This window comes from Streptomyces sp. NPDC107581 (assembly GCF_055657175.1).
Genome location: NZ_JBVKBH010000011.1, coordinates 151,276 through 208,042, shown reverse-complemented (window position 1 = coordinate 208,042; position 56,767 = coordinate 151,276). Strand labels below are relative to the sequence as shown.

The window sequence follows — 56,767 nt, the reverse complement described above, 5'->3', positions numbered from 1 at the left end:
TGCACGGTGACGGTGCCGCCGGGCTTGCTGTCCGACGCCTTGAGGGTGATCGTCGCGCCCTTGGCGTCGCCTTCTCCCCTGTAGGTGCCGGCCAGTTCCCCGGAGGTGGCGGAGGCGGCCTGCTTCCCCATGCAGGCCTCGACGGCGGTGGACGCGGAGGAGCAGGCGGCCAGCGGCGACAGCAGCGCCAGCACGGCCACAGCGGTCACCAGGCGCGGTCGCCCCTCCGCCGCGAGAACTCTGGACACGCCTACTTTCCCTTCGCCGGAATGCGTTCGGTCCAGGTGATCTCCTGGTCCACGGATGAGAAGACGCCCTCATCACGGTTGGTCTTCTTGAGCCAGTCGTAATAGCCGATGTAGTGCAGGAACGACTCGTTGCTCGTGTTGTTGTGCAGCTTGTACTCGACGACCAGCGAGCCGTCGGAATCCTCGCCCTCGACCGTGTAGTGCAGGTTGTACGAACCGGTGAACGCCTCACCGAGATGGTCCTCGTCCCCGGTGACGATCGCGGGCAGGTCGGTGGTGACGAGCTTCTTCAGCGCGCCCAGCTTGCCGCTCTTCGAGATCGAGTACGACACGTTGCCCTCGGGCTGACCATCGCTCCGGAACTGGTCGAGCGTGTCCAGCCGTAGCTTCTTCATGCTGTCGCTGGACCGGATCAGCTCGGTCATGTCATCGCCGCTGTAGTACTCACGGTGCCGGGGGCCGTCGCCGGTCACCCAGTCCCAGCCGAGCGAGTACGGGTCGTCCGAACTGAGCCCCGGGTAGGGGTTCTTGCCCTGCATGGCGAGGTCCAGCGCGTTGTACTCGTCCTCCCCGATCTTCTTGGTGGAGTCGATGTCCGTGAACCTGGGGTCGGAGTCGAACCACTGGCCCAGACCGATGTCGGACATCAGGCTGAAGGCGAGGTTGCGGTCGGCCGTGACGCCGCGCTTGATGATCTGCGCGATCTCCTGCTCCGCCGCCTTGATGGTCCTGTGGTCCTCCGCGGTGAGATCGACCTTGCAGACGCCGCCGATGACGTCGCCGGCCAGGGCCCCGTCCGCGTTGATGTGGAGCCCCTTCTCCGTGGCGCGACGGACGGCGTCCTTGAGTTCCCTCTGGGCGGTCTTCAGGTCGCCCACCCCGTCCTCGACGACGCGCCGCGCCGAGTCCGCCACCTTCGTGGCGTCCTCCAGCTGCCGCTGGATGTCGTCGATCATTTTCCAGGCGTACGGAGCCGCGACCCCTTCCCAATAGCCCTTGTTGCGCAGCGGTCCGAGGACTTCGTCATGCATACGCTTGCCGAGGCCCTCGATGGCGCGGTGGATGCTGTCCCAGCGGTCCGCCAGGTCGTCCAGGACCGAGAGATCCGCCGCCAGCAGAGCCTGGTAGAAGTCCGCCATCAGTAGTCCTCCAGCGCCGACCGGATCTGCACCCGGTTCGCTGTCTGCCCGACGGCGGAATCGGTCTTCGTGTAGGTGCCGTCGCTCGACCGCAGGCTTTCGGCGATGTGGGTCAGCCATGCCGTGACCGTGCCGGCCTGCCGCTCCCACTGCCGGTGTGCCAGCCGGATCGCCCGTGCCGACTCGAAGTCCGCCAGAGCGCGCACGGCCTTCAACGCCGGTTCTTCCAGCGTGGCGGCCGGCTTGTAGAAGGCGTCGTGGATGTCGTCCACGTGACCGGCGGCCTTCTTGAGCACCGACGGGGCGATCGTCAGCCCCTCGCCCGATGTGCCCGGCGGTCCCGGTGGCGGGAGGAGCCCGGGAGTGTTCGGCTGCAACGGCGGCCGGTCCAGCGGGTCGACGGTGCTGTCGGAGGGCGGAGCGGTGTAGTGCCCTTCCCACCCCGGAAGGATGTCGTGCCGCTTGATCTCGTCCGGGGACAGCGGCAGTTTCGACTGCCCGGGCTCCGGAAGCTTGTCGTCCCCTTGTATGTCTTTGCGTTCGCTCACGAATGATCCCCCGAAGTCTCACCTTGCGCAGTCAGGTAATCATGTCGGCGGCAGAAGATCACATTCGGATCCGGCGCAGCCGCGAGGAGCGGGCGAAAACCCGGGTGAACGCGGCCGGAGCGAGGGCGTAGCGTGCCCCGCATGACGACGACAGCCGCCACTGACGCCGAAGAATCCGGAGCCCACCCCAGGTTCGCCGAAGCCCTCCGCGCGCTGGGCCTGGAGGATGTGCTCGGCCGTATCCGGAGGTTCCCGGAGGCCACCAGGACCGCCGCCGAGGCCGCCGCCGCGGTCGGGTGCGAGCTGAGCCAGATCTGCAAGTCGCTGATCTTCGCCGCCGACGGGGTGCCGGTGCTGGTGCTGATGGACGGGGCCTCGCGCGTGGACGTGGAGCGGGTGCGGCAGGAGCTGGGGGCCGGGAAGGTGACCCGCGCGGACGCCGGGATCGTGCGGGAGACCACCGGGTACGCCATCGGCGGTGTGCCGCCCTTCGGACACCGCACGCGGACGCGTGTCCTGGCCGACCGTTCGCTGCTCGCGCACGACCTGGTGTGGGCCGCGGCCGGGACACCGCACACCGTCTTCCCGATCGGGCCCGAGGAACTGGTCGCCCACGCCCGAGCCGCACTGGTGGACGTGCGCGAGCGGACCGCGTGACGCATGCGTGCCGGCGCCCTCCGGCACCTGGGGCGGTTCCACTGCTGGAGTCGACGAATTGCCGGATGTGCCACGAGCAGCGGCTGACTGAGTATCAATGGGCGGCATTTCCCTGACGCGTTCTTGCCGCTGCAGGCCATCGCTGTTGTGACACGGAGAGGTAGTTTTATCTGATCGACGAGGCGACGGGGTGTGTACGCCGGCGGTGAGGCCAGCAAGCAACTCGCGAAAGGGTCGCTCCTGAGCGATGTACGCGGCAAACACCATCGCCCTGCGTTCATCAACACGTTCGGCAAGTTCGGCGAGAAGATATTCGGCGCGCCGGTCGCTGTGATCGCGACGGGGATCGACTTCTCCTACACGCCCGAGGCGCCCAAGGCGCCGGGAGACACGCATGTCGAGGCACCGGGGGAACCGGGAAAGGTGAGGTACCGATGACGCACTCTGCCGGCCCGCGCGGGCGTGGTCGCCCGAATCCGCTCCACTGGCTGAGACCTCAGAGTTCCCGGGCGCTGGTCCTCGGCATGTGCATGGCCGTAGGCGGCCTCGCCGGCGGGGTGCGCTCTACGGCGGACGGGAAGGGCATCTGGACGGTTCTCGGCATCTTCGGCGCCGGGATCCTGGGCGTGCTCATCGTCGTGAGCTACTTCTTCCGTCAGGCGGACCGCTGAGAGCGTGCGGATCGCGGCGGCGGGACTGCTGGTCGTGGGAATCGGCCTGATGTTGCACGCGGGGCAGGGGGTACCCGTACGAGGATGATCGGGGACCACGAGGGCAGGAACCGTACGACAGGGAGCCGTCAATGACCGACAAGCCGACCGTCAGTGTCCTGGGCACCGGCATCATGGGCGCCGCCATGGCGCGCAACCTCGCCCGCGCCGGACTCGGCGGCGTACGGGCCTGGAACCGCACCCGTGAGAAGGCCGAGCCGCTGGCCGCGGACGGGATCCGGGTCACGGACACCCCCGCCGAGGCCGTCGAGGGCGCCGACGTCGTCGTCACCATGCTGTTCGACGGCACCACCGTCATGGACGTGATGCGCGAGGCCGCCACGGCGCTGCGCCCGGGCACCGTGTGGGCCCAGTGCACCACCGCCGGGATCGAACGCGTCGCCGACCTGGCCGCCTTCGCCCGCGAACACGGCCTGGTGTTCTACGACGCGCCCGTCCTCGGCACCCGCCAGCCCGCCGAGGCCGGCCGGCTGACCGTGCTGGCCGCCGGGCCCGAGGCGGGCCGGGAGACGGTCACGCCGGTCTTCGACGCGGTCGGTGCCAAGACCCTGTGGACCGGTGAGGACGCGGCCGCGGGCAGCGCCAGCCGGCTGAAGCTGGTGGCCAACAGCTGGGTGCTCGCGGCCACCGCGGCAACGGGTGAGGTGCTGGCCCTCTCCAAGGGCCTCGGCGTGGACCCGCAGAGCTTCTTCGAGCTCATCGAGGGCGGCCCGCTCGACATGGGCTACCTGCGGTCCAAGTCGGCCCTGGTGCTCGACGGGAAGCTGACCCCGGCGTCGTTCGCCGTGGCCACCGCCGAGAAGGACGCCCGGCTCATCGTGGAGGCCGGCGCACGCAACGGCGTCCGGCTCGACGTCGCCGCCGCGACCGCCGAGCGGTTCGCCCGGGCCGCCGCCCAGGGACATGCCGACGAGGACATGGTCGCCGCCTACTTCGCCAGCTTCGACGAGAAGCAGGGCGAGGACTGAGGACGGCTCCGCCGACGGGAGGGACTCCGGGCGACGGGGCCTCCATATGACGTTCCGCGCGCGCGGGAGCACCCTGGAATCAGCGCTTTCCGGAGGTGGTCGACATGATGAACACCGTTGTGGGATGGCACGTCGAGCTGGAATTCCAGGAGGACGACACGCATACGCGCGCGGTCGCCCTGGTGCGTCTTGCCGACGGCACCGAGATACGGGCGCACGGGCACGCCAGCCGCCACCGCATCGACTCGAACCAGCCCAGAGTCGGCGAGGAGATAGCGGGTGCCCGCGCCCTGAACGAACTGGCCATGCAGCTGCTGACCAAGGCGCACGGCGAGATCGACGCGGATTCCGGGCGGACGTCGCACCCGATCAACGTGTGAGACACCGGGCGCGTGGGGTGTCGCGAGCGCCCTGCACGAGCGCCCTGCACGAGCGCCCTGCACGAGCGCCCTGCGCGAGCTCCCCGGGCGCGGCCTACGCGAGCTCCCTCTGCGCGCGGCCTACGCCAGCTCCCTACGGGCGCGGCCTACGCGAGTGCCCTACGCGAGCGCCGTGCGCACAGCGCGCACGAGCGCCTGCGCCCTCGGGTCCGCCGTCACGCTCTTCCGGAACCCGTTGGTGACGTAGCCGAAGGCGATGCCCGTGTCCGGGTCGGCGAAGGCGAGGGCGCCGCCCCGGCCCGGGTGACCGAAGGAGCCGGGGGAGAGCAGCGGGGACGCGCTGCCGTGCAGCATGTGGCCGAGGCCGAACCGGGTGCCCACCACGAGGACCCGGTCCGGACCGGCCGACTGCTCGGTGCGGGCCAGTTCCATGGTCCGCGGGGTGAACAGGCGCCGGCCGCCGTCCACGTCGCCGATGAGCGAGGCGTAGAAGCGGGCCAGGCCGTCGGCGGTGGCCACGCCGTTGGAGGCGGGCAGGGCGGCGGCCCGGTAGGCGGGCGCGTTCTCGTCCGGGAGCGGGGTGATCGCGGCGAAGGCACGGCAGGTGAGGGAGCCGGGATCGGCATAGGCCTCGGAGACCGCCCGCTTGGGCCGCGTCCTGAGCGTGCCCGCCGTCTGCGGCTCCTCCACGGGGCCGACGCGGCCGGCCCGCGCCTGCTCCGCCTCGGGCAGGCCGAGCCACAGGTCCGCGCCGACGGGCGCGGCGATCTCGTCGGCGATCCACGCGCCGACCGGCCGCCCGGTGACCCGGCGGACCAGCTCGCCGGTGAGCCAGCTGTAGGTCTGCGCGTGGTAGCCGTGGTCGGTGCCCGGCTCCCACACCGGCGCCTGCGCGGCGACGGCCGCCGCCCCGAGGTCGGGGTCGGCCGCCTCCTCGGGGGTCAGCGGCCGGTCCAGCACCGGCACCCCGGCCCGGTGCGCGAGCAGATGCCGCACGAGCGTGTGTTCCTTGCCGGCCGCCTTGTACTCGGGCCAGTACGTGCCGACCGGGGCGTCCAGGTCCAGCTCGCCGCGCTGGTGCAGCAGGAGGAGAGCGGCGGCGGCGACGCCCTTGGTGGCGGAGCGCACGATCTGCGCGGTGCCGTGCGCCCAGGGGGCCGTACCGTCCACGTCCTTGGTGCCGCCCCACAGGTCGACGACCCTGTGCCCGTCCCGGTACACGGTGACGGCCGCGCCCCGCTCCCCGAGCAGCGCGAAGTTCGCGGCGAACGCCTCCCCGACCGGCTCGAAGCCCTCGGCCACCGTGCCGTTCACGTCCACACTCACGCCCGGGTCCCTTCACTCGCTTACGACGACGAGTGAAACACGGGGGTATGGCCTTGGATTCCTCGGTGGGGTAGTGATTTCGGCTACGGTCCGGCGTCCTGTGGCCCGTCCTGTGATCCGTTCCGTGTCCCGCTCCGCGTCCCGTCCCGTGATCCGTTCCGTGTCCCGCTCCGCGTCCCGTCCCGTGATCCGTGCTCGTACCCGGCCGGGACCGCGTCCTGCGGCTCGCGCGCTGACCCGACCAGCTTGCGGATCTCGGAAGGGTTCCGGTCGTAGTGGTGGACGCGGGTCCCGTCGAGGGTGCGCAGGATCAGCTCCTCGTTCCAGACCCTGAACTCGAACTTGTCGCCCTCCTGCGACCAGTACCCCTGGATCTCGCTGGTCAGCTCGCCCCAGGTGTAGGCGTGGAAGGACCAGAATTTCCGGAGCACCACGCCCCTTCGGAAGCGGTAGAGCACGCCCCAGTACCAGCCGATACGGATACCGAGGGCGAGCAGCAGGGGCCCCGCGAGCGCCAGTGGGACGAGCCGGGCGGTGCGCTCGTCCCACAGGCCCATGCACAGCCGTACGACGAGTCCGATCGGGGGGATCAGCCAGAACGGCCCGATGAGCGTGAAGAAGCCCCACACCAGGAGCGGGGCACGGCGCTCGCACTCGACGTACTCGCCCAGCTTCCGCTCCCGCGCGCGTGCGGTGACCCTGCGCGGCACGAACCAGTGCACGGCACCCCCCTGCCCCGCCCGCACGGGCGACACCGGCGTTGTACCCGGGAAGGGGTGCTTCCACCCGGTGGCCCCGGCGCCTCAGGCGCCCATGGCCACCGACTTCGGGTCGAAGCCGAACGGCAGCTCCAGGCGGTGGGCCCGCATCAGCGCGTCGTCGCAGAGCAGCGCCCCGGTCGGGCCGTCCGCCGCGATCACTCCGTCGCTGAGGACCATCGAGCGCGGGCACAGCTCCAGCGCGTACGGCAGGTCGTGCGTGACCATCAGGACCGTCACGTCCAGGGAGCGCAGGATGTCGGCGAGCTCGCGCCGGGAGGCCGGGTCCAGATTGGAGGACGGCTCGTCCAGGACCAGGATCTCCGGCTGCATCGCGAGCACGGTGGCGACGGCGACCCGGCGGCGCTGGCCGAAGGAGAGGTGGTGCGGCGGGCGGTCGGCGAAGTCCGCCATGCCGACCTGCTCCAGGGCACCGCGCACCCGCTCCTCCAGCTCGGCCCCCTTGATCCCGGAGGCCGCCGGGCCGAACGCCACGTCCTCGCGCACGGTCGGCATGAACAGCTGGTCGTCCGGGTCCTGGAAGACGATGCCGACCTTCTGCCGGATCTCGGCCATGTGCCGCTTGCCGACCGGCAGCCCGGCCACGGTCACCGTGCCGGCACCACCGCCCAGGATGCCGTTCAGATGCAGTACGAGGGTCGTCTTGCCGGCGCCGTTCGGGCCGAGCAGCGCGACCCGCTCGCCGCGCGCGATCGAGAAGTCCACGCCGAACAGGGCCTGGTGGCCGTCGGGGTAGGCGAAGGCGAGGCCGGAGACCTCCAGCGAAGCAGTGCTCACAGGATCCATCCCAGCAGACAGGCGACGAGGGCGGCGCAGGGGAGCGCGAGGGCGTACGACCACTGCGCCCGGGACGCGGTCACCTCGTCGATGACCGGCATCGAACCGGCGTAGCCCCGGCTCACCATGGCCAGGTGCACGCGCTCCCCGCGCTCGTAGGAGCGGATGAACAGCGCCCCGGCGGACTTGGCGAGCAGACCCCAGTGGCGCACGCCCCGTGCCTCGAACCCGCGTGACTCCCGCGCGATCCGCATCCGGCGCATCTCGTCGGTGATCACATCGCCGTAGCGGATCATGAAGGAGGCGATCTGCACGAGCAGCGGCGGCAGCTTCAGCCGCTGCAGTCCGAGCAGCAGTTCGCGCAGCTCGGTGGTGGCGGCGAGCAGTACGGAGGCGGTGACGCCGAGCGTGCCCTTGGCGAGCACGTTCCAGGCGCCCCACAGCCCGTTCACGCTCAGCGAGAGGCCGAGCACCTCCACCCGCCCGCCCTCCGCCACGAACGGCATGAGCACCGCGAACGCCACGAACGGCACCTCGATCAGCAGCCGTTTGAGCAGGAAACCGGCGGGCACCCGCGCTTGATGAGCGACAGACGCGAGCAGGACGGCGTACACCGCGAACGCCCACATCGCCTCGCGCGGGGTCGACACCACGACCACCACGAACGCGAAGGCGGCGGCGAGCTTGGTGTGCGGCGGCAGGGCGTGCACGGGCGAGTGCCCGTGCCGGTAGAGCGTGTGCGCGTGCCCTGCGCCCACGTCAGGCGCCGGTGTTCAGGGGCGACGCGGGGGACACGTCCGTCGTGCGGCGCCGGCGCACCGCCCAGAACACCGCGCTGCCCGCGACGACCGTCACCCCGACGCCGATCACTCCCGCGAGACCGCCGGACAGCCGGGCGTCGGAGACGTCCTTGACGCCGTAGTCGGCGAGCGGGGAGTCGGCCGCCGCGTGCTGCTCGGCCTTCTTGTCGATGCCCTTGTCGTGCGCGACCTTCTCCAGCCCGTCGGGGGAGGCCGAGGCGTAGAAGCTGACGAACCCGGCCAGCAGGAGCGAGGTGACCAGGCCGGTGATCCACAGGGTGCGCCGGGAGGTGCGCGCCGCCACGGGCGCCGCCGGGGCCGCCGGGGCGTCGACCAGCTCGCCGTTCACCCGCAGCCGAAGGCGCTGCTGCAGGCCGCGCGCACCGTGCACGAGGTCGGGACGCACGGCGATGACGGCGCCCACCGTGAGCGCGGTGATCACCGCCTCGCCGATGCCGATCAGGACATGGACGCCGATCATCGCGGTCGCCACCTTGCCGATGGCGATGTCGGTGGTGCCGCCGGCCGCGTACATGAGCGTGAAGGCCACCGCGGCGGCCGGCACCGAGACCAGCGCGGCGACGAAGGAGGCCGCGGTCACCGAGCGGCGGCTCCGGGGCAGCACGGCCAGCAGCCCGCGGAAGACGGCGTACGAGACGACCGTGGTGACGATCGCCATGTCCGTGATGTTGACGCCGAGCGCGGTCAGCCCGCCGTCCGCGAACAGCACGCCCTGCATGAGCAGCACGACCGACACACAGAGGACACCGGTGTACGGACCGACGAGGATCGCGGCGAGCGCACCGCCCAGAAGGTGGCCGCTTGTACCGGCCGCGACGGGGAAGTTGAGCATCTGTACGGCGAAGATGAACGCCGCCACCAGACCGGCCAGGGGGGCCGTCCGTTCGTCGAGTTCGCGGCGGGCGCCGCGCAGGCTCACCGCGAGGGCGCCGGCGGCGATCACTCCGGTGACCGCGGAGGTGGGGGCGTCGATGAATCCGTCAGGTACATGCACCAGGCGATTTTAGAGGTTTGTTGCGAACCTTTTGCAAGAGAGATGCGATCTCGGTCTCCCGTCGGGCACAAATCGGAAAATATGGCACATTGGATGGAAAGCGGATGCATGTCTTCCGTGTGGGTCACAGAACGTGAGAGGGCGATCCGATGTCTGTAGTCGAGCAGTACGCGCGCGCCCACATCGTCACGGACGAGGAGGACCCCGGGGCCGTACCCGTCATGCTGCGGTACGACCCCGACACCGATCCGCGGTCGGTCCGGGTCGGCCTGCCCGGACCGCACGAGTGGACCTTCTCGCGCGCGCTGCTCGAACGGGGACTGAGGGCGCCGGTGGAGAGCGGCGACGTCCGGGTGTGGCCGTGCGGACGCGTCCAGGCCGTGGTGGAGTTCCACTCCGCGCACGGTGTGGAAGTGGTCCAGTTCGAGTCCAAGACGCTGATGAGGTTCCTGCGCCGGACCTACACCGCCGAGCCGGTGCACAACTGACCTGCCGGTGCGCACCCCGGCATCGCCGTCGCCGTCCGCCGCGGGTGCTGAGGCCGCGGGTGCTCAGCCGCCCATCTTCAGCAGGGTCGCGACGATCGGCCCGGCCGTGTCGCCGCCGTGCCCGCCCGCCTGGACCACGCCCGCCGCGGCGAGGTCACCCCGGTAGGCGGTGAACCAGCCGTTGGGCTTCTTCTGCCCGTCGACCTCGGCCGAGCCGGTCTTCGCGCCGTAGTCCGGGCCCAGCCCCGCCATCGCCTCGGCCGCCGTGCCGTACGCCGCCGTGTACTGCATGACGTCCTTCAGCTCGGCCTGCGTCTTCGACGACATCGTCCGCGAGGCCTTCGCCAGCGTGCGGCCGTCCACCGTGGGGGACACCAGGTACGGCTGGTGGAAGACGCCCGTACGGACCGTCGCCGCCACCGACACCATGTTCAGCGGGTTCATGCGGACCCCGCCCTGGCCGATCAGCGAGGCACCCATCTGCGCGCCGCTCTGCACCGGGACGGACCCGTCGAACGAGGGGACCCCGATGGACCAGTCGTTCATGCTGAGGCCGTAGACCTGCTGGGCCTCCTGCGTCAGGTCGCTGTTGGACAGCTTCGGCGCGAAGTCGATGAAGGCGTTGTTGCAGGAGGCACCGAAGCTCTGCTTGAACGTGCCCTTCTTGATCTCCGAGTCGGCGTCGTTGTGGAACGTCCAGCCGGCGAGCTTGTACGTCTTGGGGCAGGGGTGCGACGCGTCCGGGGTGACGAGCCCCTTCTCGAACAGCATCGTCGACGTCACGATCTTCATCGTGGAGCCGGGCGCCAGGGACCCCTGGAAGGCGGTGTTGAAGCCGTGCCCGGTGTTGGCGACGGCGAGGATCTCACCGGTGGAGGGCCGCAGGACCACCACCGAGGCCCGTTCCTGCTTGCCGACCTGCTGCTCGGCGGCCGCCTGGAGCGTCGGGCTCAGCGTCGTCTTCACTGTGCCCGGAGTGCCCTGGCTCAGCTCCACGAGCGTCTTGTCCGACAGCTTGGCCGCCTTGGACGCCTTGCCGCGCACCACGCGCAGCTCCACCCCCGCCTTGCCGCCGGCCTTCTTGCCGTACTTCTCCCGCAGACCGTCCAGGACGGTGCCCAGCGAGGGGTACTTGGCGGCCGTCAGCTCCCCGCCGTCACGGTCCAGGGCCTTGACGGGCGGGGTGCCGGACTCGCCGGTGACGAGGGTGTCGCCGTCCTTCAGGTCGGGGTGGACGACCTGGGCGTGCCAGTCCACCAGCGGCTTGCCGTCGCTCTTGCGCCGCACGACGGTGAACGAACTGTCGTACGCGAGCGGCTTGCTGAGGCTCTGGTACGCCACCGTCGCCTTGACGGAGAACGCCACCTTCGCGCCGGTGGTCCGCCCCGCCGTGAGGGTGACGTCCTTCAGGTGGGCGTCCTTGGTGTAACCGGTGAGCAGGGAGGTGGCGGCCGACGGGTCGTCGGTGGCGGCCGCGGCCTCGGGGACCCGGCCCTGCCGCCAGGCGGTGAGGAAGCGCGTGGAGGCCGTCCGTACCTCGGCCGCGGACAGCGGGCCGGTCTTCACGGCGTGGCGGCCCGCCGTGGCGGCCGCGGCCTCGTCGGCCGCCGCGCCGCTGTCGTAGAGCGCGTAGACACCGAACCCGGCGCCGCCGACGACCACGGCGATCATCCCGCCGAGCACGGCGGGTCCGGTCTTCCGTCGCTCGGCGACGCGCCTTCTCTTGCCCACAGTCCCAGTTCCTCCGCACCTTCCCCAGGGTCCCCGCAGTCCCCACACTCCCCAACGACGGCGCCCAGCCTAAAGTCCCCACCTTTGCGGGTGATGTCAGCCGGCACTCCGTAGCACGGTTGCGACAATCGGACCGGCCGCGTCGACGCCGTGGCCGCCGTTCTGGACCATCGCGGCGGCGGCGACGTCGTTGCGGTACCCGGCGAACCAGCTGTCGGACCTCGCCTGTCCGTCGGCCTCGGCCGAGCCGGTCTTCGCGCCGATGTCACCGCCGAGCCCGGCCATGACCTGGGCCGCGGTGCCGCTGCGGGCGGTGCGGTTCATCATGGCGCGCAGCTGCCCGGCCGTGCTCGGCGACAGCCCGCGCGCGCGTGCCGGTTCGCGGTGGTCCAGGCTCAGCGGCACGATCACCGGCTGCCGGAAGGCGCCGGTCATCGCGGTCGCCGTCACGGAGGCCATGTTCAGCGGGCTCATCTGGACCTGGCCCTGGCCGATCAGGTCGGCGGCGGTGTCCGGGCCGCCGGAGGCGGGCACCCGGCCGTCGAAGGAGGGCACGCCGATCTGCCAGTTGTTGCGCCCGAGTCCGAAGCGGTCCTGCGCCTCATGGGTGAGGGAGTCCACCTTCACGTCGTCCGAGAACTTCACGAACGCCGTGTTGCAGGAGCGGGCGAAGCTGTCGGAGAGGGTGGCGTTCTCGTCCGGCGCCAGGTTCGCGAGGTTGTGGAACGTCTGGCTCTGCCAGACGGCGGACGGCGGGCAGGGCGCCTTGCCGCCGGCGGTGGTCAGACCGTTGTCGATGAGGGTCGCCGCACTGATGATCTTCATGGTGGAGCCGGGCGGCCGCTCGCCCAGCAGGGCCGCGTCGAAACCGTCCGCACGGTGGTTGGCGACGGCCAGGATCTCGCCCGTGGTGGGCTTGACGGCCACGACGGACGCATCGGGATACTTCTGTACGGCGGTTTCGGCCGCCGCCTGTGCGCCCGCGCTGAGCGTCGTCGGCAGCTTGCCCGGTCTGCCCTTGATGAGGGTGAGGAGAGTGGTGTCGGCGGCCTGGCTGCCGTCGGCCGTGTCCGCATGGCGGATCACCAGTTCCACGCCGGGACGGCCGCCGGTCCTGTCGCCGTAGCGTCGGCGCAGCTCGTCCAGGACCGGGCCGAGGGAGGGGTACTTCTCCGGGGTCAGCACCTGTCCGTTGCGGTCCACGGCCTCGATCGGCGCCGTCGCGGACTTGTCCGTCGTCAGCGTGTCGCCCTTGCGCAGCCGCGGATGGACGACGGAGGGCTGCCAGTCGACGAGCGGCCGGTAGGAGGTCTTGCCGCGTACCACCGTCAGGCGGCTCTCGTAGCTGAGCGGCCGGGACGTCCCGTCGTACGACACCTTTGCCTCGACCGTGAACGGAACGGTGGTGCCGGTGGCCGTGCCGGGCGTGATCCGCACCTGGGTGATGTGCGCGTCGTCGGCGTACGCGTCCAGCAACTGCCGGGCTTCCCCGGGGTAGTTCGTGTACGTCCCCGCCGTCGGCGCGTCCCCCTTCTCCCAGGCCGCGAAGAACGCGGCGCTGGTCGCCCTGACCTCGGCGGCGCTCGGTGGCCCGGCCTTCACCCTCTTGGGGCCGCCGCCCGTGACGCTGTCTCCGTTCAGCGCGGACACGACGTTGTAGCCGCCCCATCCGACCCCGCCCAGGACGACCGCACACACGCCGCCTATGACGGCACCCTTGACTCCGCTGCGCATCGCGCGCATCCCCTCCCCGTGTACCCCGTGTACCCCGCGAGGACCTGCCGCGCCCCGGATTTCCTGAACGCGTTCAAAAACAGGTCACAGGGGCACTGTAAGCGGTTGCGGGGTGCGTGGGGCCGGGGTTGGCGATTGTTGTCCGAACGGAGACCTTGCCGCTCCCGCCCCGCCCGGCCCCGGCGGCCGGGCGGCCTCGGGGCCGTTCTGTTCCGGGACGGGCCGGCCGCCTGCCCGGCCGCCTGCCCGGCCGCCTGCCCGGCCGCCTGTGCGGCAGATCTGCCCGGGTGGACGTCCTCCGGGACTCCGGCCGGACCTTTGTGCGAGGCCTGCCCCCGGGCGGCCTGCCCTGGGTGGCCTGCCCCGGGTGATCGGGGCCCGCCGGCTCGGGGCGCGGCCCTCACTTGTGGGTTAGTCCACCTGCGGGACGTGACTGCGTCGATCACCGGGTGATGCGGATTCCGGTGTTTCGATCAGATCAGGAGGCATATGACATGACTGACGAGCGGCAGCGGAACTCCCGATCCCCCCTCACGACGTCCCGGCGCCGGATGCTCGCCGCGGCCGCCTTCGCGCCCGTGCTCACCGCTGCGCCGGCCCGGGCCCGCGCCTTGTCCCCCCGACGGGAGGGCCGCGCCCTGGTCGAACCGGTGATGACCGGGCCGGCGGACTGGGCCGACGTGGGCGCGGTGCTCGGCCGCCCCGGTGACATGAGGCGATTCATGTACCACGTGCCCTTTCCGCGCCGGGACCTCAAGGTCTTCTCCCGAGGCATCCTGATCGACCCCGCACTCGCCCTGGGCACACACGTGGCCTTCGTCCGGTACGCGGACGACAGCACGCTCCTGATGGGCGACGTCGTGGTCGCCGAACGCGAACTGCAGGACTTCTGCGACGTCCTGCAGCAGCACGGGATCATGCAGACCGCCATCCACAAGCACCTGCTCGCCCACGAGCCGGATGTCTGGTGGGTGCATGTGCACGCACACGGCCACGATCCGGTTGCCGTCGCCCGCGGCCTGCACGCCGCGTTCGGCCGCACCGGTACCCCACCGGCCGAACCCGCCCCCGCCGCCTCTTCGTCGCCGGTCGACCTGGACACCACCGCCATCGACGCAGCCATGGGCTTCAAGGGCACCGCCGACGGTCAGATCTACAAGAGCGTCTGGGTCCGCCGCGAGACCGTCGCCGACGGCCCTCTGGTGCTGCCTCCGGGCCTGGGCGCCACCACCTCCGTCAACTTCCAGCCGCTCGGCGGCGGAAGGGCCGCCCTCAGCGGCGACCTGGTCGTGATCGCCGGCGAGGTCCAGCCCGCCCTCACGGCCCTGCGGCGCGCCGGCATCGAACTCGTCGAGCTGCACCACCACAACCTCGATGACGAACCACGCCTGTTCTTCATCCACTACTGGGCCGTCGGCGACGCCGTCAGGCTCGCCCAAGCCATTCGCAAAGCCCTGGACACCACCAACGTCCTACCCATGCCCGGAGGAGTCGGCCAATGACCGCGGACAACGAGACATTCACCTGCCCGTTCGACTACAGCGAAGCCCTGGATTTCGACCCCGCGCTCGCGTCCCTGATGGAGCGCGCCTCTCCCGCGCGCATCCGGCTTCCCTACGGCGACGAGGCCTGGCTGATCACGGGCTTCGACGCCGTCAAGCAGGTGACCACCGACCAGCGGTTCAGCAGGGCGGGCATCATCGGCCAGGACTACCCCCGGATGACGCCGGAGCCCATCGTCTCGCCGGAATCGATCAACGTGATGGACCCACCCCACAGCAGCCGCGTCCGTCACCTGGCCTCGCAGGCCTTCACCCAGCAACAAGTCGACCGGATGCGGGGCCGGATCGTCCAGCTCACGGACCGCCTGCTGGACGACATGGAGAAGGCAGGGCCGCCGGCGGACCTGGTCGACCACCTGTCCGACAAGCTCCCCCAGCATGCCGTCCTGGACCTCCTCGGCATCGAACGGGAGGAATGGTCCTGGATCGAGGACGCCGTGCACCAACTGCTCGTCGTGGGTGCGGGGAACAAGGAGACGGCCACGAAGGCCAAGGCCGATCTGTCGGACTACTTCGCCGAACTCGCCCGACAGCGCCGTAAGTCACCCGGCCCGGACCTCATCAGCGCGATGGCCGCGGCGCAGGAGGGCGACGAACAGCTCGACGACAGGGAACTGGCGGTCATGACGCTGACGCTGGCGCTCAGCGGCCAGGACACGGCAACCTGCCAGATCAGCGATATCACCTATCTGCTCCTGACCCGCCCCGAGCTGTTGCAGCACCTCAGGAGCCGGCCCGAGACCCTGACCGACGTCCTGCACGAGATGCTCCGCTGCATCCCGTTCCGCAAGGGGGTCGGCATCCCCCGGGTGGCTCTGGAGGACGTGGAACTGGACGGTGCGCACATCCGGGCGGGCGAATTCGTCCACGTGTCGTACCTGACGGCCAACCGCGACCCGGAGCGCTACCCGGACCCCCACGTCATCGACGTCGACCGGCACAGCGCCCCGCACATGACCTTCGGCTGGGGCGGACACCGGTGCATCGCGATGCCCTTGGCCATGGCAGAGCTGGAAGTGGCCATCGGCCGGCTGGTGGAGAGATTCCCCCGCCTGCGGCTCGCCGTGCCGCCGGAGGAGGTGCGGTGGGACACGAAGACGATCAGACGTTTCCCGCTGGAGCTGCCGGTGACCTGGTAGCCGCCTCGCGCCACGACAGCGGGCCGGCGCCCCGGCCCGCTCGACGGACGCCACCGCCACCGCCGACACCGAGGGCGGGACGGGCCGGGAACCGCGCCCCTTCCACCCCGGTGCAGGCCGGGGGCGGACGACGACCGGCCATGACCGACGACGGCCGGCCACGGCCGGCGACGACCCCGACACCTCGCCGTCGGCCCAGGCTAGGATCCGACGGCGCTGTTGGGGGGGACTCGGTCCCGGAGGGGGAAAAGTGGATCGAACACGCGCTTTGGCACTGGGCTGGGCGGCTATGGCCGCGCTGGCCGTCATCGCAGTAGGTGCGGGCAAGTTGTCATCCGGGCCGGACAAGGACGCGCTGACGTTCACGTATCACAGGGAAAGCGCCGACAACTACATCAACCAGACGCTGTACATCAAGAACACCAACAGGGACTCGGTCGTCCCGGTACTGGCGTTCACCGCGCTCGACCGGCGCGGCCACCGGCTGCCAGGGGTGCGGGTCCGAACCGTCTACGGCAGCGACAGCGGCCGTCTGGCGGTTCCCTACGGGTGGGGTTACGACATCCTGCGCTTCTCGGGGCCCGGTGAACACCAGGTCTACGACGTCCGCGTCACCGTCGCCCGCCTGGCCGCCGCCAAGGCCCGGCCCAACGTCCACCCGGTGACCGTCCAGCCGCTGGACGCCGCCGGGGGCGCCGTGAGCAAGTTCTCCCGCTTCACCGCCGTGCGCGTGACGAACCCCGACGCCTTCGCGGTCTCGGTGCGTGTCGCCTATCTCGTCTACGATCAGCCGGCCGCGGGCGAGACGCAGCAAGCGATCTCTGTCACCCCCGTCGGGGGGCTGGTCCGCGTCCCGGCCGACGGTACGGCGGTGGTCAAGGTCACCGGCGATGCCGCCCGCGCGGTCGCCAGATACTCCGGTGGCCCGGCAGTGAGCGTCAAGGCCTACAACTCCCAGTGACCAAGGGCGACAGGGGCGCTGCCGCCGCCCCTCGCGTCACTCACGGGTACAGCTCACCCACGGCCTCCCGGCTGCGTCCCGCACTGCTCGGGCGTGCACAGATGACCACCTTTGCAGATGCGGACCGTAGCGGCGCCCCGATGACCCGGCCGGCTGCCGAGTCGTCGGGGCGCGTCCGGGCGGCTGCACCCAGGTGTCCGGCCACATCCGCGACCGCCAGGAGTCGAACGGGATCGCCGTGGCCGTGTACAAGGGCCAGAAGTGGATGCGGTCTGCGTGGTGGGCCCCGACCGGGCCCCGACCTGCGCGTTTGTATCTGACCGGGGCCGGATCGGTCGGCCTGGGCCGTCTCTGGGCCGTGATCTTGCTCAGGTTGGAGTGTTCAAGGCTTCGTGGGCTGCCCTGATGAAGCGGGACCTGGCTGCGCCGAGTGCGTTGGCCATCTCGCGATTCTGAGATGCGTGCGAGTCAATATCTGGGTGATTGTCGGTTTGGTGTATTTCGTGCCACGTTTCAACCCAGTCTCGTGTGGTGGCGACCGTCTCGGCCAACACCGAAGCCGATTGGACCACCAACTCTGGACCCCAGAGCTGCATGTGACTTCGCAAGATGAGGAGGTGATTTGCCTGCTGCATCAGATCTTCAGTCAGGCTTTCCGGGACCTCTGCGTGCCCGTTGACGAAACCGCAGCAGCTGGCGAACGTCTCTGCGTATGCCACGAAGCCGTCAATGAAAGCGACAGAGGCTTGTCTGCGCTGCTCGCGCACCCAGTGACCGTGCTCAGCAGCTGCCTGCTGTTGCACCTGCAGTCCGACAGCCTCTATGGACTTCTGCGCCCCAATACGTGCTCCGTAGGCTGTGGCCAGACCACCGATCGCTGCTCCGACGAGCCCGATCACACCAGCGAAAGCTGCGGCAACCCCCTGATCCATACGAACATGTTGAGGGGGCCGCCGGGTTATCGGCTACCGGATTGGTTCATCTTGCAGTGATGCCAGGGGCCACGAATAGTGCGTCTACGGCCTTGCGGGTGCGGCCCTCACCACTAGGCATCAAGTGCGTGTAGGTCCGGAGCGTGAACCCTGGATCACTGTGACCGAGGTACGAACTTAGGGCCCGGATGCTTTCGCCCGCGTCCAGCAGCACCGACGCGTAAAAATGCCTGAGAGCGTGCATGCCATGCTCCGGGGCCGATGCATACCGCTCACACCCGAGACCCGTGCTGGGTTGATCCCTGCGGCGGCCGGAGCGGGCCGCGCGACATTGTCCGCTTCGATTTGAGCCAGCCACTGCTTGAGGCGCGTTCTCCTTGGCGCCGTGGACACCGACGAGCCGGCTGCTTGTCGTTCGCTACGTCGTCAAGCACTGAACGGTCTTAGTGCTGGTCAGGGCCCGCAGCTCGCGCGGCCTGGAAATCTGCCGACGCGGAGAGCTGGGCCGTCTCCGGGCCGTCCGAGGGGGACCAGCGACGGCCGCTGACGACCAACAACGACCATGAGGGCACGGCATACGGCCGTGCCCTCATGATGTGTCTCCCCAGCTACACCCAGGTGTCCAGCCACATCCGCGAGCGCCAGGAGTCGATCGGGATCGCCGTGCCCGTGTACAGGGGCCAGAAGTAGATGAAGTTCCAGGCGATGAGGAGCACCAGGACGCCTGCCGCCGACGCGCCGATCACGCGGCGGGTGTCGCTGGAGCCCGGCGGGCCCACGATCGCGCCGATCAGCATCGCCACCGCCAGGCACAGGAACGGCAGGAAGACGACCGCGTAGAACAGGAAGATCGTCCGCTCCTGGTACATGAACCAGGGGAGGTACCCGGCCGCGATCCCGCAGGCGATGGCGCCGGCCCGCCAGTCGCGGCGCAGCAGCCACCGCCACAGCACGTACAGGATCGCGAAGCAGGCCGCCCACCACAGCAGCGGTGTGCCGAGGGCCAGCACCTCGCGGGCGCACTTCTGTCCGGCGTCGGCGGGGCAGCCGTCGGCGCCGGGGGAGGGGGACTCGTAGAAGTACGACACCGGGCGGCCCAGCACGATCCAGCTCCACGGGTTGGACTGGTAGGTGTGCGGGGACGACAGGTGGACGTGGAAGTTGTAGACCTCGTGCTCGTAGTGCCACAGGCTGCGCAGCCAGTCCGGCAGGAACGTCCAGCTGCCGCCCTTGCCGTCGGTCGCCGCCCAGTTGCGGAAGTAGCCGCCGCTGCCGTCGGTGGGGGAGAGGATCCAGCCGATCCAGGAGAGCAGGTAGACCCCGATCGCCACCGGGACCGTCGCGAGGAACGTGATGCCGGTGTCGTACTTGAGCGCCGCCCGGTACGGGTGCCGGGCCCCCGCCGTCCTGCGGGCACCGGCGTCCCACAGGACCGCCATCACGCAGAACGCGGCCAGGATGTACAGGCCGTTCCACTTCGTGCCGAAGGCCAGGCCCAGCATCAGCCCGGCCGCCCAGCGCCAGGGCCGCCAGCCGAAGCGGAAGGTGTCGCCGACGTGCGCGTCCGGGCGGATGCGGCCGTCCCCGGCCGCGGGGAGCGCCACCGCCAGTCTCTGCCGCGACCGGTCCCGGTCGACGATCAGGCAGCCGAACGCGGCGACCACGAAGAACATCAGCACGCCGTCGAGCAGTGAGGTCCGGCTCATCACGAAGTGCAGGCCGTCCACCGCCATCAGCGCGCCCGCCAGACAGCCGAGGAACGTCGAGCGGAACATCCGGCGGCCGATCCGGCACAGCAGCAGGACGGAGAGGGTCCCCAGCAGCGCCGTCATGAACCGCCAGCCGAACGGGTCGAACCCGAACATCAGCTCGCCCAGCCCGATGACGTACTTGCCGACCGGCGGGTGCACGACATAGGCCGCGTCCGTGGGAATGGCGAGGTGGCCGTGGGTCTGCAGGACGAGGTCGTTGGCGTTCTTGTCCCAGTTGACCTCGTAGCCGCGGTGGACGAGCGCCCAGGCGTCCTTCGCGTAGTACGTCTCGTCGAATATCACCGCACGCGGGCTGCCCAGGTTCCAGAACCGCATCAGGCCCGCCATCAGCGTCACCAGCAGCGGACCGCCCCAGCCCGACCAGCGGACGATCCGCTCCGCGAGGACCGGCGGGACGCCGAGCACCTGCCACAGCCGCGGGCTCGGCTCGGCGTACGGCGGCACCAGCCGGTCGCGTACGTCGCCCGAGGGTGCGTCCTGGGCGGGCGTGTATCCGAATCGGCGCAGCCGCCGCTGCCACGACGGCCGCTGGTCGTGCGGCGCCTGGCCCTGCGGGAGGTCCGTGGAGGACGCGGTACTGGTCACCGCGCCATCGTAGGGAACCCTTCTGTGTGAGTCCCGTGCATGGGCGGTACCGGTTGCCGCCAGGTCGTGCCCGGCCGCCCTCCACCGCCGTCCTCGGGGCGGAGCCCGCCCGCGTGCCTGCGAGGATGGGAGGGTGACTGGAACCCTTGTCCTGGCAGGTACCCCCATCGGCGACACCGCGGACGCGCCGCCCCGGCTGGCCGAGGAGCTGGCGGGCGCCGACGTCGTCGCCGCCGAGGACACCCGGCGGCTGCGCCGGCTCACCCAGGCGCTGGGCGTGACGCCCAAGGGCCGCGTGGTGTCGTACTTCGAGGGCAACGAGGCCGCCCGCACGCCCGAACTGGTCGAGGAACTGCTCGGCGGCGCGCGCGTGCTGCTGGTGACCGACGCGGGGATGCCGTCGGTCTCCGACCCCGGCTACCGGCTGGTCGCGGCCGCCGTGGAGAAGGACATCCGGGTCACCGCCGTGCCCGGGCCGTCCGCCGTGCTCACCGCCCTCGCCCTGTCCGGACTGCCCGTCGACCGGTTCTGCTTCGAGGGCTTCCTGCCGCGCAAGGCCGGGGAGCGGCTGTCCCGGCTGCGCGAGGTCGCCGGTGAGCGGCGCACGCTCGTCTACTTCGAGGCCCCGCACCGGCTCGACGACACCCTCGCCGCCATGGCCGAGGTCTTCGGCGCGGACCGGCGGGCCGCCGTCTGCCGCGAGCTGACCAAGACGTACGAGGAGGTACGCCGCGGTCCGCTCGCCGAGCTGGCCCGGTGGGCCGCCGAGGGCGTCCGCGGGGAGATCACCGTCGTCGTGGAGGGCGCTCCCGAGACCGGGCCCGAGGAACTCGACGCCGAGGAGCTGGTGCGGCGGGTGCGGGTCCGCGAGGAGGCGGGCGAGCGGCGCAAGGAGGCGATCGCCGCGGTCGCGGCGGATGCCGGGCTGCCCAAGCGGGTCGTCTTCGACGCGGTGGTGGCCGCCAAGAAGGCGGGCGACTGACCCGGGGGCCTGGCTGGGACCCCGGTTCGCGGCGGGCCGACGGTGTGGCCGAGGTCGGTCCGTGGCGGGCCGACGGTGTGGCCGGGTTCGGTTCGCGGCGGGCCGACGGTGTGGCCGGGTTTGGTCCGTGGCGGGGCGGCGGTACGGCGTGGCCGGGCGGCGGTACGGCGCCGTACGGGCGCGCCCATGTGGCGCGGCCGCGTGCCGGTACCGGACCCGCGTCCCATCCGGGTGCGCCTCTCCGGCCTGCGTAAAACCCCCTCTGAGCAGGGGCATTCTCGACTGAGCGCGCGCCCCATGCGAGGGCAAAAGCGGGGCGCGAAAGGCAAAGACCAGCCCCGTGCCGGAGGCCGATTCGGCAAGCACCGTCCAAATCGCCTCCAACACTCGACAGGCCTGATGCATTCGCTCCCGTGGAGGCGTCCACTGGTCGAAGGGACGCACCCGTCCCTCACCTCAGGGATTCCGGGGGGAATCCCGCGATGGGGTGCTTGTCCAGCGGATCAAGAGGAGCTGGCATGAGTGAGATCGCAGGGCAGACCGGCCTTCGGGGTACGGCCGCAGCCGTTGTCCACGAGTCATACGCATTCGCCTGCATGCGCTGCGGGCACGGCTGGGAGCAGTCGTACGAGATAGAGCACCACACGGACGCCGACGGGCACGAGTTCGTGCAGTACGTCGCCGACGGCCGGACCGTGCCGTCCCCGCTGAGCCGGCCCGCGTGCCAGAACTGCGACGGCCACGTCGTGCGGATCATGCGCGCGGGGCAGGTCGAGTCGGTGCGCAGCGCCGCCGGGCGCAACCGCAGCGGCGTGCCCGCGGCGGGGCCGGCGGAGGCGCCCGAGGTGCCGGACGGGCAGGGCGCACACCACGGCGACGGCGCGGCCAAGGGCCACCACTGGCACCTGTCCGATCTCCTGCACCCGTTCCAGCGCAAGGCGAGCTGAGTCCCGCGCACGACGGGCCGCCCCGGAGGCGGGTCCGGCCGGGCATGCCCCTTTCGTAGGATCGGGGCATGCCTTCGAACGCCGGCCGCGCCGCCCAGGACGACAAGAACGACAAGAGCGCCGCACCGCCGCTCCCGGCTCCCCTGCGGGTGCCCGTCGCCGACTCGCACACCCACCTCGACATGCAGTCCGCAACCGTCGAGGAGGGCCTCGCCAAGGCCGCATCGGTGGGCGTGACCACGGTCGTCCAGGTCGGCTGCGACATCAAGGGCTCGCAGTGGGCCGCCGAGACCGCCGCCGCGTACGAGAACGTCCACGCGGCCGTCGCCCTCCACCCCAACGAGGCCCCGCGCATCGTCCACGGCGACCCCGACGGCTGGTCGCGGCAGGGCGCCCGCGAGCCCGGCGGCGACGCCGCGCTGGACGAGGCCCTCGCCGAGATCGACCGGCTGGCCGCCCTGCCGCAGGTCAGGGGCGTCGGCGAGACGGGTCTGGACTACTTCCGCACCGGCCCCGAGGGCAAGGCCGCCCAGGAACGGTCCTTCCGCGCCCACATCGAGATCGCCAAGCGGCACGGCAAGGCCCTCGTCATCCACGACCGTGACGCCCACGCCGACGTCCTGCGCGTCCTGAAGGAGGAGGGCGCACCCGAGCGCACCGTCTTCCACTGCTACTCCGGCGACGCCGAGATGGCCGCGATCTGCGCGCGCGAGGGCTACTTCATGTCCTTCGCCGGCAACGTCACCTTCAAGAACGCCCAGAATCTGCGCGACGCCCTCGCCGTCGCCCCGCTGGAACTCGTCCTCGTGGAGACCGACGCGCCCTTCCTGACCCCGGCGCCGTACCGCGGACGGCCCAACGCCCCGTATCTCGTTCCGGTCACGGTGCGCGCGATGGCCGCCGTGCGCGGGATGGACGAGGATGCGCTGGCGGCGGCCCTGGGCGCGAACACCGCCCGCGCCTTTGATTACTGACAGTATCCAATTCATCACTGCGGGATAACGCTCACCGGCGCCCCGCCTCCCTGCTCGCCACTCTGCGTAGTCGTGCCGCTTTGGAGAGTGACCGATGCTCCGCTAGGTTCTGGGGGCCCGATCCGGACCCCTCTGGCCCTCTGGAGCGTGTCGGCGTGAGCAAATCGCAGTACGAGACGTATGAGGCGTACGGCCCCTACAGTGCGCCCTCCGGCGCGCCGCCCGGCGGTGCGCCGGACGGGGCGTGGCCCGGTCTGCACGATGCGGAGACGGTCACGTACGGGGTGGCGTACGGAGTGACGTACGGCTTGCTGTACGACGACACCTACCGGCCCGCGTACGAGATGCAGGCGCCCATGCCGGCGCAGCTGCCGACGCGGACGCCGGTGTACGCGCGGGTGCGGGAGCCGCTGCTGCCGCGGCAGAGCGGGAGTGCGTTCGAGGACGGCGCAGACAGCGCGGACAGCGGGCATTACGAGGACTACGAGAACTACGGGGACTACGAGAACTACGGGGACTACGAGAACTACGGGGACGGCGGGGGCGGGCCCTTCGGCGGGGGCGGCGCGCTCCACGACGAGGGGAGTGGGCCTTACGGCGACGGCGGCGCGCCGTACGACGACGGCAGCGCGCTCCACGACGACGCGAGCCCGCTCCACGACGACGCGAGCGCCTTCTACGACGGCGCGAACCCGTTCCACGACGACGGGCGTGCGGCCGGCGCGGGGGCCCGTGAGCCGGGTGTGCGGGCCGGGGCGCGAAGGCGGCCCGCGCGCCGGCGCAGGGCACGCGCCACCGAGCGCCCCGAGTCCACCGTGCGTCGTCTGCTGCCGCAGGCCCTGGTCGTCGCGTTCCTCGCCGGCGGCACCACCGCCTTCGTCGCCGAGGACAAAACGATCGAACTGAGCGTCGACGGCAAACAGCGCACCCTGCACACCTTCGCCGACGACGCCTCGGAACTGCTGGCCGCGGAGGGCGTCCACGTGGGGGAGCACGACATGGTCGCGCCCGCCCGCGGCGCGGCACTCGCCAGCGGCGACGAGGTCGCGGTGCGCTACGGACGCCCCGTACGGCTCACACTGGACGGCCAGCAGCGCGAGGTGTGGACCACGGCCCGCACGGTGGACGGGGCGCTCAAGGAGCTGGGCGTGCGCGCGGAGGGCGCCTACCTGTCGACCTCGCGCTCCCAGAACATCGGCCGCGCGGGGCTCACCCTCGACGTGCGCACCGAGCGTGCCGTCACGATCATGGCGGACGGCCGCACCCGGACCATCCGCACCAACGCGGCCACCGTCCGCGAGGCGGTCGGCGAGGCCGGCGTCACCCTGCACGGTCAGGACATCACCTCCGTCCCGCTCGCCAGCTTCCCGCGCGACGGGCAGACGGTGAGCGTGCTGCGGGTGACCGGCGTCACCGAGGTGCGCGAGCAGCTGATCCCGTTCGACGTGGAGCGGACCCAGGACCCCACCCTCTTCAAGGGAACCGAGGTGATCGAACGGCTCGGACAGCCCGGGCTGCAGCGGATCACCTACCTCCTGCGCACCGTCAACGGCGTCCAGGAGAAGCCGCGCCGGGAGGGGACCGAGGTGGTGCGCAAGCCGAGCAAGCAGGTCGTGAAGGTGGGCACCAAGCCCCGGCCGAAGTCCGTGAAGGGGGCCGACCACCTCAACTGGCACGGCCTCGCCGCCTGCGAGTCCGGCGGCCGCCCGGGCGCCGTCGACCCCTCGGGGACGTACGGCGGGCTCTACCAGTTCGACGCGCGCACCTGGCACAGCCTCGGCGGCAACGGACGGCCGCAGGACGCGAGCGCGGACGAGCAGACCTTCCGCGCGAAGAAGCTGTACGTGCGCCGCGGCACGAGCCCCTGGCCGGCCTGCGGGGCGCGACTGCACCGGTGAGCGCCGGGAGCCGGACGAGAGGCTCCCGGCAGCCCCGTACCCTTGTCCCGTGAGCAGCCCCACCCCTGACGCCCTCCTCGGTCCGGCCGACATCCGCGAGCTCGCGGCAGCGCTCGGTGTCCGTCCCACCAAGCAGCGCGGCCAGAACTTCGTGATCGACGCGAACACGGTCCGCCGTATCGTCCGCACCGCAGAGGTCCGCCCCGACGACGTGGTCGTCGAGGTCGGCCCGGGACTCGGCTCCCTCACCCTCGCACTGCTGGAGGTCGCGGACCGGGTCACCGCCGTCGAGATCGACGACGTGCTGGCCGCCGCGCTGCCCTCGACCGTCGCCGCCCGCATGCCCGAGCGCGCCGACCGGTTCGCACTGGTCCACTCCGACGCCATGCACGTGCGGGAACTGCCCGGACCGCCCCCGACGGCCCTGGTGGCCAACCTGCCCTACAACGTGGCCGTACCGGTGCTGCTGCACATGCTCGACACCTTCCCGACCATCGAGCGCACCCTCGTGATGGTCCAGTCCGAGGTCGCCGACCGGCTGGCCGCCGCACCCGGCAACAAGGTGTACGGCGTCCCCTCCGTGAAGGCCAACTGGTACGCCGACGTGAAGCGGGCCGGGGCCATCGGACGCAATGTCTTCTGGCCCGCGCCGAACGTCGACAGCGGGCTGGTCTCCCTCGTCCGGCGGACCGAGCCGCTGAAGACCACGGCCTCCAAGAAGGAGGTCTTCGCGGCCGTCGACGCGGCGTTCGCACAGCGCCGCAAGACCCTGCGGGCGGCGCTCGCCGGCTGGGCCGGGTCCCCCGCGGCCGCCGAGGCGGCCCTGGTCGCGGCCGGTGTCTCGCCCCAGGCGCGCGGGGAGTCACTGACGGTGGAGGAGTTCGCTCGCATCGCCGAGCAGAAGGAGGCGGGCAAGTGAGCGTGACGGTCCGGGTGCCGGCGAAGGTCAACGTCCAGCTCGCGGTGGGCGCCGCCCGCCCCGACGGGTTCCACGACCTCGCCAACGTCTTCCTCGCCGTCGGCCTGTACGACGAGGTCACCGTCACCCCGGCGGACGAACTGCGCATCACCTGCGAGGGCCCGGACGCCGGCCAGGTCCCCCTGGACGGCACCAACCTCGCCGCGCGCGCGGCCGTCGCGCTCGCCGCGCGCCGGGGCATCGAGCCCGCCGTGCACCTCCACATCGCCAAGGACATCCCGGTCGCCGGCGGCATGGCGGGCGGCAGCGCGGACGGCGCCGGCGCGCTGCTCGCCTGCAACACCCTGTGGAACGCCGGGGCCTCCCGCGCCGAACTCCTCGCCATCTGCGCCGAACTGGGCAGCGACGTCCCCTTCAGCCTGGTCGGCGGCGCGGCCCTCGGCACCGGGCGCGGCGAGCAGCTGACCGCCCTGGAGGTCGGCGGCACCTTCCACTGGGTGTTCGCGATGGCCGGGCGCGGCCTGTCGACCCCGGCCGTCTTCCGCGAGTTCGACCGCCTCGCCGAGGGGCGTGACATCCCCGAGCCGGTCGCCTCCGGGGAACTGCTCGACGCGCTCGCCAAGGGCGACCCGGACGCGCTCGCCGCCGCCGTCTCCAACGACCTCCAGCCCGCCGCGCTCTCCCTCTTCCCCGAGCTGGCCGACACCCTCGACGCGGGCCGCGGCGCGGGCGCCCTCGCCGCGCTCGTCTCCGGCTCCGGACCCACCACCGCCTTCCTGGCCCGCGACCCCGAGTCGGCCGCGAAGATCGCCGACGTCCTCCAGGCCTCCGGCACCTGCCGCACGGTGCGCACGGCGACGGCACCCGCGCCGGGCGCCACGGTGACCGAGGGGCCCACCGCGCGGTAATGCGGCTGCTCCGGCCGAAGGGGTCCCTCTGAGCTCGCCCGGCCGGTTCCGCGGGGGAGCGGCCGACGGCCGGAGGGGACGGACGCATGAGGGACGGGGGACGGCTCGTCGCGGCCGTACGGAGCGGGGACGCCGAGCAGGTCCGGGAGCAGCTGGAGGCCGGGGCCGATCCGGACACCCTCGACGACAGCACGGGCCTGCCCGTGCTGTGCCGGGCGATCGCCGCGTACGACGAGCCGGTCGCAGAGGCCCTGGTGCAGGCCGGGGCCGACCCGCTGAGGCGGCTGCCCGACGGCGGCACCCCGCTGCTGCGGGCGGTGCAGAGCGGCTCGCCGTGGCTGATGGAGGCCGTGTTCCCCGAGGTGGTACGCCGTGCCGGCCCGGCGCGCGAGGAGCTGCTGGACCGGGCCCGCCACTGGGCGCGGACCGACCCGGAGGCCGAACTGCGGCGCCTGACCGGCCTGCCGGGCCCGGCCGAGCGCACCCGGGTGGAGGACCGGGCCGGCAGCTGGTACGGGAAACTCGCGCTCGGCGGGGCGACGCTGTGCGACGGGCACCTGGCGATCCTCACCGCCGTCGAGGCGAAACTCCGGCTGCGCACGCCCTTCGCCGAACTGCACGAGCGCGCCCTGACCCGCCCGGACCGCGACCACGCGGTGTGGAGCGGGTCGGTGATGGTGCTGGGGCACCGGCTGGACGAGGAGACCTGGGCCGCGGCCATGGGCCTGAGCCACGACCCCGACCCGCTGAACCGGCTCTTCGCCGCCGACGTGCTGCTGATGACGGTCATCGCGGACCTGCGGCCCAGAAAGCCCCGCTTCCGGGACCGGGCCCTTGAGCTGGTCCCCTGGGCCGAACGGGAGCGCGCCGCGGAGGTGCTGAAGGTCCTGCTCAACGGGCTGGGCTGGACCGAGGCCGCCGAGGCCGAGGCGGTCGCCCTGTCGTACGCCGCCCACCCGGATCCGGGCGTCCGATCCATGGTGCCGGAGCTGCTGCGGTCCGACCGGCAGGGGCTCGCCCCGCGGAGCCTGGCCGCGCTGCTCGCCCTGGCCCGCGACCCGGACGCCGACGTGCGCGCCTGGACGTGTCACCGGCTCGAACACTACCGAGGCCCCGAGTCCGAGACAGGGGACGCGCTGCTGGAACTCACGCGCGACGAGCGGCAGCGCACCCGGATCCACGCCGTCGCGGGTCTGGCGTACCGTGACGACCCGCGCTGTGTGGAGGCCGAAGCACACATCGGCCCCCTGGAGGCGGACCTCGGCGAGGCGGAGCCGCCGTTGCCGGCTGTCTGGTACTACCAGCGCCGCCAGGAGGAGCAGAAAAGCGACAGCTGACCTCCGACTACCCTGGAGAGTCGATCCATCCCCCGGGCAGGAGTGAAATGGCCGTCAACCTGGTCAATGTCGAGAACGTCAGCAAGGTGTACGGCACCCGTGCCCTGCTGGACGGCGTCTCGCTCGGCGTGTCCGAGGGCGACCGGATCGGTGTGGTGGGCCGCAACGGCGACGGCAAGACCACCCTCATCCGGATGCTCGCCAAGCTGGAGGAGGCGGACACCGGACGCGTCACCCACTCCGGCGGGCTCACCCTCGGCGTGCTCACCCAGCACGACTCCCTCGACCCCGCCGCCACCGTCCGGCACGAGGTCATCGGCGACATGGCCGACCACGAGTGGGCCGGCAACGCCAAGGTCCGCGACGTGCTGACCGGACTGTTCGGCGGCCTCGACCTGCCCGGGTTCCCGAAGGGGCTGGACACCGTCATCGGGCCGCTGTCCGGCGGCGAGCGGCGCCGTATCGCGCTGGCCAAGCTGCTCATCGAGGACCAGGACCTCATCGTCCTCGACGAGCCCACCAACCACCTCGACGTCGAGGGCATCGCCTGGCTCGCCCGGCACCTGCAGAACCGGCGCTCGGCGCTGGTGTGCGTGACGCACGACCGGTGGTTCCTCGACCAGGTCTGCACCCGCATGTGGGACGTGCAGCGCGGTGACGTGTACGAGTACGAGGGCGGCTACTCCGACTACGTCTTCGCGCGCGCGGAGCGCGAACGGATCGCCGCGACCGAAGAGACCAAGCGGCAGAACCTGGTCCGCAAGGAGCTGGCCTGGCTGCGGCGCGGGGCGCCCGCGCGTACCTCCAAGCCCCGTTTCCGGGTCGAGGCCGCCAACGAGCTGATCGCGGACGTGCCGCCGCCCCGGGACAGCAGCGAGCTGATGAAGTTCGCCTCCTCCCGCCTCGGCAAGACGGTCTTCGACCTGGAAGACATCACCGTGCAGGCCGGGCCCAAGGTGCTGCTCAAGCGCGTCACCTGGCAGCTCGGCCCCGGCGACCGTATCGGCCTGGTCGGCGTCAACGGCGCCGGCAAGACCTCCCTGCTGCGGGCCATGGCCGAGGCGGCGCGGACCGAGGGCGAGGCCCAGCCGGCCGGCGGGCGCGTCACCGTCGGCAAGACCGTCAAGCTCGCCTACCTCTCCCAGGAGGTCGCCGAACTCGACCCCGCCGTGCGGGTCCTGGAGGCCGTGCAGCAGGTCCGGGAGCGCGTCGACCTCGGCAAGGGGCGCGAGATGACCGCGGGACAGCTGTGCGAGACCTTCGGCTTCAACAAGGAGAAGCAGTGGACGCCGGTCGGTGACCTGTCCGGTGGCGAGCGGCGGCGCCTGCAGCTGCTGCGCCTCCTCATGGACGAGCCGAACGTCCTCTTCCTCGACGAGCCCACCAACGACCTCGACATCGAGACCCTCACCCAGCTGGAGGACGTTCTCGACGGCTGGCCCGGCTCGATGATCGTGATCTCCCACGACCGGTTCTTCGTGGAGCGCACCACGGACCGGGTGTTCGCCCTCCTCGGCGACGGCGCCCTGCGCATGCTGCCGCGCGGCATCGACGAGTACCTGGAGCGGCGCCGTCAGATGGAGGAGGCGGTCGCCACCCAGGCCGCCGCGGCGGCGCCCAGGGCGGCCACCGCGGAGAAGAGCGCCGCCGACCAGCGCGCCGCGAAGAAGGAACTCCAGAAGATCGAGCGCCAGTTGGACAAGATCTCCGAGAAGGAGTCCAGGCTGCACGCCCAGATCGCCGAGAACGCCACCGACTTCGCGAAGGTCGCCGAACTGGACGCCCAGCTGCGGGACCTGGCCGGGGAGCGCGAGGAACTGGAGCTGCACTGGCTGGAGCTGGCGGAGGACGCGTAGGGCGCGCAGGACGCGGACGCGCGGCGCGAGGTCGCGTGGGGCGGGGTCACGCGGCGCGAGGTCGCCTGGGGCGGGGACGCGTAGGGCGAAGTCGTACAGGGGTGGAAGTCGCGCCGGGCGAAGTCGCTTAGGGCGCAGTCGTGCAGCGCGCGCAGCGGGGGCGCCGGCGGCGGGAATGAGCCGCGCGCAAGGCTGTTGCGCGCGGCGCGTGAAGGGGGCGTGAAGGCGCATAACGGCGGCATCACGGGCCGGTCCTCCCTTGGGAACAGCGGCGTATCCGAGCCCGTGCGCTGTCGGTACCGGGTGATAGAAAGGGCCGTCTGAGAACTGTCTGAGTACGACCTTGGGTCCGTGAGCGAACCTCAGGGCGTGGCTAAAAATCAGTGAACGAGGGGGAAGAGCGCTGATGACTCAGCCGCCCAACCAGCCGCCGCAGGGTGGCTTCGGAGCACCGCACGACCAGCCGCCGCAGGGCGGCGGATTCGGCGCCCCGCAGTCACCGCCTCCGCCGCCGGCCGGGCCGCCGCAGCCACCGGTTCAGCCGCCGCAGCCCGGCTACGGCTACCCCCAGCAACCCGGCCCCTACGCGCAGCCGGGCCCGTACGCAGCACCCGGCGCACCCGCGGCCGGGCCCTACGGCCAGCCCGCGCAGCCCGGCCCGTACGCGCCGCAGCCCGGGTACGGCTACCCGGCGCAGCCGCCGTACCCGGGGCAGCCGCAGTACCCGGGCGCGCCCGGCACCCCGCCCGGCGGCGGCAGGCCCGCGTCCAAGGGGAAGCCCGCGCTGATCATCGGTGCCGCGGTGGCCGCGCTGCTCGTCATCGGCGGCACCGTCTACGCGGTCACGAGCGGCGGCGGCGACGACGGCGGCAAGAAGAAGCCGGTCGCTGAGAAGAGCGACGACGGCAAGCAGTCCTCCTCCGGGACGCCGGCCGATCCCGGTCACGGCAACGGCGGCGCGGACCCGGAGAACCTCAACGACGGCCGCAAGCCCGGTGACGCGAAGGTGCTCTGGTACAAGTCGGCGCCCGACGCACCGGGTTCCGGCGCGGACGCACCCGGCATGTGGATCACCGGCAGGACGGCGGTCAAGGCGGCGTACAAGCAGCTCTTCGCCTACGACGTCGGCAACGGCACCGCCGCCTGGGCCCCGATCTCCTTCCCGCAGAAGATCTGCGCGGTCACCCCGCAGAAGACGGCCGACGACAAGGTCGTCGTGGCGTACATGAACGGCGTCAGCGACCGTGCCAAGTGCAACCAGCTCCAGCAGATCGACCTGAACACCGGCACGAAGGGCTGGAGCGGCCAGGTCGCCGACGGCGGGCTGTTCGACAGTGCGATCAGCGTCGAACTGACCGTCAGCGGCAAGACGCTGATGGTGGGCCGTTCGCAGTCGGGCACGGCGTACGACATCGACACCGGCCGCAAGCTGTACGACAAGCAGAAGTACGGCGCGGCCTGCTTCCCGGCCGGGTACGCGGGCGGCTCCGGCCGGCTGGTCCAGGTGGCCTCCTGCGGCGCGGGCAGCAGCAGCGAGCACGACGAGATCCAGGAACTCGACCCGGCCACCGGCAAGGTCAAGTGGACGCAGCCGGTCAAGAAGGGCTGGCAGGTCTCGCGGATGTACTCCCTCGACCCGCTGGTGGTCTACCTGACCAACCAGGACAAGAAGACCTGGAACATCTCGACCTTCACCAAGGACGGCAAGTTCCGCTCCGAGGTCAAGGTGGACGAGAAGTTCGCCCCGCGCTGCGACTGGGCGATCCTCGAACGCGACCTGCAGGGCTGCCAGGGCGTCGCCGCCGACGCCGACACGCTCTACCTGCCCACGAGCGCGACGACCGGCGCCAACGAGATCGTCGCCGTCAGCCTCGCCAACGGCAAGGAGAAGTGGCGCGTCAAGTCGCCGGCGGACGAGCCGATGTCCCCGCTGAAGATCGAGGGCGGCAAGCTCATCGCCTATGTGCAGCCGTCGTACGACACGGGCGGCCAGATCGTGTCGGTCCCGGTCACCGGCGGCTCGCACACGCCGACCAAGCTGCTGCAGAACCCTCCGGGCAGCGCGGAGGTCGAGAACGCCTTCTTCAACGGTGCCGTCGACTGGGCCGACGGGCGCTTCTACATCTCCTCCACCCGGCTGACCGGCAACGACGCCTCGAAGGAGAAGCTGATGATGGCCTTCGGCAAGTGAGCCCCGGCCCGTCTTCCGTCCCTTCGCCGTCCGGCCCCGAGCGCTTCACCGAGGTACACCCGTCATGACCCAGCCGCCCCCTCCGCCGCCGAACCAGCCGCCGAACCAGCCCCCGCAGCAGCCTCCGGCACCGCAGCCGCCGCAGCAGCCTCCGGCACCGCAGCCGCCGCAGCAGCCTCCGGCACCGCAGCCCGGCTACGGCTACCCGCAGGCTCCTCAGTCGCCGCAGCCGGGCTACGGCCAGCCTCAGGCACCCCAAGCCCCGCAGCCGCCCCAGCCCGGCTACGGCTACCCGCAGGCTCCCCAGTCGCCGCAGCCGGGCTACGGCCAGCCCCAGGCACCCCAAGCCCCCCAGCCGCCCCAGCCGGGCTACGGCTACCCGGGCACGCAGCAGAACCCGTACGCCCAGCCCGCCCCGCCGGCCGGCCAGTACAACCAGTACGGCCAGCAGCAGGGGTACGGCTATCCGGGCGGGCCCGCCGCGCCGATGCCGCCGCAGCCCGCGCCGTCCGGCGGCGGCCGCAACAACGCGACCGTGGCCATCATCGTGTCGGCGCTCGTCGTGATCGCCCTGATCGTCGCGGGCGGCGTCTGGTACGCCAGGTCCTCCGGCGACGACGGCACCAAGCACGACACCGCGAGCTCCGGCGGCGGCACGGGCGGCAAGGACGGCTCCGGGGGGACGACCGGCGGCAAGGAGAAGGTGCCGTCCGACCCCGCGGCCAAGCTCCTCTTCCAGGTCCCGCTGCCCACGACGGACGACACCGTCGTCACCGCGGGCTCCTGGCTCACCGACAAGGTGTACGCCAAGAGCGGCATCGCGGAGATCACCGGCTACGACCCGGCCAAGGGCACCAAGCTGTGGACGCTCAAGCTGCCCGGCCCGGTGTGCACGGCCACCCGGCACGTCACCGCGGACGACAGGACGGCGATCGTCTTCCAGCCGAAGATGCCCGCGAAGAACTCCACCGCGGGATGCAGCCAGGTCGCGGCCATCGACCTCGACCAGGGCACCCGCCTGTGGACCAAGACGGTCAAGAGCGGTGACTCCCCGATCACCTTCGACAATGTGACGGTCGCTCAGCACACCGCCGCGGTCGGCAGCACCAACGGCGGCGCCGCGTTCGACATCGACTCCGGCAAGGTGCTGTGGCAGCCGAAGCCGGGTGACACCTGCTACGACGCGGGGTACGGCGGCGGCACGAAGCTGGTCGCGGTGCGCAAGTGCGGCAGCTACGACAACCGCCAGCTGCACATCCAGACCATCGACCCGACCTCCGGGAAGGTGATCTCCGACTACAAGATGGACCCGGGCATCGACTACGCCTCCATCGTCTCCGCCGACCCGCTGGTGGTGGCCGCGGAGGTCGGCAGCAGCGCCGGCAGCGGCAGCCTGGACTACTTCTCCGTCGACAACAGGACCGGCAAGCTGCTCAGCCACATCTCCGCCCCCGGCGACACGTACGCCGGGCGCTGCGACGGCATCACCCGCATCGAGGACTGCAAGGAGATCGTCGTCGGCAACGGCAAGCTGTACCTGCCGACCGAGGAGCACGACGGCTCCGGCAAGTACAGCAAGACCAACGAGATCATCGCCTTCGACCTGAACACCGGCAAGGAGACCGGCCAGAAGGCCGAGGCCGGCGACGGCTACACGATCTACCCGCTGCGCATGGACGGCGGCAACCTGCTCGCCTACAAACGCCCGCCGTACGACAAGGGCGGCCAGGTCGTCAGCATCGACGGCGGCTCCTTCAAGGCGACCAAGCTGCTGGAGAACCCGGCCACGCAGGACGCGCGGCAGGCGGAGACCACGATGCTGCCGGACTATGCGGAGTTCCTGTACGGCAACGGCCGGCTGTACATGTCGGCGGTGTACGCGCACAAGGTGTCCTACGGCAAGGAGTACCTGATGCTCGCCTTCGGCACGGACGGCTGACCGCACGCCTCCCGGTGCTTCCGAGCGCCGGGCCCCATACGAGGGATTACCAGGGGAGTGCCCCGGATTTCATCGATCCGGGGCACTTCTCCTGCGTAGGGGCAGCGCGACGTCGAACAAGCGTGTAGCTTCCGGGGGCATATGAAGGGCGGGGTGCCGGGGGGCCCTCTGTCCTTGTGGTCCAGTGGGCGTCCATAGTGGGGCATCCATGGGGGGGACTGGGGGGTTGCTCTATGGGAGTGCGGCTCATGGTCGTCGACGACCACCGGCTGCTCGCGGAGGCGCTGGCGTCGGCGCTGAAGCTGCGCGGGCACCGGGTGCTGGCTGCGGCCGCGCCGGCCGCGGGCGCGGCGGATCTGGTGATCGCGCGTGCGCCGGAGGTGTGCCTGCTGGGCACGGCGGCCCCGGCCGAACCGGGGGCCTTCGACCCGGTGGTGAAGATCAAGCGGGAGCGGCCGCAGGTCGCGGTGCTGGTGCTGGGCCCGGTGCCGTCCCCGCGGGGCATCGCGGCGGCCTTCGCCTCCGGTGCGTCGGGGTACGTACGGCACGACGAGCGGATCGAGGGGGTCGAGCGGGCCATCATGAAGGCCAGAGCGGGGGAGGCGGCGGTGGCGCCGCAGCTGCTGCAGGGCGCCTTCGGTGAGCTGCTCAACCCGGCGGCACAGCCCGACGACGAGGGGCAGCGGCTCCTGCAGATGCTGACGCCGCGGGAGGTGGAGGTGCTGGTCCGGGTGGCCGACGGCGAGGACACCAGACTGATCGCGGCCGGCATGGGCATCGCGCCGAGCACCGCGCGCACGCATGTGCAGCGGGTACTGATGAAGCTGGGCGTGGGGTCCCGCCTGGAGGCGGCGGCCCTGGCGGCCCGGACCGGCCTGCTGGACCGAGCGGGCCCACTGACAGCCCCCCCGGAACCGGACCTGTAGCCCACCCCGCCCCCTGTGGAGGCGCGGGGAACTGCGCGACCGGCCACGACGGCTCGCGGCCGGGGGACGGCCCGAGGCACCGCTGCCGTTCGTGCCGACGGTGCGGCGGCAGTCCTTTTGGGGGCGCGGGGAACTGCGAAGACCGGCCACGACGGACCCGCGGCCGGGGGACGGCGCACAGTGCACGGCGCACAGTGCATCGGCGCTGCGACCGCCCCCGGTGCCTACTGCTTCTCCTCCGGCAGCCCCTCCGGAGGAACCGGCGGCGGAGTGGGCCGCAGCTTGAGCCAGGCCAGGAAGAAGATGCCCAGCAGCAGCATGCCGATCCCGGTCCACAGGTTGATGTTGACGCCCTGGGCCTTGTCGATCGCGGCCTGGGAGTCGGTGATGCCGGTGATCGTGACGATGACGCCGTAGACCACGAACAGGCCGCCGATGATGCGGCGCAGGTCGAAGATGCGAGCCGCGGTCGCGGACTCGGTCTCCAGCTCGGAGACCTCCCGCTGGACGTCTTCCTCGGAGTAGTGGAAGGGCTCGTGGGAGCGGTCGGAGTGCTCGGTCATGGTTTCCTCATCCTCCCGCGGTCAGAACGAGAACGGGATGTAGCAGGCGGCGGCCAGGACGACTGCGCCCCAGCCCAGCAGCGCGGGCTTGCGGTACCAGGCGTCGTCGCCGGCGGCGGGCGGTTCGGACATGCCGGGGGAGCGGGTGCCGTAGACGAGACCCTGCAGCTGCTGTTCCGGCTTGGGCTTGGTGAACAGGGACACGGCGAACATGACGACCGCGCCGGCGACGAAGCCCGCGATCGCGGAGACGAAGTTGGCGCCCTGGTCGGTGGGGATCGAGATGATGCCCCGCTTGTAGAGGACGAAGTAGTTGACCATGGCCGTGACCGTGCCGGCGAGCAGGCCCCAGAAGCCGGACTTGGCGGACGCCCGCTTCCAGAACATGCCGACGATGAAGACGACGAACATCGGCACGTTGAAGAAGGAGAACAGCGTCTGCAGGTAGCTCATGATGTTCGAGAACGAGGACGCCAGGAACGCCGTGCCCACCGAGGCGGCCACGCCGATCGCGGTGATGAGGCGGCCGAAGCGCACGTAGTACGCGTCCTCGCGGCCGCGCACGACGTAGCGGGCCCAGATGTCGTTGGTGAACACCGTGTTGAACGACGACACGTTGGCGGCCATGCCGGCCATGAACGCGGCGAGCAGACCGGTGACGGCGATGCCGAGCACGCCGTTGGGCAGCAGCTCCTGCATCAGGTAGGGGATGGCGTCGTTGTACTGCAGGCCGGAGCTGGAGGTGCCGATGCCGGGCACCAGGGCGGCGGCGACCAGGCCCGGGATCATCACCAGGAAGACGATGAAGATCTTCGGGTAGGCGGCGATCAGCGGGGTGCGCTGGGAGGCGGAGAGGTTCTTCGCGGACAGGGCGCGCTGCACCTCGGCGAAGTTGGTGGTCCAGTAGCCGAAGGAGAGGACGAAGCCGAGGCCGAGGACGATGGTCAGCCAGTTGGCGCCGAGCGGGTTGGTGCTGCCGATGCCGGTGCCGCCCCAGGCGGTGGTGAAGTTGTGGCCGTGGGCGGCGGTGAGCTTGTCGGTCAGGCCGCCCCAGCCGCCGACCTTCTTCAGGCCGAGGATGGTGATCGGGATGAGGGCGGCCAGGATCACGAAGAACTGGAGCACCTCGTTGTAGATCGCCGAGGAGAGGCCGCCGAGCGTGATGTAGGCCAGCACGAAGGCGCCGGCGACCACGATGGCCACCCACTGCGGCCAGCCGAGCAGGGCCTCGACGACGATCGCGAGGGCGTAGAGGTTGACGCCGGCGATCAGGATGGCGGCAAAGGCGAACAGGATCGAACTGAGCAGGTGGGCGCCCCGGTCGAAGCGCAGCAGCAGGAACTCGGGGACCGAGCGGACCTTGCTGCCGTAGTAGAAGGGCATCATCACCAGGCCCAGGAAGACCATGGCCGGGATCGCGCCGATCCAGTACCAGTGCACGGTGTAGGCGCCGTACTGGGCGCTGTTCGCGGCCATGCCCAGGATCTCGGTGGCCGCCAGGTTCGCGGAGATGAAGGCGAGGCCGGTGATCCAGGCGGGCAGCGAGCGTCCCGAGAGGAAGAAGTCGAGGCTGGTCTTCACCGAGCGGCGGGCCGCGAAGCCGATGCCGAGGACGACGACGAAGTAGATCGCCAGGATCGTGTAGTCCAGCCAGTTGGTGGGGAGCCGTAGCTCCGCCGCCAGATAGGTGGGGGCTTCTGTGGGGGTTTGCATGAGAACTCGCTTCGTTGCGCGAACTGATCCAGAGCGGAACCTACGCCTGTGTGTTCAGAAATTGAACAGTTGTGATGGTGTTCTTTGTTTGATTGTGATGGTCCAAGGTGTTGTCGGGTTGTGGTCTGTTATGTTTGATTGTGTTGAGTGATTGGGTGCGGACACACCCCTCCCCGGGGTGCTGAACAAGGAGTCCGGCGTGCTGCGTCTCCCGTGGGCAATCCCGGACCCCCGGCCGCTCACCTGCGCCCCCTCGGCACAGACGAAAGGCGAGTTGTTGTGAAGAAGACCTCGACCCGGCTCGCCGACGGTCGTGAGCTCATCTACTACGACCTCCGGGACGACACCGTGCGGGACGCGGTCGACCGCCGCCCGCTGGACCGCACGGTCACCACGTCCGAGATCCGCCGCGACGCGCTGCTCGGCGACTCGGTCGCCATCGCCTCCCACCGCCAGGGCCGCACCTACCACCCGCCGGCCGACGAATGCCCGCTGTGCCCGACCCGGGGCGAGCGGCTGAGCGAGATCCCGGACTCCTCGTACGACGTCGTCGTCTTCGAGAACCGCTTCCCCTCGCTCGCCGGCGACTCCGGCCGCTGCGAGGTCGTCTGCTTCACCCCCGACCACGACGCGTCCTTCGCCGACCTCACCGAGGAGCAGGCGCGCCTGGTGCTGGAGGCGTGGACGGACCGGACGTCGGAGCTGTCGCATCTGCCCTCCGTCGAGCAGGTGTTCTGTTTCGAGAACCGGGGCGAGGAGATCGGCGTGACGCTCGGTCACCCGCACGGCCAGATCTACGCCTACCCCTTCACCACGCCCCGCACCGCGCTGATGCTCCGCTCGCTCGCCGCCCACCGGGAGGCGACGGGGGGCGAGAACCTCTTCGACGCCCTCCTGGCGAGGGAACTCGCCGGGGGGCGGGTCGTCCTTGAGAGTGAACACTGGGCGGCCTTCGTGCCCTACGCCGCGCACTGGCCCTACGAGGTCCACCTGTACCCGAAGCGCCGCGTGCCCGACCTGCTCGCGCTCGACGAGCCGGCGCGCACAGAATTCCCCCAGGTCTATCTGGAACTCTTGAGGCGCTTCGACCGGATCTTCGACGAGGGGGACCGAGGGGAGGAAGGGCCGGGTGAGCCCCCCACGCCCTACATCGCGGCCTGGCACCAGGCCCCGTTCGGCGCGCTGGAGGAGTTCGACGGTGTGACGCGCGACGACTTCGCGCTCCACCTCGAGCTTTTCACCATCCGCCGCACTTTTGGCAAGCTGAAGTTTCTCGCGGGTTCCGAGTCCGGCATGAGTGTGTTCATCAACGATGTGCCGCCGGAGCGCGCGGCCGAGCGACTGCGAGAGGTAGCGAGTTCATGAAGTACCTGGTGACGGGTGGCGCGGGTTACGTCGGCAGTGTCGTGGCCCAGCATCTGCTGGAGGCCGGCCACGAGGTCACCGTCCTCGACAACCTCTCCACCGGCTTCCGCGCGGGCGTGCCCGCCGGAGCCGCGTTCGTCGAGGGCGACATCCGCGACGCCGCGAAGTGGCTCGACCCCTCCTACGACGGCGTGCTGCACTTCGCCGCCTTCTCGCAGGTCGGCGAGTCGGTGGTGAAGCCGGAGAAGTACTGGGACAACAACGTGGCCGGCAGCATGGCCCTGCTCGGCGCGATGCGCGAGGCGGGCGTGCGCAAGCTGGTCTTCTCCTCCACCGCGGCCACCTACGGCGAGCCGGAGCAGGTCCCGATCGTGGAGAGCGCCCCGACGAAGCCCACCAACCCCTACGGCGCCAGCAAGCTCGCCGTCGACCACATGATCACCAGCGAGGCGAACGCCCACGGCCTGGCCGCGGTGTCCCTGCGCTACTTCAACGTGGCCGGCGCCTACGGCGCGTACGGCGAGCGCCACGACCCCGAGTCGCACCTCATCCCGCTCGTCCTCCAGGTCGCCCAGGGCCGCCGCGACGCGATCTCCGTCTACGGCGACGACTACCCCACCCCGGACGGCACCTGCATCCGCGACTACATCCACGTCGCGGACCTGGCCGAGGCCCACCTGCTGGCCCTGACGGCCGCGCAGCCCGGCGAGCACCTGATCTGCAACCTCGGCAACGGCAGCGGCTTCTCCGTCCGCGAGGTCGTCGAGACGGTCCGCAAGGTCACCGGGCACCCGATCCCCGAGGTCGTCGCACCGCGCCGAGGCGGCGACCCGGCGGTCCTGGTCGCCTCGGCCGACACGGCCCGCGAGAAGCTCGGCTGGAACCCGTCCCGCGCGGACCTCGCGGGGATTGTCGCGGACGCGTGGGAGTTCACGCGGCACATCGCAAAGGAGCACTAGTGGGGGAACAGCAGGTCCGGGAGCGCTTCGCCGAGCTGTACGGGGCCGAGCCGGAGGGGGTCTGGGCGGCGCCGGGCCGGGTCAACCTGATCGGCGAGCACACCGACTACAACGACGGCTTCGTGATGCCGTTCGCGCTGCCGCACCGGGCGGTCGCGGCCGTCTCCCGCCGCACCGACGGCATCCTGCGCCTGCACTCCGCGGACGTCGAGGGCCCGGTCGTGGAACTGCGGCTGGAGACGCTCGCCCCGCAGGGCGACGAGAACTGGACGGCGTACCCGGCGGGCGTGGTCTGGGCCCTGCGCGAGGCCGGGCACCCGGTCACCGGCGCCGACGTCCACCTCGCCTCCACGGTCCCCACCGGCGCCGGCCTGTCCTCCTCGGCCGCCCTGGAGGTCGTCATCGCGCTCGCGCTGAACGACCTGTACGACCTCGGACTGCAGCGCTGGCAGCTGGCCCGGCTGTGCCAGCGCGCCGAGAACGTCTACGTCGGCGCGCCCACCGGGATCATGGACCAGACGGCATCGGCCTGCTGCGAGGAGGGCCACGCCCTCTTCCTCGACACCCGTGACCTGTCCCAGCAGCAGATCCCCTTCGACCTGGCGGCCGAGGGCCTGCGCCTGCTGGTGGTCGACACCCAGGTCAAGCACGCCCACAGCGGCGGCGAGTACGGCAAGCGCCGGGCCGGCTGCGAGAAGGGCGCCGCCCTGCTCGGCGTGGACGCCCTGCGCGACATCGCCTACGCCGACCTGGACAAGGCCCTCGCCCGCCTCGGCGACGAGGAGGAAGTCGTCCGCCTGGTCCGGCACATCGTCACCGAGGACCAGCGGGTGGAGCGGGTGGTGGCCCTGCTGCGGGCCGGCGAGACCCGGGCGATCGGCCCGGTCCTCACCGAGGGGCATGCCTCCCTGCGCGACGACTTCCGCATCTCCTGCCCGGAGCTGGACCTGGTCGTGGACACCGCCCTGGCGCACGGCGCGCTCGGAGCCCGGATGACCGGCGGCGGCTTCGGCGGCTCGGCGATCGTCCTCGCGCACGCCACCGACGTCGACACCCTCACCAAGGCCGTCGAGGAAGCCTTCGCCGCGGCCGGCTTCACAGCACCGCGGCTGTTCGAGGCGGTGCCCTCGGCCGGGGCGCGCCGGGCCGGCTGACGGCCGCCGCGGGGGATGTCCACCGAACTCGGCGCCTTGACGATCGACACCGCCGGCCTGCCCCGCTGCAGCGCGAAGGACATGGCGCTCGACCCCGATTCCCAAGAGGTCAGACGCTTCGTCTCCTAAGAGGTCAGACGCTTCGTCAGCGTGAATTCCGTGATCCCCGGCGGGTAGTCGGGGATCACGCACACCACGTCGTAGCCCTGTTTGGTGTAGAAGTCCGGCGCCTGGAAGTCCCAGGTCTCCAGGCGGACCGAGGTGCAGCCGCGGTCGGTGCGGGCGATGCGCTCGGCCTTCGCGAGGAGGCGGGAGCCGAGGCCCGCGCCGCGGTGGCGGGCGTCGACCCACAGATAGGTGACGTGCAGCCAGGTCGTCCAGGTGTGGCCGACCAGCCCGCCGGCCAGCTCTCCCGCCGGATCCAGCGCCCAGACGTGGAGGGGCACTTCACGTTCGCCGGGGGTGCCGCGCAGCGCCGACAGCACCGGGGACGCCGCCGTGTTGGTGTCCCGCAGCCGGGAGCGGAGCAGATCACGTCGGCCTTTGTCGACTTCCGCCTCAATACGAAACATGCGGCACACCATAAACGTGCCGGACGGCCAGTTCTGCAAATCGACTTCCGCTCCTTGCTCCCATCCGTACTCTGATGAACAGCACCGGTGGGGGCCGGTGCCGATCAGGGGGCGAGACAGGCGGGTACGGCGCCTGTGGTGGGGGTAGCAGTTTCCGCAACGGCGGCGGCCGTGCGGTCGGCATTCCTTCCGCAGGTGTCGTGCCCGCGCGAGTCGCCGTTCTCCGGGCCTTGGCTATCCCCTGCTCCGAGCGGAGCCTGGGGGAGGGGGTTTCGTGGTTCGTATCCGAGTCCTGGTCGTCGACGACCACCGCATCTTCGCCGAGTCGCTCGCGGCCGCCCTGGCGGCCGAGCCCGACGTCGACGTCTCCGCCGCCGGCAGCGGCCCGGCCGCGCTGCGCTGCCTGGAGCGCGCGGCCGCCGAGGGCCGCCGCTACGACGTGCTCCTGGTCGACGCCGACCTGGGCGGCAACCTGCTCGGCATACGCCCGGCCGTGTCCGTGCAGGAGGGCAACGAGGAAGGCCTGGTCGACGGGATCTCGCTGGTCGCGGGCGTGCGCTCGGCGCAGCCCGCGGTGCGGACCGTGGTCCTCGCCGAGAAGGACGACCCCCGGCGCGCGGCCCTCGCGCTGCAGGCCGGGGCCTCCGGCTGGGTGGCCAAGGACTGCTCGCTCTCCCGGCTGCTGACGGTGATACGTGGGGTGCTGCGCGACGAGACCCATCTGCCGCCCGCGCTGCTCACCGGCGTCCTCAAGGAGCTGACGGCGGCGCGCAAGCACCGCACGGAGAGCGAGCGGCTGGTGGAGTCGCTGACCCCGCGCGAGCGGGAGGTGCTGCGCTGCATGGTCGCGGGGCTCGGCCGCAAGGCCGTGGCGGAGCGGCTGTTCCTCTCCCCGCACACCGTGCGCACCCATATGCAGAACGTCCTCGGCAAGCTGGGTGTCCACTCGACGCTGGCCGCCGTGGCACTGGCCCGGCGGGCGGGCGTGGGGCCGGTCGACCTCGGGCCTGCCGGGCGGGTCATGCCGGAGGAGACGAACAGCGCCTGATCCGCCGGCCCGGGCGGGACCGGTGCATGCAGCTGCGGGGCGGAGGCGGGAGCCGACGCGGAGCGTCGGCGAGCGACGACGCCGCGGATGTGCGTGCCGGCCCCGCGAAGCTCGTGCCGGGCCGGCGTCCGCGCCATGACCCGCCCGTCAGGCCCCTAACCGGGGATGTTGTCGAACGGGGCGGTCAACTGGCGCAGCAGACCGGCCAGTTCGGCGCGCTGGGCGCGGGACAGCTCGGCGAGGATCGCCCGCTCCTGCGCCAGCAGGCCCGCCAGCGCCTGGTCCGCGCGGTCCCGGCCCGTTTCGGTCAGCCGGACCAGCACACCCCGCCGGTCGCTGGGGTCGGGCAGCCGTTCCACCAGGCCCTTCTTCGCGAGCCGGTCGATCCGGTTGGTCATCGTGCCCGAGGTGACCAGGGTCTGCGTCAGCAGCTGCCCGGGGGAGAGCTGGTAGGGCGTTCCCGCACGCCTGAGCGCGGTCAGCACGTCGAACTCCCAGGGCTCCAGCTGGTGCTCGGAAAAGGCGAGCCGGCGTGCGCGGTCCAGGTGCCGGGCCAGTCTGCTCACCCGGCTGAGTACCTCCAGCGGCTCCACGTCGAGGTCCGGGCGCTCCCGGCGCCACGCTGCGACCAGCCGATCGACCTCGTCCTCCATGGAGATCAGTGTAGTGGTTGTGTCGACATGAAGTCTCTTGATCTCAAGTCTCTTGACATCAAGATATATGGAGCGGGACAGTGGAGGACATGACGACGCCCACCTGGGACCCCGCCCAGTACCTCCGCCACGCCGGCCACCGCGCCCGCCCCTTCACCGACCTGCTCGCCCGCATCCCCGCCCTCCCCGCAGAACCGCCCGCAGGGCGCCCGCGCATCGCCGACCTCGGCTGCGGCCCCGGCAACGTCACCGCCCTGCTCGCCGAACGCTGGCCCACCGCGCACATCACCGGCTACGACAACTCGCCCGACATGCTCGACAAGGCCCACGTCGACCACGAGGGCACCACCGCCGGGGGCGGCCGCCTGGACTTCGCCCCGGCCGACGCCCGCGCCTGGACCCCCGAGGAACCGCACGACCTGATCGTCTCCAACGCCACCCTGCAGTGGGTGCCGGGGCACGCCGACCGCTTCGCCGACTGGACCGCCGCCCTGAAGCCCGGCGGCACCTTCGCCTTCCAGGTCCCGGACAACATCGACGCCCCGCTGCACGCCCTGATGCGCGACCTCGCCGCCACACCCCGCTGGAAGGCCCGCCTCGCCGACGTCCTGCGCCACACGGACTCCGTGCGCACCCCCGCCGCCTACCTGGACCGCCTCGCCCGCCTCGGCTGCGCGGCCGACGTGTGGCAGACGACGTACTTCCACGTGCTGACCGGCGAGGACCCGGTCCTGGACTGGGTCAAGGGCACGGGCCTGCGCCCCGCCCTGACCGCTCTCGCCGACGACCCCGAGGCCCGCGACGCCTTCGTCACCGAGTACCGGGACCTGCTCCGCGAGGCCTACCCGAGCACGCCGTACGGCACCGTTCTGCCCTTCCGGCGCCTGTTCGCCGTGGCCGTGAGGAGGGCGTGAGGATGCTCGCCGCCGTCGACCACGTCCAGCTGGCGGCCCCGCCCGGCTCGGAGCCGGCACTGCGGGCCTACTACGCCGGCGTCCTCGGCATGACCGAGATCCCCAAGCCGCCGGCACTGGCCGCCCGCGGCGGCTGCTGGTTCCGCGCGGGAGCCGTACAGCTCCACCTGGGCATCGAAGAAGACTTCCGGCCCGCGAAGAAGGCCCACCCGGGGCTGCGGGTGACGGGCATCGAGGCGTACGCGGCCCGCCTCGCGGCCCACGGCACCCCCGTGACCTGGGACGACAGCCTGCCCGGCCACCGGTGCTGCTACTGCGAGGACCCGGTGGGCAACCGGCTGGAGTTCCTGGAGCCGCGCTGACCCCGGCTCTCGCGGTGCCCTGTCAGCTCTTGCGGTGCCCCATCGGCTCTCGCGGTGCCGTGTCAGCTCTTGCGGTGCCCTATCAGCCGCGGCTTCTGCTCCAGCCCGTCCAGACCGTGCCACGCCAGATTCACCAGATGCGCCGCCACCTCCGCCTTCTTCGGGCGGCGCACGTCCAGCCACCACTGGCCGGTCAGGGCGACCATGCCGACCAGGGCCTGGGCATACAGCGGCGCGAGCTTCGGGTCGAAGCCGCGGGACTTGAACTCGCGGCCCAGAATGTCCTCCACCTGGGTGGCGATGTCCGAGATCAGCGAGGCGAAGGAGCCCGTCGACTGGGGGATGGGCGAGTCACGGACCAGGATGCGGAAACCGTCCGTGCACTCCTCGATGTAGTCGAGCAGCGCGAAGGCGGCCTGTTCACACAGCTCACGCGGGTGCCCGGCCGTCAGCGAACCCGTGACCATGTCCAGCAGACGGCGCATCTCGCGGTCCACCACCACCGCGTACAGCCCCTCCTTGCCGCCGAAGTGCTCGTACACCACCGGCTTGGACACCCCGGCCTTCGCCGCGATCTCCTCCACCGAGGTGCCCTCGAAACCCTTCGCCGCAAAGAGAGTGCGACCGATCTCCAGCAGCTGCTGGCGGCGCTCGGCACCGGTCATACGCGTCCGGCGCGCTCGCCGCGGCTTGTCGGTGCTGGGGGTGCTGGAGTCGGTCGCCACGGCGTCAATCATGCCGCCTTCGCGGTCTCCCCCCGGCGCCGGGAGCCGCCTTCCTCGTCATTACGGCGCGAATCGATACGCGAGCGTGACGGCCAGCGCACGTCGTACGCCCAGCCCAGCAGCTCGAACCAGCGGATGATCCGCGCGGAGGAGTCGATCTGCCCGCGCATCACGCCGTGACGCGCGGAGGTCGGGTCGGCGTGGTGCAGGTTGTGCCAGGACTCCCCGCAGGACAGCACCGCCAGCCACCACACATTGCCCGAACGGTCCCGCGACTTGAACGGCCGCTTGCCCACCGCGTGACAGATCGAATTGATCGACCACGTCACATGGTGCAACAGCGCCACTCGGACGAGTGACCCCCAGAAGAGTCCGGTGAACGCGCCCCACCAGGACATCGTCGCCAGCCCGCCGATCAGCGGAGGCAGCAGAAGCGACACACCCGTCCACAGCACGAACTGGCGCGAGATCGCCCGGATGGCGCCGTCCTTGATCAGATCCGGCGCGTACTTGTCCTGCGGGGTCTGCTCCTCGTCGAACATCCAGGCGATGTGCGCCCACCACAGGCCCTTCATCAGCGCCGGAACCGACTCCCCGAACCGCCACGGCGAATGCGGGTCACCCTCTGCGTCGGAGAACTTGTGATGCCTGCGGTGATCGGCCACCCACCGCACCAGCGGGCCCTCGACCGCCATCGAACCCATGATCGCCAAAGCGATCCGCAGGGGCCGCTTGGCCTTGAACGAACCATGAGTGAAATACCGGTGGAAACCGATCGTGATGCCGTGGCACCCGAGGAAGTAGAAGAACACCAGCAGGCCCAGATCGAGCCAGCTCACCCCCCAGCCCCAGGCCAGCGGCACAGCCGCCACCAGTGCCAGGAACGGCACGATGATGAACAGGAGCAGCGTGATCTGCTCGATCGAACGCTTCTGCTCGCCGCCCAGCGTGGCGGAGGGGATGGTCGTGTCGGTGGCCTGACGGGCTTCTTCGATCACATCGGAACTTGAGGTCATGCGCGTCCCCTGTGGGGTTCGAGGGTGGAAGCAGACGCCGTGGGGCCGGAGAACCGGACGGACAGGAACGGGACCTCCCTACGGTTCCGTAACCTACGGCGTCGTAAGTATGGCAGCGCAACGTCCGGCGGCAAGAGCCCGAGAACCTGCGCGTCCGAGTGGACACCTATCCTGGGAGTCGGTCGGACAGCGCGGTCCGCTCTGATTCCTTCCCGGACCGTCCGGCCCGTATGCGGCATCCGCCGCGAGGTGCATGGACACACCGGGTTCCCTCCCAGACGAGCTTCAACACTGCAAGGAGCCGCACCTGTGAGCAGTGCCGACGACCAGACCACCACGACCAGCAGCGAGCTGCGCGCCGACATCAGGCGACTGGGTGACCTCCTGGGCGAAACCCTCGTACGGCAGGAAGGCCCCGAACTCCTCGACCTGGTCGAGAAGGTCCGCCGCCTCACCCGAGAGGACGGCGAGGCCGCCGCCGAGCTGCTGCGCGGCACCGAGCTGCAGACCGCAGCCAAGCTGGTCCGCGCCTTCTCCACCTACTTCCACCTCGCCAACGTCACCGAGCAGGTGCACCGCGGCCGCGAGCTGCGCGCCCGCCGCGCCGCCGAGGGCGGCCTGCTCGCCCGCACCGCCGACCGCCTCAAGGACGCCGACCCCGAGCACCTGCGCCAGACCGTCGAGCACCTCAACGTCCGCCCCGTGTTCACGGCACACCCCACCGAGGCCGCACGCCGTTCCGTCCTCAACAAGCTCCGGCGCATCGCCGCGCTCCTGGACACCCCCGTCCTCGACTCCGACCGCCGCCGCCACGACGTCCGCCTCGCCGAGAACATCGACCTCGTCTGGCAGACCGACGAACTGCGCGTGGTACGCCCCGAGCCCGCCGACGAGGCCCGCAACGCCATCTACTACCTGGACGAACTGCACGCCGACGCCGTCGGCGACGTCCTGGAGGACCTCACCGCCGAACTCGAACGCGTCGGCGTCACGCTCCCCGACGGCGCCCGCCCCCTCACCTTCGGCACCTGGATCGGCGGCGACCGCGACGGCAACCCCAACGTCACCCCCCAGGTCACCTGGGACGTCCTCATCCTCCAGCACGAACACGGCATCAACGACGCCCTGGAGATGATCGACGAACTGCGCGGCCTGCTCTCCAACTCCATCCGCTACGCCGGAGCCACCGAGGAACTCCTGGAGTCCCTCAAGGCCGACCTGGAGCGACTGCCCGAGATCAGCCCCCGCTACAAGCGCCTCAACGCCGAGGAGCCCTACCGGCTCAAGGCCACCTGCATCCGGCAGAAGCTGGAGAACACCAAGCAGCGCCTCGCCAGGAGCACCTCCCACGAACCGGGCCGCGACTACCTCGGCACCAGCGAACTCCTCGCCGACCTGCGGATCATCCAGACCTCCCTGCGCGAGCACCGCGGCGCCCTCTTCGCCGACGGCCGCCTCAACCGCACCATCCGCACCCTGGCCGCCTTCGGCCTCCAGCTCGCCACCATGGACGTCCGCGAACACGCCGACGCCCACCACCACGCCCTCGGCCAGCTCTTCGACCGCCTCGGCGAGGAATCCTGGCGCTACGCCGACATGCCCCGCGAGTACCGCGCCAAGCTCCTCGCCAAGGAACTCCGCTCCAGGAGGCCCCTCGCCCCGACCCCGGCCCCCGTCGACGCGGCCGGCGCCAAGACCCTCGGCGTCTTCGAAACCGTCAAGCGCGCCCTGGAGATCTTCGGCCCCGAGGTCATCGAGTCCTACATCATCTCCATGTGCCAGGGCGCCGACGACGTCTTCGCCGCCGCCGTCCTCGCCCGCGAAGCCGGCCTCGTCGACCTGCACGCCGGCTGGGCCAAGATCGGCATCGTCCCCCTCCTGGAAACCACCGACGAGCTGCGCGCCGCCGACACCATCCTCGAGGACATGCTCTCCGACCCCTCCTACCGGCGCCTGGTCGCGCTGCGCGGAGACGTCCAGGAGGTCATGCTCGGCTACTCCGACTCCTCCAAGTTCGGCGGCATCACCACCAGCCAGTGGGAGATCCACCGCGCCCAGCGCCGGCTGCGCGACGTCGCCCACCGCTACGGCGTGCGCCTGCGCCTCTTCCACGGCCGCGGCGGCACCGTCGGCCGCGGCGGCGGCCCCTCCCACGACGCCATCCTCGCCCAGCCCTGGGGCACCCTGGAAGGCGAGATCAAGGTCACCGAACAGGGCGAGGTCATCTCCGACAAGTACCTCATCCCCTCCCTCGCCCGGGAGAACCTGGAACTCACCGTCGCGGCCACCCTCCAGGCCTCCGCCCTGCACACCGCCCCCCGCCAGTCCGACGAGGCCCTCGCCCGCTGGGACGCCGCCATGGACGTCGTCTCCGACGCCGCCCACGCCGCCTACCGCCGGCTCGTCGAGGACCCCGACCTGCCGACGTACTTCCTCGCCTCCACCCCGGTCGACCAGCTCGCCGACCTGCACCTGGGCTCGCGGCCCTCCCGCCGCCCCGGCTCGGGCGTCTCGCTCGACGGCCTGCGCGCCATCCCCTGGGTGTTCGGCTGGACCCAGTCCCGGCAGATCGTCCCCGGCTGGTTCGGCGTCGGCTCCGGCCTCAAGGCCCTGCGCGAGGCGAGCCTGCGGCAGGAAGGGGACGCCGTGCTCGACGAGATGCACCAGCAGTGGCACTTCTTCCGCAACTTCATCTCCAACGTCGAGATGACCCTCGCCAAGACCGACCTCAGGATCGCCCAGCACTACGTGGACACCCTCGTCCCCGACGAGCTCAAGCACGTCTTCGACACCATCAAGGCCGAACACGAACTGACCGTCCGCGAGGTACTGCGCATCACCGGCGGCAACGAACTCCTCGCCGCCCAGCCGGCACTCAAGCAGACCTTCACCATCCGTGACGCCTACCTGGACCCGATCTCCTACCTCCAGGTCACCCTGCTCAAGCGTCAGCGCGACGCGGCGGCCCAGGGCGCCGAGCCCGACCCGCTCCTGGCCCGCGCCCTGCTCCTCACCGTCAACGGCGTGGCAGCAGGCCTGCGCAACACCGGCTGACGCCCCCGCCCGCACAGCACGGTGCCCCCGGGTTCACACGAACCCGGGGGCACCGTCCTGTCACGTCACACCGCAGCACTCCGCCACGTCACTGCAGGGCCAGGAAAGCCGCCGTCAGCAGCACACCCCCCGAACCACCCAGCACCCACGCCACCCGGGTCAGCCGCATCCCGCCCGCGACCACCACCGCGGCCAGCAGCAGCGCCCCGCCCAGCGGCACCCACGCGTAGAGGACCCCCGCCGGCCCCGACCGCACCGCGTCCCCGCTGCCCGGCTTCAGAACGACGTCGTACGTCCGGCCCCTGCGCACCGCCACCGACTCTTCGATGACCACCCGGCCCCGTCCGGCCACGTCCTTCGACGCCGACACGAACGGTCCCGAACACCTCTCCCCGTCACACCGGGTGACCCGGAGCGTGCCCCGCTCACGCCCCTTCGTCAGCATCACGTGCTGCGCGGTCCCCCAGGAACCCCACACCCCGGCGAACAGGATCAGCGCGGCGAGCACACCCATCGTGGCGACCCGCCCGAACCGCAGCGCGGTCACGGAGGCCTGGCGAGCGGTGGCAGCTGTGGCAGGCATGGCCGGGATCATTGGCCATACCCGCACGCCTGGTCAACTCCACCGGAAGGCATGCCAGGACAAGTCAGGAGTTGTACGCGCCCTGCGCCCGCTCCAGCCCCTCGGTCACCAGACACTCCACCGCGTCCGCCGCACGGTCCACGAAATAGTCCAGCTCCTTGCGCTCCGCCGAGGAGAAGTCCTTCAGCACGAAGTCCGCGACCTGCATCCGCCCCGGCGGCCGGCCGATCCCGAACCGCACCCGGTGGTACTCCGCACCCATGGCCTTCGTCATCGACTTCAGACCGTTGTGCCCGTTGTCCCCACCGCCCAGCTTCAGCCGCAGCGTGCCGTGGTCGATGTCCAGCTCGTCATGGACCGCCACGATGTTCTCCACCGGCACCTTGTAGAAGTCCCGCAGCGCGTTCACCGGACCGCCCGACAGATTCATGAACGACATCGGCTTCGCAAGAATCACCCGCCGGCTCGCCGGCCCGACCGGACCGATCCGGCCCTCCAGCACCTGCGCCTGCGCCTTGCCCGCCCGCTTGAACTTCCCCCCGATCCGTTCCGCGAGCAGATCCACCACCATGAACCCGACGTTGTGCCGGTTCATGGCGTACTCCGGCCCGGGATTCCCGAGCCCTACGACGAGCCAGGGGCTACTGGCAGGGGTGGTCACGTCCAAGTCTCCTCACGTGCAACAGCCGCTGCTCCCCACAAGGGAAGCAGCGGCTGGAGCGTACAGCTACCGCTGTGGATACAGCTGCCGAACCGAAGCTCAGGCCTCCGCGACCTCTTCGCCCGCGGCCTCCTCGCCCTCGGCGGCCTCCTCGACCTGCGCCTGCAGGACCTGCAGGACGACAGCGTCCTCCTCGACGGCCAGGGTCACGCCGGAGGGCAGCTTGATGTCCTTGGCGTGGACGGAGGCACCGGCCTCCAGGCCCTCGACGGAGACGGTGAGCGCCTCGGGGATGTGCGTGGCCTCGGCCTCGACCGGCAGCGCGTTCAGGACGTGCTCCAGCAGGTTGCCACCCGGGGCCAGCTCGCCCTCGGCGTGCACCGGGATCTCGACCGTGACCTTCTCGCCACGCTTGACCAGCAGCAGGTCGACGTGGACCAGGTAGCCCTTGACCGCGTCACGCTGCACGGCCTTCGGGATCGCCAGCTCGTTGGTCTTGCCGTCGATGTCCAGGGAGATCAGGACGTTCGGCGTACGCAGCGCCATCAGCAGCTCGTGACCCGGCAGGGTCAGGTGCAGCGGCTCGGTGCCGTGGCCGTACAGGACGACGGGCACCTTGTTGGCGCGGCGGATGGTACGGGCGGCACCCTTGCCGAACGCGGAACGCGTCTCGGCGGCAAGCTTGACCTCGGACATGTGCATCACTCCTCGTAGGAATCGCAACGGACGTGGTCACCCGGCCACGAACGGCCTGCTACGAAGAGCGCGTCGATAACGGACCGCCGTAATCGCGAAACGACTACGGCCTCCCTCGCCGAGCAACTGCAGCAGTCTACTCGGAGGGGAGGCCGCACCCAAAAGGATCTTCAGCGAGCGCTAGCGCAGAAACCTCACTGCTCGTCGAAGAGGCTGGTCACCGACCCGTCCTCAAAGACCTCACGCACCGCACTCGCGATCGTCGGAGCGATCGACAGCACCGTGATCTTGTCCAGATCCGCACTCAGCTCACCCGGCGTCGGCAACGTGTTCGTGAACACGAACTCACTCACCCGAGAGTTCTTCAACCGGTCCGCCGCAGGCCCCGACAGCACACCGTGCGTCGCCGTCACAATGACGTCCTCCGCACCGTGCGCGAACAGCGCGTCCGCAGCCGCACAGATCGTGCCACCGGTGTCGATCATGTCGTCCACCAGCACACACACCCGGCCCTTGACCTCACCCACGACCTCGTGGACGGTCACCTGGTTCGCCACATCCTTGTCACGCCGCTTGTGCACGATCGCCAGCGGCGCCCCCAGCCGGTCGCACCAACGGTCCGCCACCCGCACGCGACCCGCATCCGGCGACACGACCGTCAGCTTCTCCCGGTCCACCTTGGCGCCCACGTAGTCCGCAAGAAGCGGAAGCGCGAACAGATGATCCACCGGCCCGTCGAAGAAGCCCTGGATCTGATCCGTGTGCAGATCCATGGTCAGAATCCGGTCCGCACCCGCGGTCTTCATCAGATCCGCGATCAGACGCGCCGAAATCGGTTCACGACCCCGGTGCTTCTTGTCCTGCCGCGCGTAACCGTAGAACGGCACAATCACCGTGATGGAGCGCGCCGACGCACGCTTCAGCGCGTCGATCATGATCAGCTGCTCCATGATCCACTGATTGATCGGAGCCGTGTGGCTCTGGATCACAAAGCAGTCCGCACCACGCGCCGACTCCTGGTAACGAACGTAGATCTCGCCGTTCGCGAAGTCGAAGGCCTTCGTCGGGACGACCCCGACACCCAGCTGCTGGGCGACCTCCTCGGCAAGCTCGGGGTGGGCGCGGCCGGAGAAGAACATCATCTTCTTCTCGCCGGTCGTCTTGATCCCGGTCACAGCACTGTCTCCTCAGAGGTGTCTCAGCCAGCCGACTGCTCAGGCGACCTCTCGGCTGGGCATGAGAGGCCGTATCAGCTGGTAGGTGTGCGGGTATGCACTCGTGCGGATGTGCACTTATCACGGTACGCCGTGTTTGGCGCACCCGTTTCCGGTCAGTCCTCGGCCTCGCCCCGCCGGGACGCCGCCTCGGCCGCCTTCGCGGCCGAACTCCCAGGACGCTTCCGGGCCACCCAGCCCTCGATATTCCGCTGCTGACCACGGGCCACGGCCAGCGAACCGGGCGGCACATCCTTCGTGATCACGGACCCGGCAGCGGTGTAAGCACCGTCCCCGACCGTGACAGGAGCCACAAACATGTTGTCCGAACCCGTCTTGCAATGCGACCCGACGGTCGTGTGGTGCTTGTTCTCCCCGTCGTAGTTCACGAACACACTGGCAGCACCGATGTTCGTGAAATCACCGATCGTCGCATCACCCACGTACGACAGATGCGGAACCTTCGTCCCCTCACCGATCGCCGCGTTCTTCGTCTCCACATACGTACCGATCTTGGACTTGACCCCAAGACGAGTACCCGGCCGCAAATACGCGAACGGCCCCACCGACGCCTCCGGACCGATCCGCGCCCCGTCCGACACCGTGTTGTCCACCCGCGCCCCCGCGCCCACCCGAGTGTCCTTCAGCCGGCTGTTCGGCCCCACCTCGGCACCCTCACCGAGATGCGTCGACCCCATCAGCTGCGTCCCCGGGTACACGATCGCGTCCCGCTCGAACGTCACGGTCACATCCACCCACGTGGTGGCCGGATCCACGACCGTCACACCGTCCAGCATCGCCCGCGTCAACAGCCGGTCGTTGAGAATGCGACGAGCCTCGGCGAGCTGCACACGGTTGTTGATCCCGGCGATCTCCCGGTGATCACCGGCCACGGAAGCACCGACCCGGTGCCCGGCCTCACGCAGGATCCCGAGGACATCGGTCAGATACTCCTCACCCTGGCTGTTGTCCGTCCGCACCCTCTTCAGCGCGTCCGCGAGCAACTGCCCGTCGAAGGCGAACACCCCGCTGTTGATCTCCCGGATCGCCCGCTGCACATCCGTGGCGTCCTTGTGCTCCACGATCCCGGTCACCGCACCGCTCGCCTCGTCCCGCACGATGCGGCCGTAACCGGTCGCGTCCGGAACCTCCGCCGTCAGCACGGTCACGGCATTGCCGTCGGCGTGATGCGTGGCGGCGAGCCGCGCCAGCGTCCCACCCGTCAGCAGGGGCGTGTCCCCGCAGACGACGACCACGGTCCCGTCCACCGCCCCGCCCAGCTCCTCCAGACCCATCCGCACGGCGTGACCGGTCCCGTTCTGCTGCGCCTGCACGGCCGTCCGCACGCCCGGGTCGATCGCGGTCAGATGCGCGCTGACCTCCTCGCGGGCGTGGCCCACGACGACGACCAGGTTCGCGGGGTCCAACTCGCGGGCGGCGGCCAGCACATGGCCGACCAGGGAACGGCCGCAGATCTGGTGCAGGACCTTCGGTGTGGCCGACTTCATACGGGTGCCCTCACCCGCTGCGAGAACGACTACGGCTGCCGGGCGAATGGCGCTCACGGGGTTGCCCTTCGGCTCTGGATGGGTGGGGGTGACAGCCGCAGGATACCGGGGTGGGGTTGGGGGGATATGAGTGCGGGCCCTGACAAGTGCAGTCAGGGCCCGAACCTGGGTTTTGTGTGCTGTGGGCTCCCGGAGAAGGAATCGAACCCTCATTCAACGGACCAAAACCGTTTGTCCTACCTTTAGACGATCCGGGATAGTTGGCGGGCTATGTCTGATTCGGTTGATCGGCTTCGCGTGCGGCCTCCACTATGCCGTACCAGGACCCCTCGATGCGACGGTACAAGTCGGCACCCTTCAGAACTTTGATGACGAGGCAGCCCCGGTAGTTCTCGCCCGTGTTCTTGCGGACCGTCTTGGGGCTGTGCTTCTTGACGGTCGTCTTGTTGAAGGAGTCGGGGGCGGCGCCGACCAGCTCTGCCCAGTAGCGCTCGGCCGCTTCGATGTCTGCCGTCTCGTGGATCATCATCGTGAAGCGCAGGCGGTCGCGCTCCACCTTCAAAAGGTCCAGCCAGGCCAGGAACACCTCGATCATTCCCGGGTCGCTGTTGACGAAGGCGACGTTCTCTCGGCGGGCGTACGGCTTGTCCTTGCCGCCCTCGGCCCAGTAGAGGCCCACGCCCACCAAGAACAGCTCGCGAGCCGACAGGCCGCCCACCGCCAGCCTGGCCTCATCTTTCGTGCGTCGACGCTCTCCGTCCCGGATGCGCAGTTTCTCCTCCCAGCCCTTGCGGGCGATCGCTGCCGCATCCTCGGGGCTGCGCCTGCGCTCCGGCTTCGGCAGGTCCCGCACCCACGACGAGATCGAACTCTTCGAGCACCCCAGCGCGACCTGGATCCGGTCGTACGTCCACCCCTGCAGCCGTAGCTCCCGCGCCTTCTCCCTCAGGTCGTCCTTGGCGTTCGGCCGCTTCGTCCACTCCGGTGGGGGTTCCCCCTTCACCAGCCGGTTGAGGATGTCGTTGTTGTAGACCTTCAGCTCGTCCCGGATCTGCCGGAGGCTGAGCCCCTCCCGTCGTAACGCGACGGCTCGCTCCCGTAACCCCTCGAAGTCCTCGTACCTGCCGTTCCCGCCGTTGCCGCCGTCTGTGCCAGGTGCATGTGTCATAGGCATACCGTCCGGGCGGAATGTGGACTTCCGGTGTCGAACCGGTGGGGTTCAGTAGTTCGAGGGAAAACGGCGGGTTCTGGTGTCATTCGATTACGGGGTGTGGTCCCTGCCGGTAGGTGAAAGTCACCGGAAATGGCGCCCTGTGCGCCCGTACGCTGGAGGCATGACCACGACGGGGGAAGAGCACACCAGGGCCCTGACCGGCCCATGGTGGTGGGCCAGGTGGCGCAGTGCGGTGCTCGACGGGAGTCTCGCGCTGGTGTCCGCCGTGGAGTGCGGCGCGGAGGGGATTCCGTTCGCCCGGGACGCGGGGATCCCGGTGTCGGTGGGGATCGTGTTCGGGCTGATCGCCGGTTCGGTGCTGCTGGTGCGCAGGAAGTGGCCGATCGCTGTCGTGCTGGTCGCGATCGCGATCACGCCGGCCCAGATGGGCTTTCTGATGGGCATCGTGGGCCTGTACACGCTGGCCACGTGCGAGCTGCCGCGCCGGATCATCGTGGCGCTGGCGGGGATGTCGTTCCTGGGCACGATGATCGTGACGTTCGTGCGGGTGCGGCAGGACATGGCGCGGGGGGACCTGACGCTGGGTGACTGGTTCGTCCCGTTCGCGTCGATAGCGACGTCCTTGGGGCTGACGGCTCCGCCGTTGCTGCTCGGGTTGTACGTGGGGGCGCGGCGTCGGCTGATGGAGAGTCTGCGGGAGCGGGCGGACAGTCTGGAGCGGGAGCTCCAGTTGCTGGCGGAGCGGGCGGAGGAGCGGGCCGAGTGGGCGCGGAACGAGGAGCGGACGCGGATCGCCCGCGAGATGCATGACGTGGTGGCCCACCGGGTCAGTCTCATGGTGGTGCATGCGGCCGCGCTGCAGGCGGTTGCCCGTAAGGATCCCGAGAAGGCGGTGAAGAACGCTGCGCTGGTGGGTGACATGGGGCGGCAGGCGTTGACGGAGCTGCGGGAGATGCTCGGGGTGCTGCGGGCGGGGGAGGGTGCGGGGCGGCGTGCGGCGTCGGCGCCGTTGGCGGCGGTCGGGGTGGCGGCTGCGGAGGCGGCGTCCCGGGTGGCCGATGAGGTGGGTGCGGCGGAAGGGCCGTGTCTGTCGGAGCTGGAGGAGCTGGTCGGGCAGTCGGCGGCTGCGGGGATGGTGGTGGATCTGTCGGTGGAGGGGGAGGCGCGTTCGTATGCGGCGACGGTGGAGCAGACGGCGTACCGGGTGGTGCAGGAGGCGTTGACGAACGTCCACAAGCATGCGGCGGGTGCGAAGACGTATGTGCGGCTGGCGCATCGTGGGGTGGAGATCGCGATGCAGGTGGAGAACGAGCCGCCGCCGGAGCCGGCTTCGGCGGGGGCGGTGCGGTTGCCGTCGGGTGGCAATGGCCTGGTGGGGATGCGGGAGCGGGTCGTGGCGCTGGGCGGTGTGTTTGTGTCGGGGCCGACGGATGCGGGCGGTTTCCGGGTGTCGGCGGTGATTCCGGCGGTGTAGGCCGACGGGCTCGATGGTTCGGCCCGTGCCGTGCCGTGCCGTGCCGTGCCCTGCCGTGCCGTGCCCTGCCGTGCCGTGCCGTGCCCTGCCGTGCCGTGCCGTGCCCTGCCGTCCCGTGCCGTGCCGTGCCCTGCCGTCCCGTGCCGTGCCGTGCCCTCCCGTGCCCTGCCCTCCCGTCCCGTCCTGTCCCGTGCCGTGCTGTGTCGTTCG

52 protein-coding genes, 1 tRNA gene and 1 pseudogene (1 of these 54 cut by a window edge) are annotated in these 56,767 nt (G+C 70.8%); 28 read left to right on the top strand and 26 right to left on the bottom strand.

The window, feature by feature from the left end; all coding sequences use genetic code 11:
* The 3 genes in view from ACZ7P3_RS27450 to ACZ7P3_RS27440 are tightly spaced (at most 2 nt apart) and all read right to left on the bottom strand, a layout consistent with a single transcriptional unit that may run on beyond the window.
* Window positions 1–248, bottom strand: partial view of a hypothetical protein gene (locus ACZ7P3_RS27450; RefSeq protein ID WP_472085713.1) — the start only. 253 nt of this gene lie to the left of the window's left edge; only the first 248 of its 501 coding nucleotides appear in the window; it begins with the start codon at window positions 246–248; its stop codon lies off the left edge, out of view.
* A 2-nt stretch (window positions 249–250) separates the two neighbouring features.
* Window positions 251–1,387, bottom strand: a complete 1,137-nt coding sequence (locus ACZ7P3_RS27445) for a hypothetical protein (protein WP_472085712.1) — start codon at window positions 1,385–1,387, stop codon at window positions 251–253.
* Complete coding sequence (locus tag ACZ7P3_RS27440) at window positions 1,387–1,935, bottom strand: hypothetical protein (protein ID WP_472085711.1); 549 nt, start codon at window positions 1,933–1,935, stop codon at window positions 1,387–1,389. Before ACZ7P3_RS27440 ends, ACZ7P3_RS27445 begins: the two co-directional genes overlap by 1 nt.
* A 141-nt stretch (window positions 1,936–2,076) precedes the next feature.
* Between ACZ7P3_RS27440 and ACZ7P3_RS27435 the strand changes: the two genes are divergently transcribed.
* The 5 genes from ACZ7P3_RS27435 to ACZ7P3_RS27415 all read left to right on the top strand — a co-directional run bounded on the left by ACZ7P3_RS27435 (window position 2,077) and on the right by ACZ7P3_RS27415 (window position 4,671).
* Window positions 2,077–2,592, top strand: a complete 516-nt coding sequence (locus ACZ7P3_RS27435) for a YbaK/EbsC family protein (RefSeq protein WP_472085710.1) — start codon at window positions 2,077–2,079, stop codon at window positions 2,590–2,592.
* Window positions 2,593–2,784: 192 nt separating this feature from the next.
* Window positions 2,785–3,030 carry a hypothetical protein gene (locus ACZ7P3_RS27430; protein ID WP_472085709.1) on the top strand — a complete coding sequence of 82 codons (246 nt, stop codon included), beginning with the start codon at window positions 2,785–2,787 and terminating at the stop codon, window positions 3,028–3,030.
* Window positions 3,027–3,263, top strand: coding sequence for a hypothetical protein (locus tag ACZ7P3_RS27425; protein WP_472085708.1), 237 nt, complete (start codon window positions 3,027–3,029; stop codon window positions 3,261–3,263). Before ACZ7P3_RS27430 ends, ACZ7P3_RS27425 begins: the two co-directional genes overlap by 4 nt.
* Window positions 3,264–3,394: 131 nt before the next feature.
* Window positions 3,395–4,291, top strand: coding sequence for an NAD(P)-dependent oxidoreductase (locus ACZ7P3_RS27420; protein WP_472085707.1), 897 nt, complete (start codon window positions 3,395–3,397; stop codon window positions 4,289–4,291).
* Window positions 4,292–4,395: 104 nt separating this feature from the next.
* Window positions 4,396–4,671, top strand: a complete 276-nt coding sequence (locus ACZ7P3_RS27415; protein WP_472085706.1) for a DUF1876 domain-containing protein — start codon at window positions 4,396–4,398, stop codon at window positions 4,669–4,671.
* Between the two features lie 159 nt (window positions 4,672–4,830).
* On the opposite strand, the gene ACZ7P3_RS27410 is transcribed toward ACZ7P3_RS27415, so the two are convergent.
* From ACZ7P3_RS27410 to ACZ7P3_RS27390, 5 genes are all read right to left on the bottom strand, one after another.
* On the bottom strand, window positions 4,831–5,991 hold the full coding sequence (locus tag ACZ7P3_RS27410; protein ID WP_472085805.1) for a serine hydrolase domain-containing protein: 1,161 nt from the start codon (window positions 5,989–5,991) through the stop codon (window positions 4,831–4,833).
* Window positions 5,992–6,080: 89 nt separating this feature from the next.
* Window positions 6,081–6,719: a hypothetical protein gene (locus tag ACZ7P3_RS27405; protein WP_472085705.1), complete on the bottom strand. Its 639-nt coding sequence runs from the start codon at window positions 6,717–6,719 to the stop codon at window positions 6,081–6,083.
* 81 nt (window positions 6,720–6,800) lie between these two features.
* Complete coding sequence (locus ACZ7P3_RS27400; protein ID WP_472085704.1) at window positions 6,801–7,562, bottom strand: energy-coupling factor ABC transporter ATP-binding protein; 762 nt, start codon at window positions 7,560–7,562, stop codon at window positions 6,801–6,803.
* Complete coding sequence (gene cbiQ, locus ACZ7P3_RS27395) at window positions 7,550–8,311, bottom strand: cobalt ECF transporter T component CbiQ (protein ID WP_472085703.1); 762 nt, start codon at window positions 8,309–8,311, stop codon at window positions 7,550–7,552. The genes ACZ7P3_RS27400 and cbiQ overlap by 13 nt, the downstream gene beginning before the upstream one ends.
* Before the next feature lies 1 nt (window position 8,312).
* Complete coding sequence (locus ACZ7P3_RS27390) at window positions 8,313–9,368, bottom strand: energy-coupling factor ABC transporter permease (protein ID WP_472085702.1); 1,056 nt, start codon at window positions 9,366–9,368, stop codon at window positions 8,313–8,315.
* Between the two features lie 149 nt (window positions 9,369–9,517).
* Here ACZ7P3_RS27390 and ACZ7P3_RS27385 point away from each other — a divergent pair, with 149 nt between their 5' ends.
* Window positions 9,518–9,856 (top strand): SsgA family sporulation/cell division regulator, encoded by a 339-nt coding sequence (locus ACZ7P3_RS27385; RefSeq protein WP_472085701.1) that lies wholly within the window; start codon window positions 9,518–9,520, stop codon window positions 9,854–9,856.
* Between the two features lie 63 nt (window positions 9,857–9,919).
* Here ACZ7P3_RS27385 and ACZ7P3_RS27380 read toward each other — a convergent pair whose 3' ends face one another.
* Both ACZ7P3_RS27380 and ACZ7P3_RS27375 read right to left on the bottom strand, forming a co-directional pair.
* Entirely contained in the window at window positions 9,920–11,587 is a 1,668-nt protein-coding gene (locus ACZ7P3_RS27380; protein WP_472085700.1) for a penicillin-binding transpeptidase domain-containing protein, read from the bottom strand.
* A gap of 96 nt (window positions 11,588–11,683) precedes the next feature.
* Window positions 11,684–13,321, bottom strand: coding sequence for a penicillin-binding transpeptidase domain-containing protein (locus ACZ7P3_RS27375; RefSeq protein WP_472085699.1), 1,638 nt, complete (start codon window positions 13,319–13,321; stop codon window positions 11,684–11,686).
* Between the two features lie 494 nt (window positions 13,322–13,815).
* On the opposite strand from ACZ7P3_RS27375, the gene ACZ7P3_RS27370 reads away from it, so the two are divergent.
* The 3 genes from ACZ7P3_RS27370 to ACZ7P3_RS27360 all read left to right on the top strand — a co-directional run bounded on the left by ACZ7P3_RS27370 (window position 13,816) and on the right by ACZ7P3_RS27360 (window position 16,983).
* Window positions 13,816–14,823 (top strand): DUF1259 domain-containing protein, encoded by a 1,008-nt coding sequence (locus ACZ7P3_RS27370; protein ID WP_472085698.1) that lies wholly within the window; start codon window positions 13,816–13,818, stop codon window positions 14,821–14,823.
* A complete protein-coding gene (locus ACZ7P3_RS27365; RefSeq protein WP_472085697.1) occupies window positions 14,820–16,022 on the top strand; it encodes a cytochrome P450 in 1,203 nt (400 codons plus the stop codon). The genes ACZ7P3_RS27370 and ACZ7P3_RS27365 overlap by 4 nt, the downstream gene beginning before the upstream one ends.
* Before the next feature lie 250 nt (window positions 16,023–16,272).
* A complete protein-coding gene (locus tag ACZ7P3_RS27360) occupies window positions 16,273–16,983 on the top strand; it encodes a hypothetical protein (protein WP_472085696.1) in 711 nt (236 codons plus the stop codon).
* Between the two features lie 368 nt (window positions 16,984–17,351).
* Here the strand turns inward: ACZ7P3_RS27360 and ACZ7P3_RS27355 are convergent, their stop codons facing one another.
* The 3 genes and pseudogenes from ACZ7P3_RS27355 to ACZ7P3_RS27345 all read right to left on the bottom strand — a co-directional run bounded on the left by ACZ7P3_RS27355 (window position 17,352) and on the right by ACZ7P3_RS27345 (window position 20,272).
* Complete coding sequence (locus tag ACZ7P3_RS27355) at window positions 17,352–17,915, bottom strand: hypothetical protein (RefSeq protein ID WP_472085695.1); 564 nt, start codon at window positions 17,913–17,915, stop codon at window positions 17,352–17,354.
* A 46-nt stretch (window positions 17,916–17,961) separates the two neighbouring features.
* A pseudogene (locus ACZ7P3_RS27350) lies at window positions 17,962–18,233 on the bottom strand (tyrosine-type recombinase/integrase); the annotation flags it as partial.
* A 290-nt stretch (window positions 18,234–18,523) separates the two neighbouring features.
* Window positions 18,524–20,272, bottom strand: a complete 1,749-nt coding sequence (locus ACZ7P3_RS27345; RefSeq protein ID WP_472085694.1) for a dolichyl-phosphate-mannose--protein mannosyltransferase — start codon at window positions 20,270–20,272, stop codon at window positions 18,524–18,526.
* Between the two features lie 133 nt (window positions 20,273–20,405).
* Here ACZ7P3_RS27345 and rsmI point away from each other — a divergent pair, with 133 nt between their 5' ends.
* From rsmI to ACZ7P3_RS27290, 11 genes are all read left to right on the top strand, one after another.
* Window positions 20,406–21,254 carry a 16S rRNA (cytidine(1402)-2'-O)-methyltransferase gene (gene rsmI / locus ACZ7P3_RS27340; RefSeq protein ID WP_472085693.1) on the top strand — a complete coding sequence of 283 codons (849 nt, stop codon included), beginning with the start codon at window positions 20,406–20,408 and terminating at the stop codon, window positions 21,252–21,254.
* 518 nt (window positions 21,255–21,772) lie between these two features.
* Complete coding sequence (locus ACZ7P3_RS27335; protein WP_472085692.1) at window positions 21,773–22,201, top strand: hypothetical protein; 429 nt, start codon at window positions 21,773–21,775, stop codon at window positions 22,199–22,201.
* Between the two features lie 68 nt (window positions 22,202–22,269).
* Window positions 22,270–23,175, top strand: a complete 906-nt coding sequence (locus ACZ7P3_RS27330; RefSeq protein WP_472085691.1) for a TatD family hydrolase — start codon at window positions 22,270–22,272, stop codon at window positions 23,173–23,175.
* Between the two features lie 413 nt (window positions 23,176–23,588).
* Window positions 23,589–25,073 (top strand): ubiquitin-like domain-containing protein, encoded by a 1,485-nt coding sequence (locus ACZ7P3_RS27325; RefSeq protein ID WP_472085804.1) that lies wholly within the window; start codon window positions 23,589–23,591, stop codon window positions 25,071–25,073.
* 49 nt (window positions 25,074–25,122) lie between these two features.
* On the top strand, window positions 25,123–25,992 hold the full coding sequence (rsmA, locus tag ACZ7P3_RS27320) for a 16S rRNA (adenine(1518)-N(6)/adenine(1519)-N(6))-dimethyltransferase RsmA (RefSeq protein WP_472085690.1): 870 nt from the start codon (window positions 25,123–25,125) through the stop codon (window positions 25,990–25,992).
* Entirely contained in the window at window positions 25,989–26,900 is a 912-nt protein-coding gene (locus ACZ7P3_RS27315) for a 4-(cytidine 5'-diphospho)-2-C-methyl-D-erythritol kinase (RefSeq protein WP_472085689.1), read from the top strand. The genes rsmA and ACZ7P3_RS27315 overlap by 4 nt, the downstream gene beginning before the upstream one ends.
* An 86-nt stretch (window positions 26,901–26,986) precedes the next feature.
* On the top strand, window positions 26,987–28,237 hold the full coding sequence (locus ACZ7P3_RS27310) for a hypothetical protein (RefSeq protein WP_472085688.1): 1,251 nt from the start codon (window positions 26,987–26,989) through the stop codon (window positions 28,235–28,237).
* Window positions 28,238–28,284: 47 nt separating this feature from the next.
* Window positions 28,285–30,093, top strand: a complete 1,809-nt coding sequence (locus ACZ7P3_RS27305; RefSeq protein ID WP_472085687.1) for an ABC-F family ATP-binding cassette domain-containing protein — start codon at window positions 28,285–28,287, stop codon at window positions 30,091–30,093.
* A gap of 406 nt (window positions 30,094–30,499) precedes the next feature.
* Window positions 30,500–32,284 (top strand): outer membrane protein assembly factor BamB family protein, encoded by a 1,785-nt coding sequence (locus tag ACZ7P3_RS27300; protein WP_472085686.1) that lies wholly within the window; start codon window positions 30,500–30,502, stop codon window positions 32,282–32,284.
* Between the two features lie 64 nt (window positions 32,285–32,348).
* Window positions 32,349–34,223 (top strand): outer membrane protein assembly factor BamB family protein, encoded by a 1,875-nt coding sequence (locus ACZ7P3_RS27295; RefSeq protein ID WP_472085685.1) that lies wholly within the window; start codon window positions 32,349–32,351, stop codon window positions 34,221–34,223.
* 233 nt (window positions 34,224–34,456) lie between these two features.
* Entirely contained in the window at window positions 34,457–35,149 is a 693-nt protein-coding gene (locus tag ACZ7P3_RS27290; protein WP_472085684.1) for a helix-turn-helix transcriptional regulator, read from the top strand.
* Between the two features lie 224 nt (window positions 35,150–35,373).
* Here the strand turns inward: ACZ7P3_RS27290 and ACZ7P3_RS27285 are convergent, their stop codons facing one another.
* Window positions 35,374–35,712, bottom strand: a complete 339-nt coding sequence (locus tag ACZ7P3_RS27285) for a hypothetical protein (RefSeq protein ID WP_472085683.1) — start codon at window positions 35,710–35,712, stop codon at window positions 35,374–35,376.
* Window positions 35,713–35,733: 21 nt separating this feature from the next.
* Window positions 35,734–37,425: a sodium:solute symporter family protein gene (locus ACZ7P3_RS27280; RefSeq protein ID WP_472085682.1), complete on the bottom strand. Its 1,692-nt coding sequence runs from the start codon at window positions 37,423–37,425 to the stop codon at window positions 35,734–35,736.
* Window positions 37,426–37,704: 279 nt separating this feature from the next.
* Here ACZ7P3_RS27280 and galT point away from each other — a divergent pair, with 279 nt between their 5' ends.
* From galT to galK, 3 genes are read left to right on the top strand one after another with little or no spacing between them, the layout of a single operon-like run.
* Complete coding sequence (galT, locus tag ACZ7P3_RS27275) at window positions 37,705–38,790, top strand: galactose-1-phosphate uridylyltransferase (RefSeq protein ID WP_472085681.1); 1,086 nt, start codon at window positions 37,705–37,707, stop codon at window positions 38,788–38,790.
* Complete coding sequence (gene galE, locus ACZ7P3_RS27270) at window positions 38,787–39,749, top strand: UDP-glucose 4-epimerase GalE (protein WP_472085680.1); 963 nt, start codon at window positions 38,787–38,789, stop codon at window positions 39,747–39,749. The genes galT and galE overlap by 4 nt, the downstream gene beginning before the upstream one ends.
* Window positions 39,749–40,903, top strand: a complete 1,155-nt coding sequence (gene galK / locus ACZ7P3_RS27265; protein ID WP_472085679.1) for a galactokinase — start codon at window positions 39,749–39,751, stop codon at window positions 40,901–40,903. The genes galE and galK overlap by 1 nt, the downstream gene beginning before the upstream one ends.
* A gap of 125 nt (window positions 40,904–41,028) precedes the next feature.
* On the opposite strand, the gene ACZ7P3_RS27260 is transcribed toward galK, so the two are convergent.
* On the bottom strand, window positions 41,029–41,487 hold the full coding sequence (locus tag ACZ7P3_RS27260; RefSeq protein ID WP_472085803.1) for a GNAT family N-acetyltransferase: 459 nt from the start codon (window positions 41,485–41,487) through the stop codon (window positions 41,029–41,031).
* A 262-nt stretch (window positions 41,488–41,749) separates the two neighbouring features.
* Here ACZ7P3_RS27260 and ACZ7P3_RS27255 point away from each other — a divergent pair, with 262 nt between their 5' ends.
* On the top strand, window positions 41,750–42,523 hold the full coding sequence (locus ACZ7P3_RS27255) for a LuxR C-terminal-related transcriptional regulator (protein ID WP_472085678.1): 774 nt from the start codon (window positions 41,750–41,752) through the stop codon (window positions 42,521–42,523).
* A 155-nt stretch (window positions 42,524–42,678) separates the two neighbouring features.
* Here the strand turns inward: ACZ7P3_RS27255 and tamR are convergent, their stop codons facing one another.
* Window positions 42,679–43,176 carry a MarR family transcriptional regulator TamR gene (gene tamR / locus ACZ7P3_RS27250; RefSeq protein WP_472085677.1) on the bottom strand — a complete coding sequence of 166 codons (498 nt, stop codon included), beginning with the start codon at window positions 43,174–43,176 and terminating at the stop codon, window positions 42,679–42,681.
* Between the two features lie 89 nt (window positions 43,177–43,265).
* On the opposite strand from tamR, the gene ACZ7P3_RS27245 reads away from it, so the two are divergent.
* Window positions 43,266–44,090, top strand: coding sequence for a trans-aconitate 2-methyltransferase (locus ACZ7P3_RS27245; RefSeq protein WP_472085676.1), 825 nt, complete (start codon window positions 43,266–43,268; stop codon window positions 44,088–44,090).
* 2 nt (window positions 44,091–44,092) lie between these two features.
* Window positions 44,093–44,452, top strand: a complete 360-nt coding sequence (locus tag ACZ7P3_RS27240; protein ID WP_472085801.1) for a VOC family protein — start codon at window positions 44,093–44,095, stop codon at window positions 44,450–44,452.
* A 62-nt stretch (window positions 44,453–44,514) separates the two neighbouring features.
* Here ACZ7P3_RS27240 and ACZ7P3_RS27235 read toward each other — a convergent pair whose 3' ends face one another.
* Together ACZ7P3_RS27235 and ACZ7P3_RS27230 are read right to left on the bottom strand one after the other, a co-directional pair.
* Window positions 44,515–45,189, bottom strand: coding sequence for a TetR family transcriptional regulator (locus tag ACZ7P3_RS27235; protein WP_472085675.1), 675 nt, complete (start codon window positions 45,187–45,189; stop codon window positions 44,515–44,517).
* Window positions 45,186–46,193, bottom strand: coding sequence for an acyl-CoA desaturase (locus tag ACZ7P3_RS27230; RefSeq protein ID WP_472085674.1), 1,008 nt, complete (start codon window positions 46,191–46,193; stop codon window positions 45,186–45,188). Before ACZ7P3_RS27230 ends, ACZ7P3_RS27235 begins: the two co-directional genes overlap by 4 nt.
* A 309-nt stretch (window positions 46,194–46,502) precedes the next feature.
* Between ACZ7P3_RS27230 and ppc the strand changes: the two genes are divergently transcribed.
* Window positions 46,503–49,247: a phosphoenolpyruvate carboxylase gene (gene ppc, locus ACZ7P3_RS27225; protein ID WP_472085673.1), complete on the top strand. Its 2,745-nt coding sequence runs from the start codon at window positions 46,503–46,505 to the stop codon at window positions 49,245–49,247.
* Between the two features lie 88 nt (window positions 49,248–49,335).
* Here the strand turns inward: ppc and ACZ7P3_RS27220 are convergent, their stop codons facing one another.
* The 7 genes from ACZ7P3_RS27220 to ACZ7P3_RS27190 form a co-directional block, all read right to left on the bottom strand.
* Complete coding sequence (locus ACZ7P3_RS27220) at window positions 49,336–49,842, bottom strand: hypothetical protein (protein ID WP_472085799.1); 507 nt, start codon at window positions 49,840–49,842, stop codon at window positions 49,336–49,338.
* A gap of 52 nt (window positions 49,843–49,894) precedes the next feature.
* The gene (gene pth / locus ACZ7P3_RS27215) at window positions 49,895–50,497 is read right to left on the bottom strand and encodes an aminoacyl-tRNA hydrolase (RefSeq protein ID WP_472085672.1); all 603 of its coding nucleotides are present in this window, start codon (window positions 50,495–50,497) and stop codon (window positions 49,895–49,897) included.
* A 93-nt stretch (window positions 50,498–50,590) separates the two neighbouring features.
* A complete protein-coding gene (locus ACZ7P3_RS27210; RefSeq protein ID WP_472085671.1) occupies window positions 50,591–51,187 on the bottom strand; it encodes a 50S ribosomal protein L25/general stress protein Ctc in 597 nt (198 codons plus the stop codon).
* Window positions 51,188–51,381: 194 nt separating this feature from the next.
* On the bottom strand, window positions 51,382–52,362 hold the full coding sequence (locus tag ACZ7P3_RS27205; protein WP_472085670.1) for a ribose-phosphate diphosphokinase: 981 nt from the start codon (window positions 52,360–52,362) through the stop codon (window positions 51,382–51,384).
* A 155-nt stretch (window positions 52,363–52,517) separates the two neighbouring features.
* On the bottom strand, window positions 52,518–53,966 hold the full coding sequence (gene glmU, locus ACZ7P3_RS27200; protein ID WP_472085669.1) for a bifunctional UDP-N-acetylglucosamine diphosphorylase/glucosamine-1-phosphate N-acetyltransferase GlmU: 1,449 nt from the start codon (window positions 53,964–53,966) through the stop codon (window positions 52,518–52,520).
* Between the two features lie 129 nt (window positions 53,967–54,095).
* Window positions 54,096–54,166: transfer RNA gene (locus ACZ7P3_RS27195), tRNA-Gln, on the bottom strand.
* Window positions 54,167–54,177: 11 nt separating this feature from the next.
* Window positions 54,178–55,083, bottom strand: a complete 906-nt coding sequence (locus tag ACZ7P3_RS27190; RefSeq protein WP_472085668.1) for a hypothetical protein — start codon at window positions 55,081–55,083, stop codon at window positions 54,178–54,180.
* A 160-nt stretch (window positions 55,084–55,243) separates the two neighbouring features.
* On the opposite strand from ACZ7P3_RS27190, the gene ACZ7P3_RS27185 reads away from it, so the two are divergent.
* The gene (locus tag ACZ7P3_RS27185) at window positions 55,244–56,557 is read left to right on the top strand and encodes a sensor histidine kinase (RefSeq protein ID WP_472085667.1); all 1,314 of its coding nucleotides are present in this window, start codon (window positions 55,244–55,246) and stop codon (window positions 56,555–56,557) included.
* Window positions 56,558–56,767: the final 210 nt, after the last annotated feature.

Bases quoted from the DNA above. Each gene is read 5' to 3' on its own strand.
- ACZ7P3_RS27445 (WP_472085712.1), bottom strand. From the start codon at position 1,387: ATGGCGGACTTCTACCAGGCTCTGCTGGCGGCGGATCTCTCGGTCCTG.
- ACZ7P3_RS27435 (WP_472085710.1), top strand. From the start codon at position 2,077: ATGACGACGACAGCCGCCACTGACGCCGAAGAATCCGGAGCCCACCCC.
- ACZ7P3_RS27425 (WP_472085708.1), top strand. From the start codon at position 3,027: ATGACGCACTCTGCCGGCCCGCGCGGGCGTGGTCGCCCGAATCCGCTC.
- ACZ7P3_RS27420 (WP_472085707.1), top strand. From the start codon at position 3,395: ATGACCGACAAGCCGACCGTCAGTGTCCTGGGCACCGGCATCATGGGC.
- ACZ7P3_RS27415 (WP_472085706.1), top strand. From the start codon at position 4,396: ATGATGAACACCGTTGTGGGATGGCACGTCGAGCTGGAATTCCAGGAG.
- ACZ7P3_RS27400 (WP_472085704.1), bottom strand. From the start codon at position 7,562: ATGGATCCTGTGAGCACTGCTTCGCTGGAGGTCTCCGGCCTCGCCTTC.
- ACZ7P3_RS27385 (WP_472085701.1), top strand. From the start codon at position 9,518: ATGTCTGTAGTCGAGCAGTACGCGCGCGCCCACATCGTCACGGACGAG.
- ACZ7P3_RS27375 (WP_472085699.1), bottom strand. From the start codon at position 13,321: ATGCGCAGCGGAGTCAAGGGTGCCGTCATAGGCGGCGTGTGTGCGGTC.
- ACZ7P3_RS27370 (WP_472085698.1), top strand. From the start codon at position 13,816: ATGACTGACGAGCGGCAGCGGAACTCCCGATCCCCCCTCACGACGTCC.
- ACZ7P3_RS27365 (WP_472085697.1), top strand. From the start codon at position 14,820: ATGACCGCGGACAACGAGACATTCACCTGCCCGTTCGACTACAGCGAA.
- ACZ7P3_RS27355 (WP_472085695.1), bottom strand. From the start codon at position 17,915: ATGGATCAGGGGGTTGCCGCAGCTTTCGCTGGTGTGATCGGGCTCGTC.
- ACZ7P3_RS27335 (WP_472085692.1), top strand. From the start codon at position 21,773: ATGAGTGAGATCGCAGGGCAGACCGGCCTTCGGGGTACGGCCGCAGCC.
- ACZ7P3_RS27330 (WP_472085691.1), top strand. From the start codon at position 22,270: ATGCCTTCGAACGCCGGCCGCGCCGCCCAGGACGACAAGAACGACAAG.
- ACZ7P3_RS27310 (WP_472085688.1), top strand. From the start codon at position 26,987: ATGAGGGACGGGGGACGGCTCGTCGCGGCCGTACGGAGCGGGGACGCC.
- ACZ7P3_RS27305 (WP_472085687.1), top strand. From the start codon at position 28,285: ATGGCCGTCAACCTGGTCAATGTCGAGAACGTCAGCAAGGTGTACGGC.
- ACZ7P3_RS27300 (WP_472085686.1), top strand. From the start codon at position 30,500: ATGACTCAGCCGCCCAACCAGCCGCCGCAGGGTGGCTTCGGAGCACCG.
- ACZ7P3_RS27295 (WP_472085685.1), top strand. From the start codon at position 32,349: ATGACCCAGCCGCCCCCTCCGCCGCCGAACCAGCCGCCGAACCAGCCC.
- ACZ7P3_RS27290 (WP_472085684.1), top strand. From the start codon at position 34,457: ATGGGAGTGCGGCTCATGGTCGTCGACGACCACCGGCTGCTCGCGGAG.
- ACZ7P3_RS27285 (WP_472085683.1), bottom strand. From the start codon at position 35,712: ATGACCGAGCACTCCGACCGCTCCCACGAGCCCTTCCACTACTCCGAG.
- ACZ7P3_RS27280 (WP_472085682.1), bottom strand. From the start codon at position 37,425: ATGCAAACCCCCACAGAAGCCCCCACCTATCTGGCGGCGGAGCTACGG.
- galE (WP_472085680.1), top strand. From the start codon at position 38,787: ATGAAGTACCTGGTGACGGGTGGCGCGGGTTACGTCGGCAGTGTCGTG.
- ACZ7P3_RS27260 (WP_472085803.1), bottom strand. From the start codon at position 41,487: ATGGTGTGCCGCATGTTTCGTATTGAGGCGGAAGTCGACAAAGGCCGA.
- tamR (WP_472085677.1), bottom strand. From the start codon at position 43,176: ATGGAGGACGAGGTCGATCGGCTGGTCGCAGCGTGGCGCCGGGAGCGC.
- ACZ7P3_RS27245 (WP_472085676.1), top strand. From the start codon at position 43,266: ATGACGACGCCCACCTGGGACCCCGCCCAGTACCTCCGCCACGCCGGC.
- ACZ7P3_RS27240 (WP_472085801.1), top strand. From the start codon at position 44,093: ATGCTCGCCGCCGTCGACCACGTCCAGCTGGCGGCCCCGCCCGGCTCG.
- ACZ7P3_RS27235 (WP_472085675.1), bottom strand. From the start codon at position 45,189: ATGATTGACGCCGTGGCGACCGACTCCAGCACCCCCAGCACCGACAAG.
- ACZ7P3_RS27230 (WP_472085674.1), bottom strand. From the start codon at position 46,193: ATGACCTCAAGTTCCGATGTGATCGAAGAAGCCCGTCAGGCCACCGAC.
- ACZ7P3_RS27220 (WP_472085799.1), bottom strand. From the start codon at position 49,842: ATGATCCCGGCCATGCCTGCCACAGCTGCCACCGCTCGCCAGGCCTCC.
- ACZ7P3_RS27210 (WP_472085671.1), bottom strand. From the start codon at position 51,187: ATGTCCGAGGTCAAGCTTGCCGCCGAGACGCGTTCCGCGTTCGGCAAG.
- ACZ7P3_RS27190 (WP_472085668.1), bottom strand. From the start codon at position 55,083: ATGCCTATGACACATGCACCTGGCACAGACGGCGGCAACGGCGGGAAC.
- ACZ7P3_RS27185 (WP_472085667.1), top strand. From the start codon at position 55,244: ATGACCACGACGGGGGAAGAGCACACCAGGGCCCTGACCGGCCCATGG.